The sequence below is a fragment of the Actinacidiphila rubida genome (assembly GCF_900110255.1).
GTDB classification, from domain to species: Bacteria; Actinomycetota; Actinomycetes; order Streptomycetales; family Streptomycetaceae; genus Actinacidiphila; species Actinacidiphila rubida.
Genome location: NZ_FODD01000016.1, coordinates 1 through 57,671 on the forward strand (window position 1 = coordinate 1; position 57,671 = coordinate 57,671).

Genomic DNA, 57,671 nt, shown 5'->3' on the forward strand with positions numbered 1-57,671 from the left:
CACCTGGGCCACCGCCCAGGTCACCCAGTTCGCCCAGCCCGGCTGGACGTTCGTCGACTCCGCCTCCGGCTACCTCGGCGGCACCGAGTCCAACGGCAGCTACGTGACGCTGAAGTCGCCGAACGCCTCCGACTACTCCACCGTGCTGGAGACCACCACCGCCACCGCCGCGCAGACCGTTCACCTCCAGGTGAAGGGCGGCCTGTCCACCGGCACGGTCCACGTCTGGTCGACCGACGTCGACAGCCCCAGCGCGGCGACGTCGTTCGTGCGCGGCCAGGACATCACCCCGGCCTCCGACGGTAGTTACTCCCTGACGCTGCAGCCCGGCCAGGTCTACACCGTCACCACGACCACCGGGCAGGGCAAGGGCACCGCCACGCCGCCCGCCGCACACGCCCTCGCGCTCCCGTACCGCGACACGTTCGAGGGCGACGCCGCCGGTACCGAGGCCCGCTACCTGTCCGACATGCAGGGCGCGTTCGAGGCGCAGCCCTGCGCCGCGGGCCGCCGTGGGACGTGCCTGCAGCAGATGGCGCCGGTCAAGCCGATCGAATGGCAGGACGACTCCGACCTGTTCACCCTCGTCGGCGACACGACCTGGAGCGACTACACTCTGCAGACCGACGCCGAACTGGCCAAGCCGGGAACGCTGGAGCTGATCGGCCGCGCCGGCACCCAGAACCGCCCGCAGTCCCACCAGCAGGGCTATTTCTTCCAGATCAGCGACACCGGCGTGTGGAGCATCCTCAAGAGCGACGCCGACGGCAAGCGCACCCCGCTGATCAGATCCGCCACCGCCCCCCTGGGCACCGGCACCTGGCACACCCTCGCGCTGTCCTTCGACGGGCCGTCGATCACCGCCTCGGTGGACGGGAAGAGGCTCGGCACCGTCAACGACGCCAGTTACGGCTCGGGCCAGGGCGGACTGGGCCTGACGTCGTACGACACCGACCAGTTCGACAACCTGTCCTTCACCCCGGTCCGGCACGCCCAACCCGCCGCCGCCCTGACGGTGACGCCGTCACCGTCCTCCGTCCAGCGCGGCAAGCCGCTCACCGTCACCACCACCGTGTCGGTCCCGAAGCAGGCCGCGCCCGCGGAGGGCGTGAACATGACGCTCAGTGCGCCGAGCGGGTTCGTCTACGACGCGATGCCGCAGGTGTTCGGCTCGGTGCAGCCCGGGCACAGCGCCACGGCGGTGTGGCAGCTGACCGCGCCGACCGGCGCGGCCTCGAAGCCGACGCTCACCGCCACCGCCACGTTCGCCCAGCAGGGCGTGGCCCAGGTGCTGCGGCAGGACACGCAGGTCCAGGTGACCAACCCGCCGCCGCCGTCCGGCGTGAACGACGTCAGCGACCTGGACTTCGTCACGTCCACCAACGGCTGGGGCCCGGTCGAGCGCGACCAGTCCGTGGGCGGCACCAACGCCGGCGACGGGACGCCGCTGACGATCGGCGGCACCGTCTACCCGAAGGGCCTGGGCACCAACGCCGTCAGTGACGTCACGATCTACCTGGGCGGCAACTGCTCCCGGTTCACCGCCACGGTCGGCAACGACGACGACGCCGGCGGCAACGGGTCGATGACGTTCAGCGTGCTCGGCGACGGCAAGAGCCTCGCCGCCACCGGCACCGTCCGGGGCCACGATCCGGCCCAGCAGATCAGCGCCGACCTCAGCGGCGTGCAGACGCTCGACCTCGTGGTGGGCGACGCCGGGGACGGCAACGCCTACGACCACGGGGACTGGGCGCAGCCCAAGCTGACCTGCGCGGGCTGACCGTCCGCCGGTCCGGCCGCGCGTCCGTGCGACCCGTCCGCCCTGTGCTCCCGTCCGCCCGGCATCCGGCCGGGCGGACGGGAGCACAGGGACGGCCGCGTACTCCACTTTTCCGCCGCACCGGCCGGAACCTTCCCGCCCCCAGGGCGGGGTCCTGGCCGCAGTGACCCCGGCGGCCCCCGCGCGGGAAGGTCGCGACGGCACCGCGGAGCGCGGTGCGACGGCGACTGGAACGGGGTGCGAAGCGATGGGCGGGTTCACACGGCGGAACATGCTGCGGGGGAGTGCGGGGGTCGCGGCCGGCGGGCTGGCCGCCGTGCACGGGGTCCTGGGGCCGGGCGCCGGCACGGCCGCCGCGGCGGGCGGAGAAGGGCGGCCCGGCTCCCGCGCCAGGGACCGGTACCCGTTCCTGGAGGGCGTGTTCGCGCCGGTCGGCGAGGAGGTGACGGCGTACGACCTGCCGGTCACCGGCCGCATCCCGCGCGAGCTGGACGGCCGTTACCTGCGGACGGGCCCCCACGTCCTCGGCCTGGAGGACCCGCGGGCGCACCACTGGATGCTCGGCGAGGGCATGGTGCACGGCGTGCGGCTGCGCGACGGCCGCGCCGAGTGGTACCGCAACCGCTGGATCAGGTCGGCGGGCGTCGCCGCCCGGCTCGGCGAGCCCTACCCCTGTGGTCGACCGCGCCGGGAAGGTCGCCCGGACCACGCGCATCCCGGTGGCGGACAGCCCGATGATGCACGACTTCGCGCTCACCGAGCGGTACGTCGTCGTCTTCGACACCCCGGTCGTGTTCGACGCGGCCGCCACCCGGGCCGGCGCACGACCCCGGCCGGGGCGCAGCGGACCTGGTGATCCTGTCCGCCCAGGACTTCACCGCCGAGCCGCTGGCGCGGGCGCACCTCCCGGTCCGCGTCCCGCTCGGCCTGCACGGATCCTGGGTGCCCACGCAGGAGTGACGGGGTTCCGGGCCGACCGCGCCCTCCGCCGGCGGACGCCCCGCGCGTACGCCTCCGGAGAGCGCGGTCAGGATCCCGCCGAGGTGGTGCGATTCCTGATCCACGCCATCCTGGAAGGGACCCGGGCCGGAGCCGATCCGGCCGCACGGAGTGCCCGCGCACGCCGCCGCCTCCGCCGCACGCTCCGTCACTCGGGGTGACGCGGCGCGTTTCCCGCCGGCGCGGATCCGGACCGCCGGGTGTCGCGGGGAGGCCGCGAGCAGGGTCATGCCGGACGGTCGCGGCACCTCGGGGCGAATCCGCATAATCCCGGCGGTGACGGGCACCCGCAGCGAGGTACGCGGCTCGTGCCGGTGAACAGGCGGGAGCCGGCCGCCGACCCGGGAAGCGGCCAGGGGAGCGGCGCAGACGAAGGGACGGACAGGACGATGACCAACGGCTTCACCGGCCCGGAGGACGACCCCTTCGGCGACTTCTTCGCCCGCTTCTTCGGCGGCCAGCGCCCCGGCCCCCGCCAGGTCGACATCGGGCGGCTGCTCAGCCAGCCCGCCCGGGACCTCGTGCAGGGCGCGGCCCAGTACGCCAGCGACCACGGAAGCCGGGACCTGGACACCGAGCACCTGCTGCGCGCGGCGCTCGCCCTGGAGCCGACCCGCAGCCTGCTGAGCCGGGCAGGCGCGGACCCGGACTCCCTCGCCTCCCAGATCGACGCGCGCTCGGGTCCCCTGCGGCCCGTGCCGGGCGACGGCCAGGGGCCGCCGGCCGCGCTGTCGCTGACGCCCGCGGTGAAGCGGGCGCTGCTGGACGCGCACGAGGTGGCACGGGCCGGCGGCGCCGGGTACATCGGGCCCGAGCACGTGCTCACCGCCTTGGCGGCCAACCCCGACTCCGCTGCCGGGCACATCCTGAACGCGGCCCGCTTCGAGGCCTCGCGCCTCCCCGCCGAGAGCGGCGACGCCGCCGCGCCTCCGGGCGCGGAACGGGAGCGGCCCAGCACCACGCCCACGCTCGACGGCTACGGGCGCGACCTGACCGACCTCGCGGCCAAGGGCCGCATCGACCCGGTGATCGGGCGCGACCAGGAGATCGAGCAGACCATCGAGGTGCTGTCGCGGCGCGGCAAGAACAACCCCGTGCTCATCGGCGACGCGGGCGTCGGCAAGACGGCCGTCGTCGAGGGCCTGGCGCAGCACATCGCGGACGGCGACGTGCCCGACGTGCTGATCGGCCGCCGCGTCGTCGCCCTGGACCTGTCCTCCGTCGTCGCCGGCACCCGCTACCGCGGGGACTTCGAGGAGCGGCTCAACACCATCGTCGGCGAGATCCGCGCGCACTCCGACGAACTGATCATCTTCATCGACGAGTTGCACACCGTGGTCGGCGCAGGCGGGGGCGGCGAGGGCGGATCCATGGACGCCGGCAACATCCTCAAGCCGCCGCTGGCCCGCGGGGAACTGCACATCGTCGGGGCGACGACGCTGGAGGAGTACCGGCGCATCGAGAAGGACGCGGCACTGGCCCGCCGGTTCCAGCCGATCCTCGTGCCGGAGCCGACCGTCGCCGACACGCTGGAGATCCTGCGCGGCCTGCGCGACCGCTACGAGGCGCACCACCAGGTCCGCTACACCGACGAGGCGCTGACCGCGGCCGTCGAGCTGTCCGACCGCTATCTCACCGACCGGCGGCTGCCGGACAAGGCGATCGACCTCATCGACCAGGCCGGCGCCCGGGTCAAGCTGCGCTCGCGGACACGGGGCACCGACGTGCGGGCGCTGGAACGCGAGGCCGAACGGCTCACACGCGACAAGGACCAGGCCGTCGCCGACGAGCAGTACGAGGAGGCCACGCGGCTGCGCGACCGCATCGCCGACGTGAAGCAGCGGATGGCCGAGGTCGGCGGGGACGACCAGGCCGACGAGGGCCAGCACCTGGAGGTCACCGCCGAGGCCATCGCCGAGGTGGTGTCGCGGCAGACCGGCATCCCCGTCAGCAGCCTGACGCAGGAGGAGAAGGAGCGGCTGCTGGGCCTGGAACAGCGCCTGCACGAGCGGGTCATCGGCCAGGAGGAGGCCGTCACCGTCGTCTCCGACGCCGTGCTGCGCTCCCGGGCCGGACTGGCCAGCCCCGCCCGGCCGATCGGCAGCTTCCTGTTCCTCGGCCCGACCGGCGTCGGCAAGACCGAACTGGCGCGCGCCCTCGCCGAGGCGCTGTTCGGCAGCGAGGACCGCATGGTCCGGCTGGACATGAGCGAGTACCAGGAGCGGCACACCGTCAGCCGGCTGGTGGGCGCACCGCCCGGATACGTCGGCCACGAGGAGGCCGGGCAGCTCACCGAGGTGGTGCGCCGCCACCCGTACTCGCTGCTGCTGCTCGACGAGGTGGAGAAGGCCCACCCCGACGTCTTCAACATCCTGCTGCAGGTCCTCGACGACGGGCGGCTGACCGACTCCCAGGGACGCACGGTGGACTTCACCAACACCGTCATCGTGATGACCAGCAACCTCGGTTCCGAGGCCATCACCCGCCGCGGCGCCGGCATCGGCTTCGGCGGCGGGGGTGCCGACGCGGACGAGGAGGCGCGCCGCGAGCAGATCCTGCGGCCGCTGCGCGAGCACTTCAGGCCCGAGTTCCTCAACCGCATCGACGAGATCGTCGTCTTCCGCCAGCTCACCGCCGAGCAACTGCGGGAGATCACCGACCTGCTGCTGGAGAGCACCCGGCGGCTGATGCACGCGCAGGGCGTCACGGCGGAGTTCACCGCCGAGGCCGTGGACTGGCTCGCCCAGCGCGGCTACCAGCCTGAGTACGGGGCGCGCCCGCTGCGCCGCACCATCCAGCGCGAGGTCGACAACCAGCTGTCCCGGCAGCTGCTGGACGGCCGCATCCGCGAGGGGAGCACGGTGACGGTCGACGTCGCCGACGACGCCCTCCGGTTCCGCACCCACGACGAGAGCGGCGAGGCGGGAGGGGCGGGCCGGACCCGGGAGGGCGGCACCGAAACGGCCGGCGAAGCGACGGGCGGCGCGTCGGGCGAGGAGGCGCGTGACGAGAGCCGGGACGGGAACCGCGACGAGCAGCCGTCCTCGCCGGCCGCGGCCCCCGACGACACGTGACGTCCCCCGCCGTCTCCCCGGCCCACCGCCGGGACGACCCGGCGCGGCGTGCCGCGCACCCCTGGTACGCCCTGGTGGCGCTGGTGTTCGCCGTGGTGATGGCCGGGACGACGCTCCCGACCCCGCTGTACGACCTGTACCGCCACGACATCGGCTTCTCCGAGTTCGTCGTGACGGTGGTGTACGCCGTCTACGCCTGCGGGGTGATCGCCGCGCTGCTCGTCGCCGGCTCGTTCTCCGACGTGCTCGGCCGGCGGCCCGTCCTCATGGCCGGCCTGGGCTTCGCCGCGGTCAGCGCGGTGTGCTTCGTCGCCGCGCACGATCTGCCGCTGCTGTTCGTCGGCCGCGTGTTCTCCGGGTTCTCCGCCGGGCTGTTCAGCGGCGCCGCCACCGCGGCGATCACCGAACTGGCGCCACCCGGGCGCCAGGCGCGCGCCGCGCTGACCGCGACCGCCGCCAACATGGGCGGCCTGGGCTGCGGGCCGGTCATCGCGGGGCTGCTCGGCGCCTATGCCGCCTACCCGCTGCGGCTGCCGTACCTGGTCCATCTGGCGCTGCTCGCCGCGTCGTTCGCGGTGATCTGGCGGGCGCCGGAGACCGTCGCCCACGACGGGCCGAGACCCCGGCTGCGGCCGCAGGGCATGGTCGTGCCCGCCGGGGTGCGGGGAGTGTTCACGCCCGCCGCCATCGCGGTGTTCGCGGGGTTCTCCGTGCTCGGCCTGTTCACGGCGGTGGCGCCCGCCTTCCTGGCCAGATACCTGGGCGTGGACAACATCGCGGCCGCCGCCGCGGTCGTGATGTCCGCGTTCCTCGCGTCGCTCGGCGGGCAGGTCCTGATGGGCCGGTTCGGCGTGGCGCGCTCACTGGTCCTCGGCTGCCTCGTCCTCGTCGGGGGACTCGCGCTCATCGGCGCCTCCCTGCTGTCGGAGGAACTCGGGCTGCTGGTCGCGGGCGCCGTCGTCAGCGGCGTCGGCCAGGGGCTGTCGTTCCGCAGCAGCGTGGCCACCGTCAGCCGGGTCGCGCCCGCGGAGCAGCGCGGGGCGACGCTGTCGGCGCTGTTCGTCGCGGGCTACGTCGGCCTGTCCATTCCGGTCGTCGGCATCGGCGCGCTGTCCGTGGGGGTGGGCCTGCGCAGCGCGGGCGTGGTCTTCGTGGCGTGCGTCATCGCGCTGGTGGCCGCGGTCTCGTCGTACCTGCTGCGCCGGCCGCTGCGGGTCCCGTGACCCCAGCGGGCTCCTGCGGTCATGCGCGCGCCGGTGGCCGTCGGGTCCCGTCGCCGGCGCCGGGACGTCACGCGGGCAGGTCCTGCTCCACCCAGATCGTCTTGCCGTCCTCGCCGTACCGCGTGCCCCAGCGGCTGGCCAGCGCCGCGGCGATGAGCAGGCCCCGGCCGTTCTCGTCCTGCGAGCGGGCGTGCCGCAGGTGCGGGGAGGTGCTGGAGTCGTCGGAGACCTCGACGGTGAGCCGGTCGTCGCGGATGAGCCGCACCCGCGGTTTCCCCCGGGCGTGGCTCAGCACGTTGGTCACCAGTTCGCTGACCACCACTTCGGTGGCGAACACCTGGTCGTCCAGGTGCCATGCCTCCAACTGCTCGCGGGCCCGCGTCCGGCAGTCCGCGACGGCTGTCGGCTCGCGCGGCGCCGTCCACGACACGTGGCTGCCCGCGGCCAGCCGCCGCACCACCGCCGTCAGGACCGCGCCGCCCCCGTGGCGCCGCCCGTGATCGCCCATCAGCGCGTACACGACGTTGTCGCAGGCGGCCTGCGCGTCACCGGACGACACCTCGGCCGCGCGCTGCAGCAGCCCGAACGCGTCGTCGCCGTGCGCCGGCCGCAGCAGGGACGGCGAGTAGAACGTCAGGAGCGTGCCCGGATCCAGCCGCGTGCGGGCCGTGTCGTAGCTGGAGTGGTGACCGAGAGCCGGACCGGCCGGCAGGTCGAGGGGTGCGGTCGTGCCGTCGCGCGCGGTCACCAGGGGCGCCGGCCAGTCGGCGGAGGCCGCCTGGCACTCCCCGGAGATCGCGTCGTACACGGCGTACAGGCAGCGGGTGCCGTCGCCGTCCGGGCCGTCGTCCACCGCGTGCGGGTCGTCCCAGCCCATCCCGTGCGTGAAGTCGTCCATGTGCGCCAGGAGTTCGTCGGGCGCGAGGTCCATCCTGGCGAGCGTCGCGAAAGCGGTGCGGAAGCGTCCCATGTCCACCGAGGCCCGCAGACCCTGCCGCGGGATGTGGCCCATCGCCAGGCCCGCCCGGGCACCGGACAGCGTGATGACGTCGAGCCAGTGCGTGCGCCGGCCGCCCGGCGACCAGAAGTGCGCCGTGCCGACCCCCGGCACCTCCGGGAGGTCGCGCGGCAGCAGGCTGCGCTGCAGCGTCGTCGCGGTGGTCAGCTCGCGCACGTACCGGCGGGCGTTCTCGATGTGCACCGCGGCCCGCGCGGCGATCTGCTCGGCCAGACCCACGTCGCGGCCGTCGAACGCCGTGCCCGTTCGCCGCCCCGACCGGTACAGGGCCACCAGGCCGAGGACCCGTCCCTGCTGCACGAGCGGCGCCAGGATCATCGAGTGCACGCCCGACGCGCGCAGGATGCCGGCGCGCTCCGCGTCGTGCATGTGCCAGTCCGCGGGGCTGCCCCGCGGATCGACCAGTCGCGGCTTCATGTCGGCCAGTGCCTGTGTGTACGGGGTGGGGAACACGAACTGGCTGGGTTCGCCGACCGCGTACAGGCTGGTGAACTCGATCTCGGAGGCGAACGCCGCCCGGCGCAGCGCGGTCGTGCTGCTCATCGGGGGCAGCGGTGCCTCCTCACCGTGGAACACCGCCTCCACCAGGTCCACGGACACCACGTCCGCGAACTCCCGCGTGGCGACGGCCGCCAGCTCCTGCGCGGTCTGCATCATGCTCAGCGAGGACCCCACCCTCTCGTGGGCGGCGCCGAGCAGCCGCTCCGCCGCGCGCGCCCGCACGCTCTCCGTCACGTCGTGGATGATCGCCGCGGCACCGATGACCGAGGGGCCCTCGCGGACCGGCAGCGCCAGCACCGAGTAGACCCGCCGCCCCTTGTGGACGTCCCGCGCGACCACGGGATCAGGGCCCGCCGCCCGTTCCGGCGCCATGGCCGCGACGAGCAGCGGGCTGAGCGGCAGGAGCGCGTCCAGGTCGGTGGCCGTCCGGTCGAGGACGTCCTCGGCCCGCGCGTCGCGGATCGCGAGCGCGGCCGGGTTGCTGCGCAGCACCCGCAGTTCCGTGTCGTACAACTCCAGGCCCGCCACCGCGTTCTCGAACGTCGACGGGACGTACGCGCTCTGCACGCGGGCCGCCCGCGGGCTGGCCGCGGAGTCCAGCGCCGAGATCACCGTGTCCCCGTCGCTGCGCCAGGCGTCGAACTGCACCACGGGCGAACCGCCGGTCTCGCTCGCCTCCACAATGCGCCGGAGTGCCTCCAGGGCGTTCTCCCCGACGACCCCGCCGTCCAGGGCCCCCACCGCGCCGCGGACAGCCGTCACGAGGCCGGCCGCGTCGAAGCTGAAGGAACTGCCGTGGGCCACCGGGGACCTCCTCGCTGCTTCCTGCCGCGCCCCACCATTGTCCGACGTCCCCGCGGGGCCCGCACCTTCCCGTCATGGGCGCCCCGCGCGCCCCGGGGGCGCCGCGGCCGTCCACATGCAGCCCGCCGGGACCCGTGCCTACGCTGGAAAGCGGTCCCATCGCAGGGAGGACGCACCCATGGACATGAAACTGGAACTCGCCGTCGTGCCGGTGTCCGACGTCGACCGGGCCAAGGACTTCTACTCGGGACTCGGCTGGCGGCTGGACGCGGACGTCGCGCCCGCCGACGGCTTCCGCGTGGTGCAGATGACGCCGCCGGGCTCGCCCGCGTCCGTCATCTTCGGCAGCGCCGTCACGGAGCAGCCGCCGGGCTCGGCCCGCGGCCTGCACCTGGTCGTCGACGACATCGACAAGGCCCACGACGAGCTGGACCGCAACGGCGCCCGTCCCAGCGACGTCTTCCACGACGCCGGCGGCGTCTTCCACCACGCGGGGAAGGACGACCGCGTGGCCGGGCCGGCCGCCGACCACGGCAGCTACGGCTCGTTCCTGTCGTTCAGCGACCCCGACGGCAACGGCTGGATCCTGCAGGAGATCACCGACCGCCTCCCGGGGCGGATGGACCCCTCGACCACCGCCTTCGCCTCCGTGGAGGACCTGTCCGACGCCATGCGGCGCGCCGCCGCGGCGCACGGCGAGCACGAGAAGCGCACCGGCACCGAGGACGCCAACTGGCCTGACTGGTACGCCCGTTACATGGTCAGTGAGCAGGCAGGAACGGAGCCGCCGATATGAGCGGGACGACGTACCAGGCCTGGACGGTCACCGGGCAGCGCCAGTTCACCCATGTCGAGCGCGAGCGCGAGGACCCCGAGCGCGGGCACGTGCGCCTGAGGGTGCGCGCCTGCGGGGTCTGCCACAGCGACGCGCTGGCGGTCGAAGGGGTGATGCGGGCCGATCCGTCGAAGCCCGTCGTCCCCGGGCACGAGATCGCCGGCGTCATCGAGGCGGTCGGCCCCGGCGTCGCCCCGGAGTGGAAGGTCGGCGACTACGTGGGCGTCGGCTATCTCGGCGGGCAGGACAACACGTGCGAGGCGTGCCGCCGCGGCGACTTCGTCAACTGCACGGGCCAGCCGACCACCGGCGCCGACGTCGACGGCGGGTACGCCGAGGTCGCCTACGCACGCGAGACCGCCCTGGTGCGGCTGCCGGCCGACCTGGAGGCGCAGGCCGGCGCGCCCCTGCTGTGCGCGGGACTGACCGTCTACAACGCGTTGCTGTCGGCGGACGCCAGGCCGGGTTCGCTCGTCGCCATCCAGGGCATCGGCGGACTCGGGCATCTCGGCCTGCAGTACGCGCGGGCGCTCGGCCACCGGGTGGTGGCGATCGCCCGCGGCACGGGAAAGGCCGAACTCGCCCGCGGGCTGGGGGCGCACGACTACGTCGACAGCGCCGCGACCGACCCCGGCGCCGCGCTGAAGGAACTCGGTGGCGCCGCCGTCATCGTGGCCACGGCCGCGTCCGGCGCCTCCATGTCACCGCTGGTCGCGGGACTCGGCAGGCGCGGCCAACTCGTGGTCGTCGGAGCCGCTTTCGACCCGCTGCAGATCACCACGAGCGACCTGATCTTCGGCTCCCACGTCGTGCGCGGCAACCTCACCGGCAGCTCGATCGAGAACGAGGACAACGTCGTGTTCGCCGTCTCGAACGACGTGCGCTGCTCCAACGAGTACTTCCCGCTGGAGGAGACGCCGAAGGCGTACGAGCGGATGATGTCCGGCGAGGCGCGGTTCCGCGTGGTGCTCACCATGGGTGAGTGACGCGGCTCGTGCCTGAGGTGTGCCGGAGTACGTGCGGACGGTGAGGCGTCCCGCGGTACGTGTGGAGGGCCGCGCGCCTCGGCTGACGTGCCGTCAGCCGAGGCGCGCGGCCGGCGTCATTCGGCGGCGGTGTCGGACGGCGTGCCCAGGCGGCCGCGCCCGGCCAGCCGGAACAGCACCACCAGCGACGGCAGGATCAGCACGCCCGCGGCGATGGCCACGCCGACCAGCACCCACAGCGTCGCGCGCGGCGCCGCCCCCTGGTCGAGCGTGAGATGGGTGCCCAGCAGATACGGGTACTGGGCGACACCCCAGCCCAGCACGACCAGGGCCACCGCCGCCGCGGCCGTCTCGCGCAGCCCGATCCGGATGCCCTGGTAGCGGAGCAGCAGCACGATGCTCACGATGCCGCCGACGGCCGCGAGGATCACCAGGGGCAGCGCGCGGTGGCTGAGCTCGTGGAAGAGGCGGTGCGCGTCGCTGTGGAGGATGAAGATGCCCGCGATGCTGACCGCGCCGGTGACCACCGCGGCGCCCAGCGCGCGGTCGCGGAAGTAGCGCTCCAGCACGGCGTCCCCGTCGCGCGCAGCCATGACGCACAGGTAGACCGCGGCGAGATAGGCGCACACCAGGACGGCGAGCACCCCCCCGAGCGCGGACGTCGGATTGAGCCAGCTCGTCGCCGGGTCTCCGTACCCGCTCGTCGGCACCCGGCCCGAGGCGATTCCGCCCACGATCGAGCCGAAGCAGTACGGGGCCAGGATCGACGACAGCGCGAACGCGGCCCCGAACAGGCGCTGTTCGGAGGTGCGGATCGACGCGTGGCGGAACGCGAACCCGGCGCCGCGCAGCACGATGCCCAGCGCCGCGATGCCCAGCGGGAAGTAGAGGGTGGTGGTGATCGCCGCGAACGCCCGGGGGAACCCGGTCCACAGCATCACCAGGCAGTAGATGAGCCAGGTGTGGTTGGCCTCCCACACCGGGCTCAGCGAGACGTCGACCAGGTGCCGCGGGGCCCGGCCCCGTTCCGCTCCGCCGGCGGTCAGGTCCCAGAAGCCCGCGCCGAAGTCGGCGCCGCCCAGCAGCGCGTAGGCGACGACCCCGATGAACAGGAAGACGGCGATCAGGTCGGTCACGGGGTGCCCGCTCCTTCGGCCGCCCCGGGGAGCCCGCTTCTCGGCCCGTACGGGACGTCCACGTTCTCGTCGCCGCCCTCGGCCTGCCAGCGGCGTTTCATCGACAGCAGGACGGACACCGCCGTGACGCCGACCGCGACGTAGATGGCCAGGACCGCGGCGAACAGGGCCCACAGATTGCCGTGCGTGGCCACCGCGTCCCGCGTCAGCAGGTTGTTGACCACGATCCACGGCTGGCGGCCGACCTCGGTGGTGATCCACCCCGCCTCCAGGCACGCGACGGCCGCCGGACCGCCGAGTACCGAGGCCCGCAGGAACCACCGCTGCCGGGCGATCGGGTGCCGCCGCCACAGCAGCCAGGCGCACCACACCGCGAGCAGCAGCAGCGCGAAGGACAGCCCCACCATGACGTCGAAGGCCAGGTGCACGGTGCTGACCTCCCGGTCGGTGGGCCGGTACTGCGGGGGGATCGCCTCCAGGCCCTTGATCCGGGTGTTGACGCTGAAGCCGGCCAGCAGCGACGCGCCGTCGGGGATGCGCAGGCCGTAGCGGACCTTCCCGTCGATCAGCACGCCCCCGAGCGTCTCGGGCACGTGGGTGCCGGTGCTCGGCAGGAGCTCGATCGCCGAGAACTTCGCGGACTCCGAGTCGAAAACGTAGCGGGCGATGGTGTCGCCCATGATGATCTGCAGCGGGGTGGCCGCCGCGGCGACGACGAAACCGGTGAGGAAGCCCGTCCGGTGGTAGCGCGAGACGCGCCCGCGGAGCATGCCGACCGCGTAGACGCTGGCGACCATGAACCCGGCCACGATGTAAGCGGCCAGCAGCATGTGGAACAGCTCGTACCAGAAGGCGCCGTTGAAGAAGACCTTTCCCGGACTGACGCTGGTCACCTGCCCGTTGTGCACGGTGAAACCGGCCGGCTGGTTCATCCAGCTGTTGGAGGCGATCACCGCGGCGGCCCCGCCGATGCTCGACAGGGAGACGACGACGCCGGTCCAGAAGTGCGGCCAGGGCCGCAGCCGCTTCCACCCGTAGATGTAGATCGACACGAAGATCGCCTCGGTGAAGAAGAACAGCCCCTCGATGGCGAAGGGGAACCCCACCGCGGCCCCGTAGCGGCCCATCAGACCGGGCCAGAGGATGCCGAGTTCGAACGACAGCACGGTGCCGGTGATGGCGCCGACCGCGAACAGCACCGCGGCGACCTTCGACCAGCGCCGGGCCAGCAGCATCGCGTCGGCGTCGCCCTTGCGCAGCCCCCGGTAGTGCGCCACGAGCATCAACGTCGTCAGCGCCACGCCGAACGGCACCAGGATGATGTGGAAACCCAGCGTGAAGGCCATCTGCTGGCGCGCGGGCAGCAGTTGGGACGGGTCGCCGGTCGCGGCCAGGCCGTGCGCCACCGTGCCCGCCAGGCTGTGGGCCGTCGCGCCGGCCAGGGGTGTCACCGCGGGCACCGGCCGTCGGCGACGCCGGTGCCCCGGGAGCCCGCGGCCGACCGTCCTCCGGATCCGATCATGCGCGGCACCACCCCAGCCTGTCTCAGTGTGACGTTTTCACCACACTAAGTCACCGGCATGAGTGGCCCCGGCATTGCCCGGGGGAGTCGTGGCGCCGATTCGCACGGGCGAGCCACGGCCCGCTCCGGGGAGTGGACCGGAGACCGGCCCGGCCCCCGGCGGCACGGTACGGCGCGCGACCCGGAACCGGGCCGCGCGCCGTACCCGTCCAGGCGCTCAGCCCGCGGCGGTGACCGCCAGGGACGCCAGCCGCGCCTCGCGCGGCGCTCCCGGGGCGACGGCCAGGGCCACGTAGCGCGCCTGCCCGGTCAGTGCCAGCGACGCCGTGCCGTCACGGCCGCCGGCCAGCGTGCCGGCCTGCGTGTACGTCAGGCCGTCGGCGCTGACCTCGACGCGGGCCGCCGGCGCCCGCTCCACCGTCCAGCGGGCGGTGACCGTGCCGAGCGGCACGACCGCTCCCAGGTCCACGACCATCCGGCCGGCCGGTCCCGGGGTCCACGCGGTGTGCGGGTCGCCGTCGACGGCCGCGGCCGGGGCGGACATGCCGGGCGGCAGCGGCGACGTCGGGAACGTGACACGCCCGAGCGCCAGGTCGTCCAGCGGGTAGGGCGCGGTGCCCGGGAGGGTCACCGTACGGGCGCGTCCCGCACGCAGCGGGACGCGCACCGCGCGGCCGCCCGGCGCCGCGATCTCCACCTGGCAGGTGGGACCGGTGAGCACCACGGTCGCCGCGTCCGACACCTCGGCGGTCAGCCCCTGCGGGACCCGGCCGTCCACGGCCCGCAGCACCGCCCGGGCCGGTGCCACGACGGCGGAGGCCGCGGCCAGCCGCGCCCGGAACACCGTGCCCTGCGCGGTCACCGTCTGGCTGCCCGCGTACAGGGTGACGGCCCCGGTGTCCTGGGGCACCGTCACGTCGGTGGCCACCGACGCGGCCGACAGGTTGAACAGGCTCAGGTGGCCGCCGGCCGTGGACGCCCGCACCGCGTCGTTCCCCGGCTCGGGCGCCGGACGGGAGGCGGCGGCCCGTACCGCCGCCGGGTCGCCGTCCGGCAGGCCCTCGACGAGCAGCGGTTCCGCGGGACCGTCCGACAGCAGCACGGTGTCCCCGTACACCGCGAGGGGGTTGGCGCCGCCCCGTACGACGAGCCCGGCCCGGCCGTCCACACTGATCCAGCCGCCGCGGCTGGACACGTCGGCCGGCGGGTAGGCGATCAGGTCCGTCCACGCCGACCCGTCCGCCGACCCCTGCACGGTGAACGCCTGGCCCGCCGCGGTCTCCCAGCTCAGCGTCACCCGGTCCACCTCGGCGGGCGCGCCCAGGTCCACCTCCAGCCAGCTGTCGGTGCGGGCGCGATCGGCGACCGACACCGCCCAGCGGGTGGCCGCGTCGCCGTCCACCGCGAGCGCGGCGCCCTTGCCGGTGTCGGCGGACGACGCGGTCGCCGTCCCACCCCTCGCCAGGTCGGGACCGGACGCGCCGTCGCGCACCTCGAACGCGTACAGCGAGTAGCCGTACTTGGGGTTGCCGCGCCGGCCCAGCATCCGCAGGTAGCGGTAGGTGCCCTGCGGGAACGTCAGGTCGTCGACCCGCGGACCGGTCGTCGGGTGCCCGCTGTTGCCGGCGTCCGCGGCGGCCACGGAGACCGCCCCCTCGGCGGTGGTGTAGGTGCGGCTGCCGTCCAGCCCGGGAACCCCCGGCATGGTCAGGTTGAACACCCCGACCCGGCCCTCACCCGCGGCCGTTCCCGTCGTCGCGTAGACGACCTCGCCGCCGGGCAGCGTGGTGAAGCCGGCGTACCCCGTGTCGAGGCCCAGCAGCACCGCGCTGGCGTCCAGGCCGTCGCGCACCTCCGTGTACGTCGCCACCGTCCGCGTCGCGACCTTGCCCGTCGTCGCGGGCAGGAACATCGGCGTGTTGCCGCTCAGCGAGAACAGCCAGTCGTCGTGCGCCGGCTGCCAGCAGAACTTCACGAAGCCCGGCTTGGTGACCGTGCCCGCCCACGCCCGCGGCGACTGGTGGGAGACCAGGCCCGGCCCGGTGCCGAAGTCGGTGACCCCCGACGCGCGGCGGAACAGCTCGTCCGCGGTGAGCGCGGTGACGCTCTCGCGCTGCGCGGCCCGCCACTCGTGCAGCAGGTAGCTGATGGCCAGCTCGGCGCGCGCCTCCGGCTCGTACTTCGGCTCGCCCGAGAACTTGGTGATCCGGTCGGCCGGTGCGTAGGCCTGGTACGCCGGCAGGCGCTCCGCCAGCGCGATCTCGGCCCGCGCGGCCGCCTGGTCGCCCAGCACCTGCGCGAGGAACGCCACCGGGATGACGTCACGCCCGTAGAGGTGCTCGCGGTCGTTGACCATCGGCATCAGGGGCTCGCCCGCGTCGCTCATGACCGCCAGCGTGGACGCCCACAGGCGGTCGGCGTTCGGCTGTGCGGAGAGGACCTCGGGCAGCGGGCGGCCCGCGGTCAGGAAATGCGCGGTGTTGCGGCCCGACGTGCGCCACAGCTCGCACTGGTAGTGCGGGCCGAACGAACCGTGGTTCTCCACGATGAACGTGTCGTACAGGTTCTCCGCGGTGTTGGCGCTCACCTTGACGCCGTCCACCACCGCCGGGTTGGCGAGGTCCGCGGCCGGCAGACCGGTCTCGTTGCGGCTCCAGGTGCCGTACCAGGTGGCCCAGTCCCCGTACCGCGCGTCGTCCGGCGCCCAGGCCAGCGCGGGCGCCAGCGACTGCGCGTAGACGCCCATCTCCTCCAGCTTGGTGTCGCCGACGTGGTTGCCGCGCAGGCCGTCCGGCGTCCACGACCCCGACAGCGGGTCGTTCCCCGAGCCCAGCGAGGTCGTGTAGGCGGCCTGTGCGCGCACGATCGTGTCGACGTTCTTCTGCGTCGCGTCGTCCAGCTGATCCCACAGCAGGTGCGCGGCGAGCACGAAGTAGAGCTGGAACGTGGTGTCGAAGAACAGCGTCTTGCCCCACTCGGTGCCGCCGGTCAGCCGGTTGGAGGCGGCGAAGTGCGAGAGGGTGGCCAGGGTCCGGGACCGCAGCGTGTCCTCGTCGATCCCGGCGACGTCGGCGTCGAAGCCGCCGCGGGTCAGCAGCAGGGCGTGCCCGAGGACGACGGCGAAGCCGAAGTCGGTGGCGGTGTAGTGGCCGGCCGCCGCGTTCCACTGCGTCTCCGTCCACCGGGTGTGGCGCAGCAGCACCTGGTGGTACGTGGCGGCGACGGCGTCCGGCGGCGTGCTCGACGGCACGATGCCGAGGGGCGCGGAGCCGCCGGCCGCCGCCGCGGGCGTCGCGGCCCCGAGCGTCGCCGGCGCGGCCGCCAAGGCCGCGGTGATCCCGGCGAGTTGGACGAATCGGCGGCGGCTCATCGGGGCGGTGCGGTGCTGCACGGTGGCTCCAACCTCGGCGCTCGCACGCCGACGCTCATTAGACAACGTTGTCAGATGGCCGTCATTCTTGGCACCCCGCGGGTTCGGCGTCAACCCCTCGGGCCGGGCGGGTTGGGCGGACGGCGCGTCAGGGACGGGGGAGGGGAGGCGGCGCGGGCGCGAGGCCGTGGCCTGGTGACCGGTCGCCGAGGGCGGGGGCGCGGCTCCGTGGCGGGCGTTCACCCGGGCGGACCGACGTCACGATCGAGGTGGTCGAGACCGAGGCGCCGCGACGGATCGTCGAACGCAACGTCAGCGCGGGGGGCCGCAGGGCGGCCCGCGGCACGTACACGCTCGACGTCCTGCCGGACGGGGGCAGCCGGGTGTCCTTCACCTACGCCTGGGAACGCGCCCCGCTCGGGGACCGCCTCCTCGCACCCCTCGTGCGCGCCACGATGCGGCGCGCCAACCGCACGGTGATGCGACGGCTGGCGGCGGAGGTGGCCGCGCAAGCGGTGACGGGCTGAGTCCCCGGCCCGCCCGCCCTCCACCCGCCAGCGCTGTCCGCCCGCTTTCGCCCCGTCCGCCGCCCGCCCGCCTCCGCTCGGTGCCCTCACCCCCGTATGCCTCCGCTACGAGGCGGCGGTGCCGGCCTCCCGGGCGACCCGCTCCAGGGTGTTCCGGTACTCGTCCCACCATGTGGCGTCGCCCTCGGCCACGTTGGCGCCCGCTCGCCGCTGGCCCGTGCCGCCGTCGAGGAGTTCCCGGACGATGTCCGCGTGGCCGGCGTGCCGCTGCGTCTCGGCGATCATGTGGACCAGGGCCCGGCGCAGGGTCAGTTCGGTCCGTGCTCCCCACGGCACGCGGCCGACGGCGTCGAGGGCCAGCGACTCGATCGTCTCGTCGGCGTGGGCGCACACCCGCCGGTAGTCGCCGACGATCCCCTCGCGCGACTCGTCGGCGGTGGCCCACAAGTCGCTGTTGCGTTCCGCCGCCCCCGCGATCCACAGCGGCGGCGCCGCCACCGGCCGGCCGAACGTCTCGCCGAAGTACGCCGCTTCGGCGCCGGTCATGTGCTTGACCAGCCCCAGCAGGTTCGTTCCCGTGGCCGTCATGGGCCGGCGCACTGCGTACTCCGGCAGTCCCTCCAGCTTCCACACCAGCACGTCCCGCGCGTCCTGCAGGTAGAGGCGGAGGTCCCTCTTGGCGTCCGTATCTGTCATCCCGCGATTCTCGCCGTCCCGGAGCAGGGCGACCGGCTATTTCAGTTGGTGAGACCCGTGCAGTACGACGCGTGCAACCCCGCCTGGCACGCCTCCCGTTGGCGCTGCTCGTACTCCCGCGTTCCCACGGTGTGCGTGCCCGCCATGACGGCGGCGACGACGCCGAACACGACGGCCTGGCTCCACGCGAACCGCCGCGCGCGCCGTGCGGCGGCGGCGACCGCGGCCACCGCCGCCAGGCCGGCCACGGCACCCATCGCCGTCACGTACCCGCCGGCACGCGGCCCGACGTGCTGCGGGTCCCAGCTCCCGTAGGTCCCCAGCGACCAGCTGAGGAAGATCACCACGACAGCGGCGAGTTCGGCACCCGCCAGCGCCGCGGCGGCACATCCCCGATCCGTTCTCCCACTCACCGCCCCATCGCATCATCGGCACCCGCCACCCCACATGAGTACGGGTACTCAACCGCCCCGTCGTGTCCGGTGGAACGCGGTCCGGCCGCCGGAGACGCACCCGGGCGTCACTGGCGGCCGACCATCGCCGCCGGGTCGACGACGCGGTCGAACTCGACGGCCCCGCCCCGGTTCGCCCCGCCCCGGTTCGCCCGCCCGGTTCGCCCCCCGGCGGAAGACCGTCGCCGTCCAGCTCCTTGACGTCGCGCGGGGAGGGGCACAGACTGCCGGGGCGCAAATGACAACGATGTCAACCGAGTTACTTTACGCCCACGCGACATTCTCGACAAGGAGCGTCATGGGACGACGACTTCGCGGCAGATGGAGCAGACTCGCCACGGTGGTCGCGGTGTTCGCGGCCTGCGCGGCGACGGCGCCGGCGGCGGTGGCCGCGGACGGCGGCACCGTGCACACGGTGAAGGACCCCACGGGGTACGTCAACGCGTTCATCGGCACGAAGAAGGGCGCGGACTGGGAGAACACGTTCCCCGGTGTGACCGCGCCCTTCGGCATGATGCAGTTCAGTCCGGACACCACCTCCGGCGGCACCGGATACAACTACGACGACAGCGCGGTCCGCGGCTTCAGCCTCGACCACTTCTCGGGCGGCTGTTCGTCGTTCGGCGACATCCCGGTGCTGCCGGTGACCGGCGCGATCGGCGACGACCCGGCCGCCCGCACCGAGCACTTCTCGCACGACGAGGAGCACGCGGCCCCCGGCTCGTACGCGGTGCACCTCAAGGACTCCGACGTGCAGGTGCAGCTCGGGGCGACCGAGCGCACCGGCATCGCCCGGTTCCGCTATCCGGCGGGCAGCCAGGCGCAGGTGCTGGTCAAGTCCGGCACCAGCCTCGGCGGCGACATCAAGGCCCAGGTGCAGGTCGTCAACGACCACGAACTGGCGGGCACCACCACGCCGCACGGCCTGTGCAACAACAGCCAGTACACGATGTACTTCGACATCGTCTTCAGCCGGCCCTTCACCGCGCACGGCACCTGGCAGGGCGGCGCGGTCACGCCCGGCGCGTCCAGCGCGGAGGGCTCAGGCTCCGGCGCGTACCTGACGTTCGACACATCCGAGGACAGCGCCGTCACCGCCAAGATCGGCATGTCGTACGTGAGCACCGCGGGTGCGGCACTCAACCGCGCGGCCGAGATCCCCGGCTGGGACGTCGGCCGGGTGCAGGCGCGGACCCGCGACGACTGGCGCGAGGCCCTGCGCAAGGTGGCGGTGGGCGGCGGCACCGAGGACCAACTGAGCGTCTTCTACACCTCGCTGTACCACAGCCTGCAGTCGCCGAGCGTGTTCAACGACGTCGACGGCCGCTACACCGGCTTCGACGGCGCGATCCACCAGGTGCCGAAGGGCCACACCCAGTATGCGACGTTCTCCGACTGGGACATCTACCGCTCGCTGGCCCCGCTGCAGACCATGCTCTACCCCGACCGCGCGGGCGACATGGCCAACTCCCTGCTCCGGGACGCCCAGCAGCAGGGCGGCTGGTGGCCCAAGTGGCCGTCGCAGAACATGACCGGCAACGTGATGAACGGCGACAACGGCGTGCCGCTGTTCGCCCAGTACGTGGCCTTCGGCGCGACGGGCGTGGACATCCGCGACGCCCTGCCGATCATGGAGAAGGCCGCCAACCACGCGGAGAAGGTGGGCTGGGGCTGGGTGGAGCGGCCGGGCGTCGAGGACTACGTCCGTCTGGGCTACGCCCCCAACAACGCGACGTCGCAGGGCGACCACGGACTCCAGGGCGCCTCGGAGACCCTGGAGTGGTCGCTCGACGACTTCACCATCTCCCGACTGGCCGCGGCCGTGGGCGATCACGCGACCGCCGACACGTACGCGCGGCGCGGCCAGAACTGGCAGAACATCTTCGACCCGAGCACCGGCTACCTGCGGCCCCGTGACGACAACGGCGCCTTCCCGGCCGGCCCCGGCTTCGTGACGCCGCCCGCCGGCGCCTTCGGCCAGGACGGCTACGACGAGGGCAACGCCGCGCAGTACGGCTTCTCGGTGCAGCAGGACATCGCCGGCCTGGTCACTGCCATGGGCGGGCCGGCGCAGGCGATCCCGCGCCTGGACGAGTTCTTCTCGCAGCTCAACGCGGGCGGCAACGCGCCCTACGACTGGGCGGGCAACGAGATCGACACCACCGCCCCCTGGGTCTACGACTACGTGGGCCAGCCCTGGAAGACCCAGGAGGTCACCCGGCGGTTCGAGAACGAGCTGTTCACCACGGCGCCCGACGGGCTGCCCGGCAACGACGACAACGGCGCGCTGTCCTCGGAGTACGTGTGGGCGGCGCTCGGCATGATGCCCGCTACGCCCGGCACTCCGGCCCTCGCGCTGAACAGCCCGCTGTTCAGGAAGTCCGTGATCAGCCTCGGCAACGGCCGCACCATCACCGTCGACGCGCCGAAGGCCGCCACGGGCGCGCCCTACGTGACCGGCATGACGCTCGACGGCCGCCGCTACGAGTCCACGGCCCTGCCCGCCTCGTTCGCCACCCGCGGCGGCGCCCTCGCCGTGGACCTGTCGGCGACGCCCGACACGCGGCGCGCCACCGCGCCGCAGGACGCCCCGCCCTCGTACCGCGACCACGAGGTGCCCGCCGTGGGCTACCTGACGCCCACCGGCACGCAGGTGCTGCCGGGCGGCAGCTCCCTGCCCGCCACCGTCGGCGTGTCGTCGCTGGCGGGGAAGGCCGGGACCGTGCGCTGGACCGCGGCCTCCGACACCCCGGGCGTGACCGTCACCCCGTCCTCCGGCACCCTCGACCTGACCGGCGGCCGCACCGCGCAGGTCCCCGTCACCATCGGCGTCGCCACCGGCACGCCCTCCGGCTACCACCCGGTGAAGGTCTCCTTCACCACCGCGTCGGGCGTGGCGCTGCCCGGCGGCGCGGTCAACGTCACCGTGCCCGCCGCCGACGCCACCGCCACCGCGTGCGACACCCTCGGCAGCACCGATACCGAGTGCGGGCTGCGACTGCGGGACAACGGTGACGGCCACACCCTGCCCGTCACCGTCGGCGGCCGGCCGGGCCGCTCCACCACCGACGGCTCGCCGTACGCGTACTTCGACGTCGACAACTCGATCGTGCCCGGCGGTGGCCCCTACCACGCGACCGTCACGATCGACTACTTCGACCACGGCACGGGCAACTGGACCCTGCAGTACGACGCGGTCGGCAACACGTACAAGAACTCCGCGCCCGTGGCCAAGACCGGTACGGACACGTGGAAGACCGCCACCTTCACGGTGGACGACGCGGCCTTCCACAACGGGGAGAACGCCGGCACCGACTTCCGTGTGGCCAACGGCGGCGACACCGGCACCCTGGGCCGGGTGCACGTCACGGTGAGCGGCGGCAACGTGCTGGCGCTGCACCTGTGCCCGGACGACCAGTGACACGGTGAAGGTGGCTCCGCCGGCGGATGTCAGGGGCGTCCGCCGGCGGAGCCGGTTCCCGGGGAGGGAGGAGGGAAGGTCAGCGGGATCCGGACCGTCGGCCGCCCGGAAGGGCCGGACCGGTCGGACCGGTCGGACCGGTCAGCTGTTCCAGACCTGGAACTCGGACAACTGCCCAGCCGGCCAGCCCGTGTTCGCGGTGATGTTCAGCCGCAGGTAGCGCTGGCTGGTGGCGGGGAAGGTGATCGTGACGGTGTTCCCGGACGCGGGGTCGAAGGTGTAGGCCCCCGAGGCCCTGACGGTGCCGAACGTGGTGCCGTCGGTGCTGCCGAGGACGGACAGCGTCTGGGTGCGTGCGCCCCAGCCCGCGGGCAGTTGCAGCACGACCCTGGACACGGTCGCCGCCGAGCCGAGGTCGACCTGGATCCACTGCGGGAACGCGTTGTTGGCGCTCTCCCAGTAGGTGGACTGGGAGCCGTCCGTGGTGTTGGAGGACGGGTAGACGTCGGTGTGGCTGGACTCGCTCGTCGGCCGCCCGGCGGCGAGGTCGGTCTTCGGGGCGCCGCCGTTCGCCGTGAACGTCAGGGAGTTGGCGTTCCAGCCGCCGTTGTCCTGGTTGACGGTGAGTACCTGCCGGCCCGCGGGCAGGGTGACGGTGGTGGTGGCCGTGGCCCACGTCTGCCAGTCGCCGGTGGCCGGCAGGGCGACGGCGCCGCTGAGGTTCGCCCCGGACGCGTCCGACAGGTGCAGGGCGTCCGCGACGGCCGAAGGGGCCGCGACGCGCAGGCCGACCGTGTAGGTGCCGGCCTGGGCGACGTTCACGGTGTAGCGGAACCACTGCCCGCTTCCGCTCCAGCCCACGTCGTAGCCGCCACCGGTGTCGGAGGTCGTCTCCAGGTCGACGCCGTCCGCGCGGTAGCCGTTGGCGTTGCCGTTCACGCTGCTGACGTCGTAGGCCACGCCCTGGCCGCCGGTGTCGTAGTTCTCCGCCTGGACGGTGCCGGGCACGGCCGCGGCGGTCCCGCCGTAGGGGCCCTCGGGAGCGGCCGGTTCCCAGGTGTTGCCGCTGAGCGTCGCGGTGAAGCCGCTGGAGTCGTTCACGAACGCGGTGGCCCCCGCGTGCAGGCCGCCGACGGTGTTGCCGGTGATCGCCGCCGAGCCGGTGGGAGCGGGATAGAACGGCGGTGAGATCGCGATGCCGTTGCGGCCGGGGTCGGTGACCGTGTTGTTCTGCAGCAGCGTGTTGGTGGAGGTGGAGAAGCCGATCCCGTCGTACAGCGAGTCGACGACCGTGTTGCCGGTCGCGGTCACGTGGTCGACCGTCCCGGTGTTCTGCCCGTCGCCGCCGTTGCCGATGTGCAGGGCCGGCTGACCCTGGCCGTAGGCGTTGCCGCCGGAGCGGACGACGGTGTTCCCGGAGACCGTCGCGGACAGCAGATCGCTGCCGTTGACGCCGAACCTTCCGGCGCCCAGCCCGATGTAGCGGGCGGTGTCGGCGATGTAGTTGCCGGACACGTGGTGGCCGCTGCCGCCGTAGATCCCGATGCCCTTCCCGCCCCATGGCGCGATCGACGTGTTGCCGGTGACGGTGATGTTCGTCATCGGGTTGTAGAAGGTCTGCGAACCGTCGCCGTTGGTGTTGTAGTGCACCGAGTTGACGGCGATGGCGTCGTCCCCGGTGCCGCGCACGAAGTTGTTCGTGACGGTCAGGTCGTTGCCGGTGTCGGCGCCGAGAGAGACGTTGTTGACGTTGATGCCGTCCGCCCAGACCGACGTCAGCCGGCTGTTGCGGACGGTGCCGCCGGTCCCCGAGGCCCAGAAGCCCGACATGGTGTGCTGCGTCCAGATGCCGTCGGCCACCCAGTTGGTGCCGGTGGTGTCCATGGCGCCCCCGTCGCCGCCGACGGTGCTCCTGCTGACCGCGTCGGCGTCGATGTGGAAGTTCTGGACGGTGCAGGAGGTCACGTCGAACAGCGCTGCCAGCGGCGTGCTGTTGGGCACCGTAACGTCACGGTAGACGGTGCTGTACCACAGGCCCGCGCCCGCGATGGTGATCCCCTGGGCGGTCAGGCCGGCCGTGCCCTTGACGTAGAAGGTGCCCTGCGGGATCCACAGGATCTTGCCCTGCGCCTGCGCCTGGTTGATGCAGTTCTGGATGGCGGCCCTGCTGTCCACGGACTGCGGGTCGGCCGCGCCGTTGGTGGGGGCGGGGTCGGACACGGCCCCGCAGCTGGTGATCGAGAGCGAGTTCGCCGGCTGGGCGAGCGGCGCCGGCGGGTTCTCCACGTCCACGGAGTCGATGTCGTAGGACGACGCGCTGTTGGCGGCGTCCTTCTGCAGGGAGAAGGTGGCGCCGGCGGGGATCGGGGTGCCGGTGACGAAGGTGTGCGCCTCGTCCCAGAAGACCCGCGGGTCGCCGTCGGCCGGGTTCTGGTCGTCGCTGGTGTTGTAGTTGTTGTTGCCCTCGTACACCCAGGACTGCTTGGAGTTGAGGTCGAGGGCCTGCCGGAAGACGCCGTTGACGTAGAGGTCGAGGGTGGCGGTGGTGCCGCCACCGGACGGCGAGTCCGGGATGCTGGCGCGGACGTTGAGGAAGCTGATGGGCCCGCCTGTGCCGTTCGTCCACCGCACCGAGTCGCCGGTGGAGCCCAGGTGCACGTAGGCGTGGCCGGAGGCTTCGAGGGCGGCGCTGGAGTACTGAGTGGCGGGCGGCGACGTCAGCGAGGTCACGGTGGCGGCGCCGCCGGCGGTCCCGGCCTCGCCCTCGTAGGTGGTGAACGGGACCGTCGCTCCCGCCGCGGCGGGGGAGGCCGCCGCGGTCGCCCGCGGTGCGGATCCGGGCTCGGGCGTGCGGTGGGACGCGGCGGTCGCGGGGACGGCGGCCAGGCACAGTGCCGCGACCGCGGCGAGCGCGGTCGCCGCGGATCTGCGCCCGGTCGTGCCGAGGCCGCGCGAACGTGGGGGGATCGCCCGCATCTGATGCTCCTTCAGGAACGTGGGAAACCGGCGCCCCGACCGTACAGACCGCCTGTGAGGCCCGCAAGGTTCCGTGCACTGTAAGAAAATTCCCCGCACAATGTTGGAAGTTCGCGCCACTGTCGGGGAGTTGAGGGCGGGCGCGGGCGTGACCGGCCCGGCGTCAGGGCCCGGCGTCAGGTCGCGGCGCTGGCGCGGAGGCCGCGGAAGAAGGGTCCGCTCGCCCCGGCCGGCCCGCGAGGCGCCGCGGGGTTCAGCCCGCCGGCGAGCCGCCGGTCCGGTGGAGCGCGGCGAAGGCCAGCATCAGGTCCGCGGTCCGCCGCGGGTCCTCGATGATCGGCGTGTGCCCGGAGCCGGGCACGGCCCGCACGTCGGCGCCGGGGACGGCGCGGTAGTCCGCGAACGAGGCGGGCCGCCAGCGCCGGTCCTGGTCGCCGAAGAGCACCTGCACCGGCGTGCCGAGGGCGATCAGCCGGTCCGGTACGGGCTTCAGGCCCAGATACGCGAGCGAGCCTCCCATCGCCGCGCCGACCGCGCGGATCCTGATGCCCCGCAGCTCGTCGACGAGTTCCTGGGGGATGCGGAAGCCGTTGCGGAACGCGCTGCTCGCGAAGCCGCGGAGCTGCTCGTCGGACGGCGGCCACTGAGCGGGGTCGATGGCGGCGGACTCCGGCGCGAGGTACGCGCCGGTGCTGGGCCCGGTGTTGACGAGGACGAGCGCGGACACCAGGCCGGGACGCTTCTCGGCGAGCGCCACGGCGGTGTAGCCGCCGCTGGAGTGCCCGGCCACGACCGCGCGGTCGACGCCCAGCAGGTCGAGCGCCTGGCCGACGGCGGCGGCCTGCTCCTCGACCGCGTAGTCCCCGCCGGCCGGTTCGCCCGAACTGCCGTGACCTGGCAGGTCGATCCGGACGACGCGGTGGGACGAGGTGAGCAGCGGGACCAGCGCGGACCAGGCGCCGGCCGACGAGGCGGAACCGTGAACGAGGACGAGCGCGGGGGCGTCACGCGGGCCGTCCAGGCGGACGTGGACCTCGCCCGCGTCCAGCGCGAGGACGGCGTCCTGGGCGTCCTCGGCGTGCGACCGGTCCGCGCTGACCGGGGTGTCCGGAGCGTTCGGAACGTTCGGGGCGTCCGCGGCTGCCGCCGCGGTCCGGGCGGCTGCGTCGGGATGCGGCGGCATGGCGGGCGGTTCGGGAGGAGTCATGAGCCCACTGTGGAGGCCGGCCCGCCGGCCCGGCTTGGACGAATGTTCCGCCGAACGACTCCGCGCGGCGGTCCGTCTTCCTAGCATGGACGGGTGGGGTCCACCGCGGGCGAGCGGGCCGATCCGGCTGCGTGGGACGTCGCCCGTCCCCGGCGGCCCAGCCGGGTGGCCGGTGTCGACATGGCCGCGTTCGAGGTCCCCGGCCGGATCGAGGGCGGCCTGCGGGTGGTACCGCACCCCGCCGTGATGCTGGTCCTGCTGGTCGGGACGGGCCGGGCCGGCGTGGACGACGGGGCGGGCCGGCGGCTGCGCCGGAGCCTGGTCGCCGGACCGGGGTTCGGCTCCGGCGGCGCGGTCCGGGCCTGGGGCGAGGACGTCACGTGCCTCCAGGTGCGCCTGTCGCCGGTGGCCGCCCGCGCCGTGCTGGGCGCGAGTCCCGCGGACCTGGCGGGCGGGATGGTGGCACTCGACGACCTGTGGGGCCGCGACGCGGCGCGGATCGGCGCGCAGCTCGCCGAGACCCCCACGTGGGAGGGGCGTTTCGCGCTCGCCGAGGCGCTGGTCGCGCGCCGCGTGCGGGCCGCGCGGGCCGCGGTGGATCCGGAGGTCGCCTGGGCCTGGGAGCGGATCGCCGGCAGTCGCGGCCTCGTGCGGGTCGAGCAGGTCGCCGCCGACGTCGGCTGGAGTCGCAGGCGCCTGTGGTCGCGGTTCCAGGCCCAACTCGGCCTGCCGCCCAAGCGCGCCGCGACGCTGGTGCGCTTCGACCATGCCGTGCACCGCCTGGCGGCCGGTGACGGCACGGCCCGAGTGGCCGCGGACGGTGGGTACTTCGACCAGTCCCACCTGCACCGCGACGTCATGGCGTTCGCCGGTGTGACCCCCGCGACCGTCGCGGGCGAACCGTTCCTGACGATCGACGACGTGGCCTGGCCGGCCTCCGGGCGGCTGCACACGGGCCCCGCCGCGCCGCGCCGCAACTGATTCGGGTTGGTCCGCGCCGAAGTCTTTACATCGCCAACGGGCAGCGACTACAACGTCATTCGTCCGATGTTAGGTATGCCGCATCCCCCCATGTGCCCGCTGAAGGCGACAGGGTTGTCGTCCGAGGGGTGATTCATCGGATCACACACTGTCGTGTCTCGTGAGCCCTGGAGGGCAGCGTGCAGAAGAACAGCCACCATCGTCGCGTCCGGCGACGGCGTGCCCTGGCCGTGTGGTCGGCGGCCCTGACCGCGGTGACCGGACTCGTCCTCGCCGACCCGGGAGCCGCCCGGGCGGCGGCGCCGGCGCCCGCGACCACCGCCTGGCAGCGCGGCGCCTTCGCGGTCGACCCGCTGGGCGTCGTCAGCCGCTCCGACCTCGTCCTCGGCGCCCCCAACTCCGCGCCCACCGCGTCCGTTCCGCTCGGCAACGGCTCGCTCGGCGTGGCCGCGTGGGCCGCCGGCGGGTTCACCGCGCAGCTCAACCGCTCCGACACCATGCCCGACCGCAAGTCGCCCGGCCAGCTCACCATCCCTGGGCTGTCGGTGATCTCGCACGCCGCGGACTTCTCGGGACGCCTCGACCTCACCGACGGCACCCTGCGCGAGTCCGGCGGCGGCATGGCGCTGAAGGCCTGGGTGGACAGCGGCAAGGACGAGCTGATCGTCGACGTGACCGGCGCCGACCCGCACGTCCCGCAGACCGCGTCCCTCAGCCTGTGGCAGGGACGCAAGCCCAGCGCCGCCGCTTCCGGCGCCCTCGGCACCCTCGCCGAGACCTGGACGGACACGGGCCCGCAGATCCCCAGCGGGAAGACCTTCGGCACCATGGCGGCGATCACCGCCGGCGGCCGCGACGTGGCCGCGTCCGTCGCGAGCCCCACCCAGGTCACGGTCGCCTTCGCGCCGCACGCCGACGGCAGCTTCCGCGTCGTGGTCGCCGCCCCCGGCTGGACCGGCGGTGACGCGGCCGCCACCGCGACCGCAACTATCGGCGACGACGCGACCGCCGCGGAACGGTCCCTGACGGTCGGCCAGGACCGGTGGTGGTCCCGGTACTGGACCCACACCGGACTCGTCGCGATGGACTCCGCCGACGGAAGCGCCGCGTACGTCGAGAACCTGCGCACGCTGTACCTCTACGAAGAGGCCGCGTCGATGAAGCAGGGCATCTACCCCGGCAGCCAGGCCGGCGAGGCCGACATGTTCGCGTGGAGCAGGGACCAGCAGACCTGGCAGCCCTCCGCCTACTGGCTCTGGAACCTGCGCACCCAGATCGCCGCGAACATGAGCAGCGGCAACTACCAGCTGAACACGCCCGTCTTCGACATGTACGCCGACGACCTGCCGCAGATCGAGGCGTGGACGAAGCAGCAGATGGGCGGCCGCCCCGGCATCTGCCTCCCCGAGACGATGCGGTTCAACGGCAACGGCGGCGACCCGGCCCCCGGCGCCAACGCCTCGTGCAGCGAACCGGGCAGCCCCAACTGGAACGCCCTCGACATCTCCAGCGGCCCCGAGGTCGCGCTGTACATGTGGGAGCAGTACCAGGCCACCGGCGACCACGCCGCCCTCGCGAAGTACTTCCCGTTCATCAAGGCCGCCGCGGTCTTCCAACTCGCTTACCAGAGCCTCGGATCCGACGGCCTGCTGCACGCGGACGCCAACGCGCACGAGACCCAGTGGGCGGTGCGGGACCCCACCACCGACATCGCGGTGGACCATGCGCTGTTCCCGGTCGTCGAGCAGGCCGCCCGGGTGATGGGCACCGACACGACCACGGACAGGGACCTGGTCGCGCAGGTGCGGAAGGCCGCCACCGAGATCCCGCCGTACCCGCGCACCGACCAGGCCACCCGCACCCAGTTGCTCAACCCGCACTACACGCGGGCCGAGACCGACGCGGCCGACGCCACCGGCAGCGACATCCTCGCCATCTCCTACGAGCCGGCCGCCGAACGCCGCAACGGCGAGAACATCGAACTCGAGCCGCTGTGGCCCTGGAACACCGTCAGCGACCAGGACCCGGGCCTGTTCGCGCTGGAGCAGCGCTCCTACGCGCACCGGCCGAACACCGGCGGCAACGACTGGTCGATGGACGCGATCGACGCCGCCCGGCTGCAGGACCCCGCCGAGGTCCGCGCCAAGCTGGTGTCCATCACCGAGTCCCACCAGGTGTATGCCAACGGGTTCGCCGACCTCGGCAGCAGCGTCGGCTACCAGCCGTACATCGAGCAGGAGTCGGGCGTCGCCACGGCCGTGAACGAGGCACTCGCCCAGGACTTCGACGGCATCATCCGGTTCGCCCCCGCCTGGCCGTCCGACTGGAACGCCAGCGGTACCGTCTACCTCCAGCACGGCACCAAGGCCGACGTGCAGGTGCAGGGCGGCACGCTGACCACCGCCGCGATCGAGGCCGGCGCCACCGGGACGCTGACGGTGAAGAACCCCTGGCCGGGCGGGCGTACCGAGGTCGTGGACGGCACCACCGGACACGTCGTCACGCCCGAGAGCGGCGCCGGGCTGCTCGCCGTGCCCGCCAAGGCCGGCCACTCCTACCTCGTCCAGCGCGCCGACGCGCCGACCACGGGGCTGCCGTTCGCCCGGGTCACCGGCACCCCCGCGGCCTCGGCCAAGCACCTGGGCGGCGTCCGGCTCGGCCTCGACCAGGTCGTCACCAGCGGAACCGCCACTGTCGGCACCGTCCTCGCGGGCACGGACCGCTCCTACGGCCTGACCCGCGTCGACGACCCCGCCTCGCCCGGCTCGGCCACCACCCCCGGCGACGTCGGCGGCCGGACCGCCCGCACCACCGGCAGCGGCACCGCCGGCAGCGACCTGTCCTTCGACGTGGCCGACGACACGGCGGCCACCGGTGGCTACCACGGCACGGTCCACGTCTCCTACTACGACTCCGGAACCGACCCCCTCGAGGTCCAGGTCGACGCCGGGCCCGCCGACCCGCACCACACGGCCGGCACCATCGCCCGGACCGGCAGCGACACCTGGAAGGGCGCCGACGTCGCCGTCGACACGGCGTGGTTCGGCGGGGACCAGGCCGCGGGCGCCGACCTGCGGCTGCACTCCGCGTCGCCGTTCAGCGTGCACAGCGCGGCGCTGACGGTGAGTGGCCCGTGGGTCGCCGACCGGCGGGCGTTCCCGCCCGCCCCCGCGATCGGCACCCCCGTGCAGGGCAGCACCCTGAAGCTCGCCGCTCCGGTCAGCGGCACCACCGTCCCGAACGGCGCGGTGACCGTGCACGAAGGCGCGAGCACGGTGTGCACGGCGACCGCCGACGACTCGGGCGCCTGGACGTGCTCGCCGGCCGGCGGGTTCACCGCCGGGCACCACAGCATCAGCGCGAGCACGGCCGACCCGAGCGGTCCGGTGGGCGACGCGTCGGCGCCCGTCGCCTTCAACGCGTCCGACCTGCCCCCGGGCACCGCCGTGGTCGGCGCCGTCGTCGGACCCGACGACCACGCCTACGGCATGAGCGAGGAAGAGCGGCCGTCCGGAGGCTTCGACGGACCCACCACCGCGTCCGTCATCGACGGCCTGACCGCCCGCACCAGCACCCAGAGCAACATCTACTTCGACATCGACGACTCGATCGCGCACGCCGGCTACTACGCCGCGACCTTCACCATCTCCTACTACGACCAGGGCGCCGGATCGTTCGCCGTGCACTACGACAACGGCTCGTCCGACCCCTACAAGTCCACCCAGTCGATCCCGCTGACCGGCACCGGCACCTGGAAGACGGCGACGGTCACCGCGGGCGACGCGTACTTCGGCGGGCTCCAGCACTCCGGCGCGGACTTCCGGCTGCGCAACGGCGGCGGCCAGGTCACCGTCCACAGCGTTTCGGTGCGCATCACCGGCGACGGAGTCGCCACCACCACCCCGTTCGCGCCGCCCGTCACCGTCACCGCACCGCAGGACGGCGCCACCGTCACCGCCACCCCCACCGTGGCCGGTACGGCCGAACCCGACGCCCGTGTCGCGGTCACCTCCGACGGCGCGGACCTCTGCACGGCCACCGCCGCCGACGACGGCACCTACTCCTGCACGCCCACCACCCCGCTCCCGCCCGGCCCCCACACCCTCGCCGTCACGGCGACCGACCCCACCGCCACCCCGTCCCCGCAGGCCACGATCCGCATCACGGTCCAGTAGCCGCACCGGCCGCAGTCGCGCGAACGGCCGGCACCCCGCACCAGTGCGGGGTGCCGGCCGTCGTGCGTGCCGGGCCGAAGGAAAAGGTGTGCCGTCAGGTACCCGGCGGACCCGCGTCGGTGGGCAGGGCGGCCGCCGCGGGATCCGCGGGAGACTTCCTGGACGAACCGCCGCCGCCGGGGATGTTGTCGATGTCGCCCCCGGCGCCCTCCAGGAGGCAGATCAGGGTCACGATCAGAGCGGCCACGCCGAGGACGAGGGCGCCGCACACGGCGGCGAGAGGGACGGCGACCAGGAGGGTCAGGCGGCGTTTCACGAACGGGCGGGCGAGCAGGACGCTGCCCAGCGCGAAGACGATCGCCCCCGCCGCCAGGATCGCGATGCCCTTCCGTTCGTGGGCGGACTCGTGCCACGCGAGTTTCACGGTCGTGACGGTGAGCAGGCCCCCGATGCTCTCGTGCTTGGCCCGCGACACCACGTAGGCGATCGGGCCGGCGAGCCCCACCAGCTGGAGGGCCAGTCCGCCGCTGATCCAGCGCGCCTTGTGGAGAACCGGCCGCAACCGGCCGCGTGCGTCCGCCGGTTCCACCGCCGCGTCCGTGGCCGGACCGGCACCTGTCCCTGATTCCGCCCCCGTGGTCATCGGGACAGCGTAGTGGACGCGCGCCCGGCCATCCCGCGGAAGCCGGGTGCCGGGTGCCGGGTACGGCGGGCCGGGACGCGACGGGCCGGAGCCGTCCGGGTGCGCGCACCCGGACGGCTCCGGCGTCCCCGCGTCAGGTGCGGGGGCGGTGGCCGCGCTCCTGGCGCGGCGGCGTCTGGGCGGCCGGGACCGAGGGCAGCGGCAGGTGCGAGGCCTCGTACTGGGCCAGGTTGTAGAGCCCGCCGGTCTGCGGCAGGCCGGGGGCCGGGCGGCGCGGCTCGGACATCCGCAGCGCCGACGTCAGGTCGCCGGTGGTGCGGCGCCGCCACTCGCTGATGTTGGGCTCGGCCACACCCGTCACCCGCTCCAGGAACTGCAGCACCGAGGTGTGGTCGAAGGTCTCCGACGCCACCCAGCCGCCCACCGTCCACGGCGAGACGATGACGCACGGCACGCGGAAGCCCAGGCCCACCGGCAGGTTCCCGCCGGGCACGCCCGTCGGCGAGGTCTTGGCGACGAACTCGCCGGCGGTCCCGGCGGGCGGTGTCGGCGGCACCACGTGGTCGAACAGGCCGTCGTTCTCGTCGTAGTTGAGGATGAAGACGGTCTTGGCCCAGGTCTCCGGGTTGGCGGCGACCGCGTCGATCTTCCCCGCCAGCCAGTTGGCGCCGGCCGCGGGCAGGCGTGCCGGGTGCTCGTCGTACAGGGACGGCGGCAGCAGCCAGCTCACCTTGGGGAGCGTGCCGTTGAGCGCGTCGTACTCGAACTGCCCGAAGGCGCTCTCGGCGATCGCCTTGTCGTACAGCGCGTCACCGGGCCGCGCCGTCTGGTACTGCTTCATGTTGGCGATCGGCGCCAGTCCCGTCGGGCCGCCGCCGGGACCGGTCGACGGCTCGTGGTAGATCTTCCAGCTCACGCCCGCCGCCTCGAGGCGCTCGGGATACGTCGTCCAGGTGTACGTGCCCTTGGCCGCGTTGTTGTCCAGCGCCGGACCGCCGGCCAGGCCGTCCGCGTCGATGGTTCCCGTCATGTGCATGTACCGGTTCGGGTGGGTGGGGCCCATCACCGAGCAGTGGTACGCGTCGCAGACGGTGAACGCGTCCGCCAGTGCGTAGTGGAACGGGATGTCCTCGCGCGTCAGGTAGCCCATCGTGTACGGGCCCTTGGCGTCGCCGTCCGCGTCGCGGTGCGCCGGCAGCCAGCTGTCCATCCGGCCGCCGTTCCAGGCGGTGTGCTGTGCCTGCCAGGCGTGGCTCAGCGAGGGTATCGCCATGGCCGCCGTGGTCCTGGAGTCCATGTGGTAAGGCAGCAGGTAGCCGTCCGGGTTGAGGCTGTCCGGCTGGTAGTAGACCGGGCGCCCGCCGGGCAGCCGCACCGCCCGCGGGTCCTCGAAGCCGCGCACGCCGGACAGGGTGCCGAAGTAGTGGTCGAAGCTGCGGTTCTCCTGCATCAGGATCACCACGTGCTCGATGTCCGACAGCGACCCGCCGGAGCGCGGCTCCGCGGCCGCCGCACGGCTGAGGTGGGGCGGCAGGACCGACGCGGCCGCGGTCAGACCGCCGACCGCGGCCGCGGCACCGAGCAGCCGCCGCCGGGTGGGTCCGGTCTGCGGGGCGTCGTCATGCGAGGCGTCGGACATCCGTCTTCCTTTCGCGGGCGCACGCCGTCAGGGACGGGCGAGCGGGTGAAGGGGCAGGGCAAGACTGCTCGACCCCCGGCACCCCCCGGGTGACAACTGGATGGCCACTACAAGAAGAAGCCCCGCCCAGTTCCCAACGACCCCACAGGTCACGGCCCGTGGCGTGGACCAATGACGGATCGGCAGTTCCGGCCGGGTACGCCCGCCCTCTGGCACTGCCGCCCCGACCCCGGTAAGAACCACGGGTCGGAGGTCAACTGCGCCCGTTCTCCGATGAGTTGGTTGCGTACGGTTTCCTCCGGATGAAGGAGATACGTGTCCAGACGCCCCTCTCCACCCCGTGCCGCGGGTGGCACGCCCGCGCTCCTCGGCGCGCTCCTCACCGTTCTCGCCGTGCTCGGCGCCCTCGTCGCCGGCTCGGCCGTCACCGCACCCGGCGCGGTCGCCGACATGGCCGGGTCGGCCGGCCCGTCACCCGCCACCTTCGACACCGCACCCGCCGCGGCCGCCATCACCCGGCTGATCGGCCCGCAACTCGCCGCACAGGTCACGCTGAAGGGCATCGACGCCGGCTCGGCCCAGGACCACTACCAGATCGAGGCCGACCGGGGCCGGGTGCTGATCAGCGGCACCACCCCCGCCACGCTCCTCGCCGGCTTCGGCACCTACCTGCGCACCGTCGCGCACGCCGACGTCTCCCTCGACGGCGACCAGCTGAACCTGCCGCGTCACCTGCCGCTGCCCACGGCGCCGCTCGCCGAAGCGGCCGACGTCACCCACCGGTTCGCCCTCAACGACACCAACGAGGGCTATGCCGGCCCTTATCTCGACTGGGCGCAGATGCAGCGCCGCATCGACGTGCTGGCCGTCGACGGAATCAACGAGGTCCTGGTCTACGAAGGCCAGGAAGCCGTCTACCAGCAGACGTTCGAGCAGTTCGGCTACTCCGCCGACGAGATGCGCGCGTGGATTCCACAGCCCGGCCACCAGCCGTGGTGGCTGCTGCAGAACATGTGCTGCCAGGGCAGCCCGATCAGCCAGCAGCTCATCGACCGCCGCGCGGTGCTGGGCCGCCGGATGACCGGCTACCTGCGGCAGCTCGGTATGACCCCGGTGCTGCCCGGCTACTTCGGTACCGTCCCCCCGCAGTTCGCCCAGAAGAACCCGGGGGCCGAGATCGTGCCGCAGGGCACGTGGAGCGGCTTCCCGCGCCCTGACTGGCTCAACCCGACGACTCCGCTCTTCGACCAGGTCGCCGACACGTTCTACGCCCAGCAGACGCGCATGTTCGGCGACAGCACCATGTACAAGATGGACCTGCTGCACGAGGGCGGGGTGGCGGGCGACGTGAACGTCGGCGACGCCTCCCGCGCGGTGCAGAACGCCCTCGACCGGGCGCACCCCGGTGCGATCTGGGCGATCCTCGGCTGGCAGAGCAACCCGCGCAAGGAGACCCTGGAAGCCGTCGACCGGTCCCGCATGCTCGTGCTCGACGGCAACTCCGACACCGCCTCCGCCGTCGACCGCGACCAGGACTACCTCGGCACCCCGTACGCCTTCGGCACCATCTGGGACTTCGGCGGCAACAGCAACATGGGCGCCGCCATGACCGTCTGGAACCAGAAGTTCCACGACTGGCTGGCCAGACCGGGCACGGCGCTCGACGGCATCGCGATGATGCCCGAGGCCGTCGACAACAACCCCGTCGCCGTGGCGTTCTTCACCGGCCTGGCCTGGCGGCCGGCCCCGGTGAACCTGGACGACTGGATGGCCGCGTACGCCACCTCGCGGTACGGCGCCGCCGACCCGCACGCGATCGCGGCCTGGCAGATCCTCGGCCGGTCCGCCTACACCTGGCAGCCGCCCAGCTCCGGGGCCAGATATCCCACCAGCCTGTTCGCCGTGCAGCCCAGCCTGCTGGCGAGCCAGGTCGCCCTCCCGTACGACCCGCGGGACATCCAGCACGCCCTCGACGAACTCCTGCGGATCAGCCCGCCGTTGAGGAACAGCACCGCGTACCGGCACGACGTCGTGGACGTCGCCCGCCAGGTGCTGGCCAACGACACCCGCACCCAACTGCCGCTGATCCGGCAGGCGGTCAGCGCCCACGACCTGGCGGGCTTCGAAGCGCTGGCGTCGCAGTGGATGACGAAGCTGAACCTGATGGACCGGCTCCTGGCCGGCGACGCCTCGACCCTGTTCGGCGCCTGGCAGAAGGACGCGGAGTCCTGGGCCGCCACACCGGCCGAGGCCAAGGCCCTCGCCTACGACCTGCGCACCCTGGTCACCGACTGGTCCGACCAGCACCCGATCCAGGACTACGCACGACGCGAGTGGAACGGCCTGGTCGGCGACTACTACGGCACCCGCTGGCGGATGCTGTTCGACGCGCTGGACAAGGGGCTGACGTCGGGCGACTCGGCGCAGCCCATCGACTGGCACGCCGTCGCGGCCGACTGGAACGCCAAGGACACGCAGTACCGCAGCACCCCCACCGGCGACGCCTACGGACAGGCGCAGCAGGTCGCCGCGTACCCCGCCGGCCACCTGGGGGCGACCGCCGACCCCAAGTCGGTCGCGCCCGGCGGGACCGTGCGGGTCACCGCGACCTTCACCAACGACAACATCCTGCGGGCCACCGACCCCGTGCAGTTCCGGCTGACCGCGCCCGCCGGATACACCGTCACCCCCGTGGACGGCTCCTCTCCGGCCGTGGCGCCCGGCGGCACGGTCACCACCGCGTGGGACGTCGCCGCCCCCGCCGATGCCGCGCCCGCCGACTTCGCGCACCTGACGGCGGCCGCGCACTGGACCTCCGGCGGCTTCACCGACTCCGTGACCGCCACCACCGACGCCGTCACGACCGGCCCGGTCGGCGATCCCTACCGCACCGCGTCCAGCGCCGCCGTCTCCTTCGGGCAGGACGGCGACACCTTCACCCTCGCCGGCGGCGGCGGCGACGTGGGCGCCACGACGGACCAGTACGGCACCGTCTACCTGCCGCGGTCGCTGGCGTCCGGCCAGGGCGTCAGCACCGAGGTGCTCGACCAGGACCGCAGCGGGCCCTGGGCCCGGGCCGGCCTCGTCGTGCGCTCCGACCTGTCCGTCCCCGGCAGCGCCGGCTACGCCGACCTCGCCGTCACGCCCGACCACGGCTGCGACTTCATGTGGGACTCCGACGGCAACGGGACCCTCGACCGCTACACCACCAGCGGAGGGTTCACCGCCGGCGGCCCGGTCCATCTCCGGATCACCCGCGACGGCGACACCGTGACCGGCTGGTGCAGCCAGGACGGCGCCGGCTGGGTCGTGGTCGGCTCCGCGCCCCTGCCCGGGGCGGCGACGGCGGAGGATGCCGGGCTGATGTTCACCGCGGCGAACGCAGGCACCCAACTCCTGGGCGCCGCACGCTTTCACGGTCTCACCACGGCGCCCTTCACCGCGCGGGACACCTCCGGCGACACCGTGCTGAGCCTGGGCGCGCCGACCACCGCGCTGTCCGCGGAGGCCGGCAGCCCGCCCTCCGCGGCGGTCGACGGCGACCACACCAACCGCACCTACTGGGGCAGCGGCATGGACAGCGGCGAGACCTGGTGGCAGGTGGACCTCGGCGCCGTCCACGACCTCTCGTCCGTCAACGTCCGCACCTACGTCGACGGCAAGCGCGCCTACACCTACACCCTGTCCGGCAGCACCGACGGCGTGCACTGGTCAGCCCTCGGCGGCAAGAACTCCACCGCGGCCGCCACCGACGCGGGCGACACCTTCACCCTCACCGCCGCGGCCCGCTACGTCCGTGTCACCGGTCTCAGCAACACCGCGAACTCGTCGTTCCACCTCAGCGAGGTCACCGTCACCGGCGTCCCGCTTCCCTGACCCGGGCCCCGCACGGCAGGGCCCGGGCCGCGACGGCCCGGGCCCTGCCGTGTGCCGGTCAGGAGGGGTGCCGGCCGGCGGCGCGGCGCTGGCGTTTGGCGAGGGGGGCCTGGGAGAGGTCCTCGGCCTGGGCGCGCAGGTTCTTGAAGGCGTAGCCGCGGTCGCTGAGCCAGCGGACCGCGGCGGACTCCGCGCGTTCCGTCGCGAGCAGGATGTCGGCCTCCTCCTCGCCGGAGTCCAGGAAGCGGAAGGTGAAGGCGGCCCGCGCGGCCAGGTCGTAGGTGAGGTGGCCCTCGGGGGTGAACGCGGCGGTCAGGATGTCGTGGTCCGCGGCGCGGGAGAGGAGGTCGGCGCGCTGCTCGGCGGTGAGGGCGTCGAAGACGCCGCGGACGGTGATGCGGAAGGTACGGGTGCTCACCGGCCGACCCTAACCGGCGGCCCGCCGCGGCTCCATCGGGTTTCCGACGGCGCCGCCCGCCTCCTCCGCGTCCAGGCCGCGGTCCACGCCGTGCGGGACGACGCCCTGGCCGGGTTCGGGCCGCAGCCGCACGCCGTCGAGGTGGACCTCGACCGCGTCCGGCTCGAAGGAGACCATGCCGCCGATGCGGTCCACCTCGCGGTACGCGTCGGGGTACGACCACGCGGCCCGGCGCGCGTCCCCGATGTCGTAGTAGTCGCACAGACCCTTGTACGGGCAGAAGGTCCGGCCCTCGACCGGACGCAGCCGGGTCTCGTCGATGTCGGTGCGCGGCACGTACCAGCGCGGCGCGAACCCCGACTCGAACAGCACGAGCGGGTGCTCGGAGCGGGCGATCGCCATCTCTCCGAGCCGGACCTCCAGCGTGCGGGACGTGGCGCGGATGTCGATGCGGTGGTACGGGTCCGCGGCGTGCCCGAGGATCCGCTCGTCCTCCTCGAAGAACGCGTCCATCGCCCGCCAGGCGAACGCGACGCGGCCCCGCAGCTCCGCCGCGTGCCCGGGCAGGGCCGTGAACTCCCAGGCCGAGCGTTCGGCCGTGTGCCCGCCGGCCTGCACCGCGTACCACGCCGTGTCCCCGAGGTCCTTGTGGTGGGTGACCTTGCCGCTCGGCACCAGCGCCTGCTCGGCGACGTCCCGGCCCGGAAAGTAGGCGACGGGGTAGCGGCCCGGCTCGTGCAGCAGCACCACGTCCTCGCTGTCGGCGACCCACGTGTCGTGGAACCGCACCCGCACACGGCGGCGCAGCGGCTCGGCGAACAGCAACCGCTCGGGCAGGGGGCCGGGCGTCAGGAAGTGCCCGACGGCGCCGGGGGAGAGGGGGCCCTGCTGCCATGACAGTCCCATGGCCGTTCCCTTCGGATGCGTGCCTGCGGGTGCGCGGGATCCCGCGCCGGCCCGCCGGAGGGCGTGGCCGCGTCAGGCGGCCAGGGCACGGCCCAGGAAGTCGCGCATGAGCGCCGCGATCTCGTCGAGGTGGCTCTCCAGGGCGAAGTGCCCCGACTCCAGCAGATGAACCTCCGCGGAAGGCAGGTCCTGCCGGAACGCCTCCGCGCCCGCCGGGCCGAAGATCTCGTCCCGGGCGCCCCAGGCGGCGAGCAGCGGCACCTGCGACTCACGGAAGTACCGGTGCACCCGCGGGTACAGGCCGACGTTCGTCGGGTAGTCGCGGAACAGGCCCAGCTGGATCTCGTCGTTGCCCGGCCGGTCCAGCAGCGCCTGGTCGTGGACCCAGTTGTCCGGGCTCACCAGGCTCGGGTCGGCGACCCCGTTCACGTACTGCCAGCGAGTGCTGTCCAGCGTCAGGGCGGTGCGCATCGCCGCCTCGGTCTCCGGCCGCGGGTCGTCGGTGTACGCGAAGACGCCGTCCCAGAACGGCTTCACGAAGCCCTCCTCGTAGGCGTTGCCGTTCTGCGTGACGATCGCGGTGACGCGCTCGGGGGCGCGGAGCGCCAGGCGCCAGCCGATGGGCGCGCCGTAGTCCTGCACGTACATCGCGAAGCGGTCGACGCCGAGTTGCCGGAGCAGGCCCTCGGTGACGTCGGTGAGTGCGTCGAAGGTGTACGGGAAGTCGGCCGGCGCCGGCATCGCGGACTGGCCGAAGCCGATGTGGTCGGGGGCGATCACGTGGTAGCGGTCGGCGAGTTCGGGGATGAGCCGGCGGAACATGTGCGAGCTGGTCGGGAAGCCGTGCAGGAGCAGCACGACGGGTGCCGCCGCGTCGCCGGCCTCCCGGTAGAAGACCTCCAGGCCGTCGACGGTCGCGGTGCGGTGGTGGATCACGGGAGTCATGGTTCTAACCCTTCTGCTCGACTTGACTGGTTACGTTTTCCAGTCGAGCATGGATGGGCTAACCTGTCAAGGTGGAATGAAGGGTTAGCGAGTGATCGGGTTCGTGTGATCGGGTTCGTGTAACCTGTCAACAGACTTCAGCGGGTTAGGAGGCGCGGGTGGCAACGGAACGCGAACAGCAGGACGCCCTGCTGGCGCTGCTCAACAGCACACCGGTCGTCGAGGGCGACCCGCGCGACGACCTGGCCGACCCGGCCGCGCGGAGGTCCTGGCAGCGGGCGCACGGCGGCACCGGCTCGGCGGCCGAGGGCCGCGCCCTCGTCGAGGCGCGCGACGCCCTCCAGTCCGTGGTGCGCGGCAGCAGCCCCGCCGCGTCCCTGACGCCGCTGCTGGCCGGCGTGACCTCACGGCCGCGCGCCACGCCCGAAGGCGTCGACTGGGAACTGGACGTTCCGGACGACCGTCGGCTGGCCGTCGACATCGTCATGGCGTGGAGCGCGGTACAGCGGACGATGCCGAGTCGGCTGCGGCCCTGCGCCAACGACGAGTGCCGGCTCTTCCTGCTGGACCGCAGCAAGACCAACAAGGGCCGCTGGTGCTCGATGGCGGTCTGCGGCAACCGCATGAAGGCGCGGCGCCACTACCAGCGGACACGCGAGGCGACGGCGGACGCGGCGGGCGGCGCGGCCGCGCGGGAGCCGGCGGAGTAGCCGCTCAGCACGGCGCGTCCTCGCCGTCCCCGCCGCCCTCCTCCGCCTCGTCGGAGCTCTCCGCGCCGCCCGACCTGCGGCGCAGCCACCGGCCGTGCGCGGCCTCGGAGTGCGTGACGACCAGGACGTCGATGTCGTCGCCCGAACCCTCGATGATCGTCTCGCCGATGCCCCGGCTGAGGAAGCGGTGCACGCGGCTGCGACGTGTCGCGCCGATCAGGATCTGGCTCGCGTTGACCTCGCGCGCGAAGTCCAGGATCACCCGGGCCGGGTCGCTGCCCGCGATCATGTGGCAGGTTCCGCCCAGCTCCTCCACCAGCTCCCGCTGCCGGGCCGGCAACCGCTGCGTGCGCGTGGCGAGCGCGTCGTCGGGCTCGACGTGCAGGGCGAGGAACTCGCCGCCCGCGCCCCGGGACGCGGTGCGCTTGGCCCGGCGGATGAGCGTGTCGCCCTCCGGCCCGCCCGAGAGGGCCACCAGCACGCGCTCCCGCGTCGCCCACGGCTGCTGGATGCCGTGGTCGTGCCGGTAGCGCAGCAGCGCCTCCTCGACGCGGTCGGCCGCCCACAGCAGTGCGATCTCGCGCAGGGCGGACAGGTTCCCGACCCGGAAGTAGTGGGCGAGCGCCAGCTCGACCTTCTCCCGCGGATAGATGTTGCCGTGCGCCATCCGGCGGCGCAGTGCCTCGGCCGACATGTCCACCAGCTCGATCTGGTCGGCGCCGCGGACCACGTCGTCCGGAACCGTCTCGCGCTGCTTGACGCCCGTGATGTGCGCGACGACGTCGTTCAGCGACTCCAGGTGCTGGATGTTGACCGTCGAGATCACGTGGATGCCCGCGGCCAGCAGCTCGTGGACGTCCTGCCACCGCTTCTCGTTGCGCGAGCCGGGGATGTTGGTGTGCGCCATCTCGTCGACCAGCGCGACACGCGGGTGCCGGGCCAGCACCGCGTCCAGGTCCATCTCCGTGAACGTGCAGCCGCGGTACTCCATCGTCCGGCGCGGCACGGCCTCCAGACCCTCGGCCATCTGCCGGGTCAGCGGCCTGCCGTAGTCCTCCATGTACGCGATCACGACGTCGGTGCCGCGTCCGGCACGCCGGTGCCCCTCGGCGAGCATGTCGTACGTCTTGCCGACCCCGGGCGCCGCCCCGAGGTAGACCCGCAGAGTGCCGCGCACCGCGACCACCCCTTCCGCGTCCTCTTCCATCGTCGTCCACCCGGGCGCGCCGTGGCACGTCAAGGCCACGTCAAGGCGGTGGCAGCCGCGCGTACGGATCGCGTCAGGACGCGGCCCGACCCGCCGCCGGAGGTGTTCGCTTGGGTCTGCGGCAGCGGGACGCAGGGCGCTCGGCGCACGGACGGCGAGCCGCACCGGCGGCGCGTCGGCGCGCCGCCGCATCGGAGAGGGAGCAGGCACTGTGGGACAGGGCGGGCGAGTCGTCGTCGGGGTCAGCGGATCACTGCAGAGCCTGACCGCGCTGCACCGGGGGGTGGAGGAGGCGCGGCGCCGGGGCGCCGAGCTTCTGGTCGTGCTGGCCTGGACCCCGCCGTGCGGAGAGCCGGCCCACCGCAGCGCGCCGTGGCCGCCGCTGCTGCAGGAGTGGGAGAAGTCGGCGGCCGGGCGGCTGGAGCAGGCGCTCACCGACGCGTTCGGCGGCTGTCCCACCGACGTGCCGGTCCGCCTGGTGACCGCGTGCGGGGAGACCGGCCGGGTACTCACCGAACTCGCCGACCGCCCCGACGACCTCCTCGTGATCGGCACCGGCCGCCACCGCCTGCTGCCGCGCCTCTTCCACGGTGGTGTGAGCCGTTACTGCCTCGCGCACGCCTGCTGTCCCGTGCTCGCCGTCCCCCCGTCCGAGCTGATGCGCGACCTCGGCCGCACCTCCCGGCTGCTCGGCGAGCTCCCCCTCGACCACGCGGCCTGACCCGCGTGACCGGGGCCGGGCGGCCCTCCACCGCTCCACGCCGGCCGCCCGGCCCTGAACGGGGCCTCACGGGCCCCTCTCGTGCCCGGACGTCGCCCACGCCTCGCGGTCCGGACCCGTCGCCGTGAGGGGGCCGGACCGCGAGGGAGGGGTCAAGCGGTGGTGCAGGGAGTGCCGTTGAGGCTGACGTCGTGCGGGGGCGCGTTGCTGGAGGTGTAGGTGGCGGTCAGGCCGATGTCGGCGGTCGCGCCGGCGGCCAGCGCCGCGTTCCAGCCCGCGTCGTGCGCGGTGACCTGCTGACCCGACTGGGTGACGGTGGCGTTCCAGGCGTTGGCGATGTGCTGGTCGCCGCCGAAGGTCCAGATGACCGTCCAGCCGTCGAGGGCGGCCGAGCCGGTGTCGACGACCTTCACGTCGGCCTGGAAACCGCCGGACCACTGGTTGGTGACGGAGTACGTCACCGTGCAGGCCGCGCCGGGCGGAGGCGTCCCCGTCCCGCCGCTGGTGCCGCCGCCCGAACTCCCGCCGCCGGCACCCGACGTGGTGCCCGCGGACGTCCCGCCGGTCGTGCCCGCGCTCGTCCCCGCGCTCGTCCCGGCCGTGGTGCCGCCGGTCGTCCCCGCGGTCGTTCCCGCCGTGGTGCCGCCGGACACCGAACTCCCGCCGTCGGCCGGAGTGTTGCCCCACACCTGCGTCGTGCCGTCGTACAGGACCACGTGGTCGTCGGTCACCGGAGTGGCGCCGGACGTGGCCGGCACACCGGCGAACGACCAGTCGCCCGAGGGGTTGTGGGCGCCCGGGAACGCGAGGCGGAACTGCACCTCCCGGTGGAACGCGGACTGGCCCGCGGGCGCGATGTCCTGACCCTCGCAGCTGACCGTCACGTAGTAGACGCTGCCGGCGTACTGCGTCGGCCCGCCCGGCGCCGAGCACTGGTTGTACGGCGAGCTGAGGGCCACCTGCGCGGGGCTGGTGCCGGGGTCCAGGGTGAAGTACCAGCGGAACGAGCCGTGCAGCAGGTGCCGGGCCGGCCAGCCCGAGGTGTTCACCACCTGCGCCTTGATCTCGTAGAAGTTCGCGCCCGAGGTGTTCAGCGCCGCCTGCACGTACTCCTCCGGGCCGTCCGGCGCCTCCTTCGGCGGGAAGTTCGCCCGCGGCGTGCCGCCGTACTGGGCGGTCAGCGCCGCCAGCGCGCCGGAGAAGCCCGCGTTGTAGTCCAGCGCGCCCTCGGTCTCACCGTAGTTGGAGCGTTCGTCTGAGAAGCCGTCGTCGGCGGAGCCCGGTCCGCCGACGAGCAGCCCGTAGTCGAGATGGCGGGTGGCCGCCGGGTCGGTCATCGACTGGTCCCACGAGCCGTGCGCGGTGCGGTTGTGCGGATTCTGCGGCCACGCGGTGCTGGTGCCGGAGTTGGTGAAGCCGATCTCGTAGCTCTCGTGGCGCGGGTTGTCGCCGAGGATGTAGCCGATCTGCCGCACCCCGAAGTCGTGGTACGTCTGCGCCTTGGCGGCGTCCCTGCCCTGTCCGGTCAGCCAGGACGAGAACTGCAGTGCCGCGTAGGCGGTGTCGGCGGAGTACCGCAGTGAGCCCCAGGTGTCGAGGAACGCCTCGCCGCCCGGCGAGTAGGCGACCTTCTGGCCGTTGACGCCGGTCGTCCACCAGTCGAGCCACCGCTCGGCGTCGTCCACGTACACCTGCTTGCCGGTGAGTTCGGCCAGCAGCACGTAGTCGCCGTAGGTCTTGTCGTCCCACGCCAGCGTCCAGTTGTACTCCGGCGTCGTGGTCTGCTGCGCCTTCGGCAGCTGCGCGTAGTACGTCTCGGCCTTCGACAGGTACGAGCTGTCATCCGTGGCGCGGTACAACCAGAGCGCGCCCCACACCAGTTCGTCCCAGTAGCCGCTCCAGGAGTTGTAGTAGCCCTGAGCGCCCGTGATGCACTTGTCGTACGTGCCGCGGTAGGTGTCCGCGAAGGTGTAGAGCTGTTCGGCGTTGGTGAGCAGTTCGGCGGCGTACGACGGGTCGTCCGACGAGAAGACCATGCTGGAGGACGCGAGGGCGGCCGCCGCCTCACCGGCGAGGTCGGAGCCGGGGCAGGAGGCGTCGATCTTGTAGGCGGGCCGTGGCTCGGGGTTGACCTCGGCCGGCCCCCAGAACGCGTGGTCGCTGCTGCCGTCGCCGACCTGGCCGTAGAGCACGTTCGGCGACGGGTGCGCCTTGAGCAGCCAGTCGTCCCCCCAGCGCAGGTTGCGCTGCAGGAAGGACTTCTGGCCCGCGGCGGCGTAGCCGGACGCCTCGTCGATGCCGCCCCAGCCCAGCATGGTCATCGAGAACGCCATGGGGAAGCCGAACTTCACCTCGTCGCCGGCGTCGTGGTAGCCGCCGGTGAGGTCCAGGCCGGCGTCCTTGCCGTCGGAGAGGTCCGAGTCGCCGCGCCAGCCGACGCGGTTGTCGGCGGGAAGGGCTCCCGAGCGCTGCGACTCGTAGAAGAGCATCGAGTCCTGCAGGGCTTCGGCGTAGTCGAACGATCCCGCGGCGGCCGCGGCGGGCCGCGCCGCGTCGGCGCGGGCGGCGCCGAGGGCCGCGGGACCGGCCAGGGGGAGCAGCGCGGCGACGGCGGCCGCCACGACGGTGCGGCCGAGTGGTCCGCGGCGGTGCGGCGGGCCGGACGGCCGCGGTGGGCGCGACGGGCGGGGGCGCCGCGACAGGCGGTGGCGGAAGGGTGTGCGGATGGTGGACACGCGTCCTCCTGGGAGAACGAGGAGTGGGGGGATGAGCCACCGGCCCGGCTGCGACGTCAACAGCCCCGCCGGCGGGCGGAGAGGGAGCCGTGTACGTGATGGGAGCGCTCCCACATGCTGACCCCCGCGCCCGACCCCGTCAAGGCACCCGCACGCCCCGGGCCGGAACACCCGCGTGCCGCGACATGCCGCACGGCCTCCCGCGCCTGCGGACGGAATTCGTCCGGTACGGATGCCAAGGTGACCCCCAGGGACGGAGCGCCGCGCGACCTCCCTCCGCACCCGCATGCCGCCGCGAACGGAGCCAACCGATGAGCCGTGAGTTCCAGGTCACCTTCGACGCCCACGACCCGCGGGCCCTGTCCGGGTTCTGGCGGGACGTGCTGGGGTACGAGCACCCCGCCCCGCCCGGGGCCGACCTGCCGGAAGGGGCTGACCCGCTGGCCGCGTGGGATGTGTTCCTCGCCGAGATGGGCGTTCCGGAGGCGCGGCGCAACACGCGTTCGGCCATCGAGGACCCCGACGGGCGCGGCCCGCGGCTGTTCTTCCAGCAGGTGCCGGAGGACAAGACGGTCAAGAACCGCGTGCACCTCGACATCCGCGCGGCCCCCGGACTGGCCGGCGAGGAGCGCATGCCGGCCCTGGAGGCGGAGTGCGCGCGCCTCGTCGCGCTCGGCGCCACCCGGGTGCGGCGCCACGAGCCCGAACCGGCGCTGGACCAGGGCCACATCGTCATGCGTGACCCCGAGGGCAACGAGTTCTGCCTCGACTGAGGGCGCGCGGCCGCTCCGCCGCTACCAGGTGGGGTTCGCCGGGTCGGGGACCGGCGGCAGCGCCTTGTCGTGCGGGGTGATGACGTAGGCGACCCCGCCCGAGCCGTGGCCCGTCGTGCCGTCCGCCCGCGTCCAGTAGGTGCGCAGCCAGATGTTCTCCAGCTGGGACCGCGCGTAGACGTGGCGGACCTGGGCGTCGCTCGCCGAGAAGGGGTCGTTGACGATGAAGTCGCCGCTCGCGGTGAAGCCGACGACCACCATCAGGTGGCCCGCGGTGCCGTAACCGGAGCCGGTCAGCTCGCCGTTGTCGAAGGCCACCGACAGTGCCACCGGGATCCCGGCGGCGACCAGTTGCTCGACGTCGTCGGCACTGCGCAGCTGCACGACCTCGGCGTCCAGGCCGAAGTGGGAGGCGTAGCCGGCGTTGAACGGCCAGTTGCCGGTGCCCTGGTAGCGGTAGTCGTAGGTCTCGCGGGCCGCGTAGTCGACGCTGGGGTCGGCATACGAGGGGTCGACCCAGGACATGTCGGCGGCCGTCGGGCCCGCGCCCCAGAACTCGTCGATCATCTCGTTGGAGGTGGGGCTGCACCAGGCGTCGCCGCCACCGCCGTACTTCTTGTACTCGCCCGCGTGGATCTGCTGCGAGTACCGGGGCACGGCGAGTTCGACGCCCTCGGCGCCGCCGGGCGCACTGACCGGGACGGAGGACCGGGCGGGGACGGCGGAGGCGAAGGCGGCGACCTGCCACACCCGCGGTGTCGCGGTTGAGCCGGCGAGGCGGTACAGCGTCGCGCGCAGTTGGTAGGCGTGGACGGTGTGGCTGCCGGACGCGGTGAACGTGTCCGTGTCGACCCCGCCGTAGGGGGCGGCGCTCGGGCTGACGGACGTCCGGGCGATGTCGTTGTCCAGCGCGGCCCAGTGGCCCATGTCCAGCCACCCGGTCTGGACGCCGTCCTCCATCGTCGCGTTCAGCTCGACCTTCAGCCAGGTACCCGCGGGCGTCTGGGCGTTCCATGAGGCGACCACTTCGGTGGCGCCGAACGCCGGCGCGTGCACCGGCGAGGTCCAGGTGGCGTACCCGTACGTCTTCGTGGTGTGGAGGTACGCGTCCTTGTAGGCGAGGGACCCGACCGTGCCGGAGATGTCGATGCCGGCGCGGTCGCCGGGCAGGTCCTCGACGCCGTTGGCGGTGCCGGAGGCGAAGTCGTCCGGGGTGGTCCACTTGTGGAAGTCGACGCGGCTCGCGGCGGCGGCCGCGGCGCCCGCGGCGGACGGGGCCGGGGTGTGCGCGGCCGCGCCGGCCGGCCGGCCCGCACGCGTGCCGTTTCCTGTGGCGGTCGCGGGCGCCGCGCCGGCCGCCAGCCCGGCGACGGACAGCACGAGCGCCGCGGCTGCGCGGGCCGCGCGGCGAGGCGGGCGCAGGGCGGACATCACGGTGTGCACGCTCATGCGCGAGCCTCCACGGACACGGCCGGGCCGGACGGCCCCGCTTCTGCCGGAGCAGGGTGCCAGTGCCCCTGCCGCACGTCAATACCGCCTGTCCGCAGGCCACTTGGGGGCGCCGCGCGGTACACGGAGATCCGTGCGGGACAGCTGTCCGGTGCGGGGCCCGGCGCCGGCACCACCCGGCCGCGCCCGGCGGCGCCGGCGGCGCCGGCGGGCCGGGGCCGCCGGGCGGCTCGTTTCAGGACAGCTCCTGGATGCGGACCAGGTTGCCCGCCGGGTCGCGGAACGCGCAGTCCCGGATGCCGTACGGCTGCTGTGTCGGCTCCTGGACGACCTCGGTGTCACCGGCCTGGACGCGCGCGAACGTGCCGTCGAGGTCCTTGGTGGCCAGCAGGATCCACCCGTAGGTGCCCTTGGCCATCATCTCGGCGACGGTGCGCCGCTCCGCTTCGGTGATCCCCGGGTCCGCGGCCGGCGGCGCGAGCAGCAGGGAGGTGCTGGGCTGTCCGGCGGGGCCGACGGTGATCCAGCGCATCTTGCCGGACCCCACGTCGCTGCGGACCTCGAAGCCGAGGACGTCGCGGTAGAAGACGAGCGAGGCGTCCGGGTCGTCGTGGGGGAGCACGCTGGCGTGAATGGTGATGTCCATGGCGTTCACGCTAGCCGCGGCTCAGGCAGGCGCGCTTCTCGATTCCTGACCGGCCCCGGCACCTGCCCGGCATCGTCCGGTGGCAGGTCCGCGCCGCCGCGCGCTGCCTGCCTCCGGTAGACGCCGGGCGGCACGCCGACCACGGCGGTGAAGCGCGCGCCGAACGTCTCCGGTGACGGACAACCCACGGCGGAGCGGATCTCGGCGACGCCGGGGGCGCCGGGGCCGCCGCGGCACAGGATCGCCACGGCGCGCTCGATCCGCCGGGCCGTCAGATAGCCGTGGGGCGCCTGGCCGTAGGCCAGCAGGAACTGGCGGCTGAGGAGCCCGGCCGGCATGCGGACGCCGCGGGCCAGCGCCTCGACGTCCAGGGGGAGTGCGTACTCCCGGTCCAGCCGGTCCCGCACGCGGCGCAGCCGCGCGAGGTCCTCCAGGTGCCGGGCGAACGTGAGCGCCTCTTTGAGGGCGGGGTGGCACACCGTACGGGTCCTTTCGGCGGAGCGATCGGGCGGACACCGGGCGCCGCGGCGCCCGGCCGGCACGGCTGGTGAGTGCGGTCGGCCCCGCGGGCGTCAGCCCTCCGCCGTCTCCCACGCGAACCCGTCAGGGTCGGTGAACGGCCCGGCCCCGGCGCCGATCGCGAGCCGGTGCGCGCCGCTGCCCTCGGGGGAGACGCCCGCGTCCTTGGCGAGCGCCTTGCGCCCGTACAGGCCCAGCCCCACCGGGCTGCCGGGAAGCGCGAACTCGACGTACTTGCGGCCGTAGCTCTTCGCCACGGTGAGGCCGTGCTCGACGTAGAACTTCTTGCTGGCCGCCACGTCCTCGGCGCCGAGCAGCAGCACCATCTTGTCGAACTGCCGGGTGTCGGGACCGGTGTCCTTCTTCTCGGAGGAGGCGACCTTCCAGATCGACCCGTCGGGGGCCTGGACGACGCCGCCGTAGCCCCACAGGGACTTGGCGACGGGCTTGAGCGCGGTGGCGCCCGCGGCGAGCGCGGCGTCGACGAAGCCGTTGACGGTGGACGGCTGCGACACGACGAGCGACACGGTGAAGCCGCGGAAGCCCGACGTCGGGGCCTCGGCCGCGCGCAGGCGCACCTGCTTGTCCAGGCCCAGGGCGGAGGCGTAGAAGTCGGCGGCGGCCTCGGTGTCGGCCACTTCGAGGGTGATGAAGTCGATGGAGTTCATGTCCTTCACGCTAGCCAGCGGCCCGGGGCGGAGGCTTCTCGAATCCTGACCGTCCTGACCGTCCTGGCCGTCCTGGCCGTCGTGACCGTTCAGGGCTTCCTGCGCGCCCGGGCCGCCGAGCCCCACCTGCCCGTGGTCGCGGGTCCTCGCCGCGACCGGTACCGGCGGGGCCCGCCGGACTCAGATGAGGGCGCGCAGTGACGTCGCGGTCCGCCCTATGCAGACGTCGAAACCGGGCGGGTCCTCCGCCGTGATCCAGGAGGCGAAGGCGACGTGGAAGACCGACACCGCGCTGTGGGCGGCGAGGCTCGCGGCCGGCTCGGCCACCCCGCGGGAGCGCAGCGCCTCGGCCGTCGACTCGGTCATCGCCGCGAGCTTGAGCAGTTCGCGCTCCTGCAGGCTCGGGTCGGCGGCGACGATCCTGGCGCGGCGCACCGCGAACTCCCGGCGCTCCTGCAGCAGCCCGCCGCCCGCGGCCATTCCGGCCAGCGCGGCCTCCAGCGCGGTCAGCTCGCCGGGGGCGGCCAGGATCGCGTCGTGCACGGTGTGCTGCAGGGTCGCGGAGCCGTCGAAGAGGACCTCGCGCTTGTCGGCGAAGTGCCGGAAGAAGGTGCGTTCGGTGACGCCGGCGCTCGCGGCGATGTCACCGGCGGTGGTCTGCTCGAAGCCGCGCTCGGTGAACAGGTCCAACGCGGCGCGGATCATCCGCCCCTTCGCATCCGGCTCCCAGCGACCCATGGCCATGAGTGTAGCCATGGCAGTCGCTGACATCAATGTGCTACGGTCGATGTCAGTCACTGTCATACGCGGTTCATGGTGCGTGCCGGTCGCAGGCCGGGGTCGCGGGCCATGGCAACGCAGGAAGGACGTCCGTCATGCATGTCTTCGTCACCGGAGCCTCCGGCTGGATCGGCTCGGCGGTCACCGACGAGCTCCTCGCCAACGGCCACAAGGTCACCGGCCTCGTCCGCACCGACGAGGCGGCCGCCGCCCTCGAGGTGAAGGGCGCCACCCCGCTCCGCGGGAACCTCGACGACGTCGACGGCCTCGCTGCCGCCGCCGCGGCCTCCGACGGGGTGATCCACCTGGCCTTCAAGCACGACTTCACCGACTACGCGGGCGCCGGGCGCAGCGAGAACGCCGCGGTGCGGCGCATGCTGGACGCGCTCGACGGCAGCGGCCGGCCGTTCCTGCTCGCGTCCGGCCTCGCCTCGGGCGCCGTCGGCCGTCCGGCAACGGAGGACGACGCCTCGCCCTTCCACGGCGCGGACTCCATGCGCGGCGGCAGCGAGAATCTCGCGCTGTCCTACGCCGAACGGGGCGTACGCCCGGTGGCGCTGCGCTTCTCGCCCACCGTCCACGGCATGGGCGACCACGGCTTCACCGCTCAGCTGGCCCGGATCGCCAAGGAGAAGGGCTTCGCCGGCTACATCGGGGACGGGGCGACGCGGTGGGCCGCCGTGCACCGCTCGGACGCCGCGCGGCTGGTCCGGCTCGCCCTGGAGAAGTCCGCCCCCGGCTCGCGGGTGCACGCCGTCGCCGAGACCGGCATCCCGAGCCGCGACATCGCGGCCGCCCTCGGCGCGTCCCTGGGCGTGCCGACGGCCTCGGTCGCGCCGGACGAGGCCGAGGCGCACTTCGGCTGGATCGGCCGCTTCTTCGGCATGGACGTCACCGCGTCGAGCGACCGCACCCGCGAACTGCTCGGCTGGGCGCCGACCGGCCCGACGCTGCTGGAGGACATCGCGGCCGGCGCGTACGCCCTGGGCGGCTGACAGCACTGACGGTGCCGATCGCGCTGACGGCTACCGACGGCGGCCGGCACGGCCACCGCGCGGCCGCCCCGACGGCAGCGTGGTCAACGGGCCGAGCCGTCGCTGACCACGGGCCCGTCGGGTGCGCGCTCACAGCTTCCCGCCGGCCGCCAGCCGCATCAGGTCCGTGGAGAAGTCCACGTCGTCGGCGGTGCGTTCGGCGCGGGTCGCGGTGCCGCCGAACCGGTGGTCGTAGCCGTTCCACGCGGTGTCGGCGATGGCGCTGCCGACGCCGCTGCGCAGCAGCAGGACGAGTTCGGTGGCGGCGCGCGCGATCCGCTCGCCCAACTCGCTGTGACCCCAGTCCTCCGGCGCCGCGAACAGGGAGGTGGGCGCGGGGATCGCGCGCAGGAACGCGAACAGCGGGCGCATCTGCTCGTCGACGACCATCGAGTGCCGGGCCGTGCCCGCGGTCGCGGCGAGCACCACCGGCTTGGCGATGATCAGGTCGTTGTCGAGCAGGTCCGCGAAGGACTTGAACAGCCCGCTGACACCCGCCTTGTACACCGGCGTGCTGACGATCAGCCCGTCGGCGGCGGCGAGCCGTTCGAAGGCGTTCCGCAGCCGGTCGCTGGGGAAGCCGGACACGATCGCCTGCGCGATGTCGACGGCGAGCGGGCCGAGTTCGACGGTGCCGACGGTCGCCGAGCCGCCGGAGGCGCGTATCAGGTCGACGGCCTTCTGCGCCGTGCGGTCGGCGAGCAGCCGGCTCGACGAGGGGTCGCTGACGCCGGCGCTGACGACGACGAGGCGCACGGCCTGCTCCGGCCCGGCGGCGTCGTGCGGCTGGACGGTTGCCACGGTCATGGCGTGTTCCCTTTCTCCACGTGGTCCGCGTCCTCGTCGGGGACGTGGGTCTTCTTCTGCGCCGCCGGCTTCCGCGTGCGTCCCCGGGCCTGCGCGGCCCGGGCGGCGGCCCGCTCGTTCCGGGCCGAGGCGAGCAGGCCGCTGCTCAGGTCGCGCAGCACCGCCAGGTCGCCGGGGTCCAGCGCCCGGTTCATCGTCTCGGCCACATGGCGGGCCACCGCCGCGCCGACCCGCTGCTGGGCGGCCAGGCCGTCGGGCGTGAGGCGGATCCGGGACGCCCGCGCGTCGTCCGGGTCGTCCCCCCGCTCGACGAGTCCGCGGGCCTCCAGTCTGATCACCAGCCGGGACATGCCCGGCTGGGTGATCAGCAGGGCGTCGTCGCGCAGTTCGCTGATCCGCAGCCCGTGCGGCGCGTTGGACAGCGCGTGCAGCACGCCGTACTCCAGCGGCAGCAGGTCGCCCCAGATGTCGGCCTCGGTGAGCTCGTGCGCCAGGAGGGCCTGGGCGCGGCTGAGCGCCTCCCACGCCTCGTTCGCCAGGCGGATGTTGCGTGCGGCCACCGTCACACGACCTGCGGGAAGCGGGCCTCGGCGTCCGGGTCGCTGTCCTGGTACGGCGAGGCACCGGACAGGTTGTCGCCGCGGTTCGGGTTCGGGCGCGGCTGGCGCGGTTCCGCGTCACCGTACTTCGCCCGCACCAGGTCGGAGTGCGTGGGCGCCTCGGGCACGTCCGGGGCACGCAGACTCGCGGTCTCCTTGCGCAGTACCGGCACCACCTCGGTGCCGAGCAGCTCGATCTGCTCCAGCGCCATCTCCACCGGCAGGGCCATGCTGTCGACCGCGAACATCTGCCGCTGGTAGTCGCCGAAGCCCTCGCGGAACGTCAGCGTCTTGTCGATGACCTCCTGCGGGCTGCCGACGGTGAGCGGCGTGCCCGCCATGTAGTCGTCGAGCGAGCTGCCGCGGAAGATCGGATACGACTCGAAGTACGGCCGGAACGTCTTCACCGCGTCCTGGGAGCGGCGGGCGATGAACGCCTGCCCGCCCAGTCCGACGATGGCCTGCTCCCTGGTGCCGTGCCCGTAGTGCTCGAAGCGCGACCGGTAGAAGTCCACCAGCGGTTTGAAGTGCAGGTTGGGCGCCAGGATGTGGTTGGCGAAGTACCCGTTGCCGTAGTACGCGGCCTGCTCGGCGATCTCCGGCGTGCGGATGGAGCCGTGCCAGACGAACGGGGGCACGTCGTCCAGCGGCCGCGGGGTCGAGGTGAAACCCTGCAGCGGCGTACGGAAGGTGCCCTCCCAGTCCACCACGTCCTCGCGCCACAGCCGGTGCAGCAGGTTGTAGTTCTCCAGCGCCAGGGCCACGCCCTGCCGGATGTCCTTGCCGAACCACGGGTAGACCGGCACCGTGTTGCCGCGCCCCACCATGAGGTCGAGCCGGCCCTTGGCCACGTGCTGGAGCATGGCGTACTCCTCGGCGATCCGCACCGGGTCGTTCGTGGTCACCAGGGTGACCGAGGTGCTGAGGATGATCCGCCGCGTCAGCGCCGCGATGTGCCCCAGCAGGGTGGTGGGGGAGGACGGCACGAACGGCGGGTTGTGGTGCTCGCCGAGGGCGAAGACGTCCAGGCCCACCTCGTCGGCCTTCTGCGCGATGCGCACGATGTTGCCGATGCGCTCCGCCTCGCTCTGGGTGTAGCCGGTGACGGGGTCGGGCGCGATGTCGCCGACCGTGAAGATTCCGAACTGCATGATGTGCGCCTCTCTCGCTCGCAGCGATCGTTACCCCAGCCATAACAACATGACTGAGCATGTATTCCGCGCTGCCGGAGACGCCGGCGCCCGGCGGTGGCGCGGAGGTGCGGAAGCCCGGTGGCCGGATCGGACGGGTCGGGGCGAGGTGCGGCGGGGGTTCCGGTCGGGAGGGGTTGACAGTCCACCGTCAGGGGAAGACGCTGCAAGGTAATTAGGAAAGCTGACTAACTAAATCGACCCGGCTGACTCCCGGCCTCACTCGTCCACCTCGCTCCATCCCTCCGCCAACGATGGGAGCGCATGTGATCCTCCGACGGAAGCCAGTGATCGCGGCGGCCGCCCTGAGCCTGGCCGTGCTGACCGCACTGCCGGCCGGGGCGGCCGACGCCTCGGGACACGGCGGTCAGGACCGCGGCACGCGGTCCGCCGCCCCCGCCCGGTCCGCCGCCCCCTTCACCGACCCCCCGACCGGCTCCTCGGCGCTCGCCGACCTCGGCGCCGCCACCGGCTGGCAGGTCCAGTCCAGCGCCACCGCCTCGCAGACCGGGTCGCAGATCTCCACACCGGGCTTCGCCACCACCGGCTGGCTGCCCGTGCAGAACGACGGCGGGGGAGCGCCCGGCACCGAGATCAACGCGCTGCTGAGCAACGGCACCTGCCCCGGCGTGTTCGTCTCCACCACCATGAAGTCCTGCTTCGGCCAGATGACCAAGGTCGGGCCCGACACCCTCGCGCAGTTCTCGGTGCCCTGGTGGTACCGCACCGACTTCACCGCCCCGCCGTCCGGGCAGAGCGCGTCCCTCGTCCTCAACGGCGTCATCGGCACCGCGGACGTCTGGGTCAACGGCACCCAGGTCGCGGCGTCCGCCACCGTCACGGGCGCCTACGCCCGCCGCTCCTTCGACGTCACGAGCCTGATGCGGCAGGGCACCAACTCCCTGGCGATCGAGATGCACCCCAACGATCCGACCGCCATGCTCAGCCTGGACAACGTCGACTGGAGCCAGATCCCGCCCGACAACAACACCGGCATCCAGTTCCCCGTCCAGCTCCGGACCGGCGGGCCGCTGATCGACGGCAACGCCCACGTCGTCCAGAACACCGCCGCGGACCTGAGCAGTTCGGCGCTGACCGTCAAGACCGACGTCACCAACACGTCCGCGGCCGCGCAGTCGGGCACCGTCACCGCCACCGTCACCCCGCCGGGCGGGGGTACCCCGGTCACCGTCACCCAGAACGTGACGGTCGCCGCGGGCAGCACCCAGACCGTGGTGTTCGCGCCGTCGGCGTACCCGGCGCTGACGATCGCGTCCCCGCAGCTGTGGTGGCCCTACCAGCTCGGCGCGCAGCCCCTCTACGGCCTCGCCACCTCGGTCGCGCAGGGCGCGACCGTGCTCGGCACCACCGGCAGCACCTTCGGCATCCGCACCGTCACCTCGTATCTGACCGGAGCCTCCTCCCAAGCACCCAGCGGAGTACGGGCGTTCAAGGTCGACAACGTGCCGGTGGTGATCCGCGGCGGCGGCTGGGACCCAGACCTGTTCCTGCGCTACGACCCGGCCGACACCGCGCGGCAGATCGGGCTGATGAAGGCGCTCGGCATCAACACCGTCCGGCTGGAAGGCCACTTGATGCCCGCGGACTGGTACCGGCAGATGGACGAGGCCGGCATCCTCGTCAACGCCGGCTACCAGTGCTGCGACTTCTGGGAGAACAGCACCTACAGCAGCGCCCAGCAGGCCGACTACCAGCTGACCGCCCAGTCCGTCGGGCAGACGCTGCGCGACCACCCGTCCGTCTTCAGCTTCCAGTGGAGCGACAACCAGCCCACCGCCACGCAGGAGTCCCTGGCACTCGCCGGCTTCGCCGCCGCCGACTACTCCGGCCCGTTCATCGCCTCCGCCGAGTACAAGAGCAGTCCCCAACTCGGGCCGGCCGGTGAGAAGGAGGGCCCGTACGACTGGGTCCCGCCGAACTACTGGTACGACACCACGCACAGCACCGGCGGCGACCTCACCAACTCCGGCGGTGCCTGGGGCTTCGACAGCGAGCAGAGCTCCGGCAACACCGTGCCCACCCTCGACTCGCTGCGCCGCTTCCTGTCCGCCGCCGACCAGTCCGCGCTGTGGCAGTCACCCGGCGCCAACCAGTACCACAACAACTACGAGGGCACGAAGCACACCGGCTACGCCTTCGGCACCCTGTACAACCTCGACACCGCGATCACCCAGCGCTACGGCCCCTGGACGGGCCTGAACCAGTACGTCGAGGAGGCCCAGGTCCAGAACTACGAGAGCACCAGGGCCCAGTTCGAGGCGTTCCTCGCGCACTCCACCAAGGCGGCCGCCCCCTCGACCGGGACGATCTACTGGCAGCTCAACAAGGGCTGGCCGACGCTGCTGTGGTCGCTGTACAACAACGACGGCGACCAGGCCGGCGCGTTCTTCGGCGCGCAGAAGGCCAACCGGACGCTGCACGCCCTCTACGCCCTGGACGACGGCACCGTCGCCCTCGACAACCTCGGCGGCACCGCGCAGGCCGCCGTCACCGTGGAGTCCAAGGTCTACAGCACCGCGGGCGCGGTGCTCGACGACCAGACCTCCGGCACCCTGTCGATGGCCTCGCAGCAGGTCAGGACCGGGCTGCTCACCCCGGCCGTGCCGGCCACCGCCGGCACGGTCAGCTTCGTCGAACTGCTCGTCCGCCAGAACGGGACGGTCGTCGACCGCAACGTCTACTGGCTGCCCGGCACGCAGGACAAGGCCAACTGGAACAAGACCACCGGCAACCCGCAGGCGTCGATGTCCCAGTACGCCAACCTGACCGCCCTGAAGAACCTGCCCGCCGCCACCGTGTCCGCGACGGCGGTGACCAGCAGCGCGTCCGGCCCGGCCGGCGCCGACCGCAAGGTCACGGTCACCGTCACCAACACCTCCACGCAGCCCACCGTCGGCTTCTTCCTGCGGGCCGATGTGCGCCGCGGCACCACCGCCGGCACCGAACTGCCCGGCGACAACGAACTGCAGTCCTCGATCTGGAGCGACAATGACACCACCTTGTGGCCAGGTGAGTCGGAAACGCTCACCGCGACCTACTCCTCCGCCGACCTGCAGGGCGCCACGCCGGTCGTCAGCGTCTCCGGCTGGAACGTCCCGGCGTTCGACGTCGTGGCGGGGTGACCGGTGATGAGGATCCGGCACACCCTGATCACGCTGCTCGCCGCGATCGGCCTCGTCGGCGCCGGCGTCCTCGCCGACGCCGCCCCGGCCGCGGCTGCCGCCCTGCCCAACACCGTCGTGCCGGCGCCGGTCAGCGCGGTCGCCGGCGGCAGCGCCTTCACCCTGGCGCCGGCGGCGACGCTCACCTCCGACGACGCCGGTGTGGGCACCTACCTGGCCGGCGTCCTGCGCGCCTCCACCGGCTACGCCCTGCCCCTCACCGTCGGCGCCACCACGCCCGGCAGCATCGCGCTGGAACTGTCCGGGGCGCCGGGCAGCACCGGGCCCGAGGGGTATCAACTCACCAGCGGCGCGAGCGGCGTGGTCATCCAGGCCCAGCAGCCCGCCGGGCTGTTCCACGGCGTGCAGACCCTGCTGCAGATGCTGCCCTCCGACGTGATGAGCGCGACCGTGCGGCCGGGACCGTGGACGGTGCCCGGCGGAACGGTCCTGGACTACCCGCGGTTCTCCTACCGCGGCGCGATGCTCGACGTGGCCCGGCACTTCTTCACCGTCGCCCAGGTCGAGCGCTACATCGACG

Annotated in this window: 39 protein-coding genes and 2 pseudogenes (1 of these 41 running past the window's edge); 18 read left to right on the forward strand and 23 right to left on the reverse strand. The window is 73.3% G+C overall.

The features are described from left to right. The 5 genes and pseudogenes from BMW99_RS39270 to BMW99_RS17120 form a co-directional block, all read left to right on the forward strand. The coding region (locus BMW99_RS39270; RefSeq protein ID WP_177226084.1) for an NPCBM/NEW2 domain-containing protein at positions 1–1,780 on the forward strand (1,780 nt) is incomplete at its 5' end. A 271-nt stretch (positions 1,781–2,051) separates the two neighbouring features. Next, a pseudogene (locus tag BMW99_RS43095) lies at positions 2,052–2,372 on the forward strand (carotenoid oxygenase family protein); the annotation flags it as partial. Positions 2,373–2,632: 260 nt separating this feature from the next. Continuing rightward, a complete protein-coding gene (locus BMW99_RS40100; RefSeq protein ID WP_245791516.1) occupies positions 2,633–2,740 on the forward strand; it encodes a carotenoid oxygenase family protein in 108 nt (35 codons plus the stop codon). A gap of 428 nt (positions 2,741–3,168) precedes the next feature. After that, complete coding sequence (locus BMW99_RS17115) at positions 3,169–5,853, forward strand: ATP-dependent Clp protease ATP-binding subunit (RefSeq protein ID WP_079176087.1); 2,685 nt, start codon at positions 3,169–3,171, stop codon at positions 5,851–5,853. After that, complete coding sequence (locus BMW99_RS17120; protein WP_407640300.1) at positions 5,850–7,076, forward strand: MFS transporter; 1,227 nt, start codon at positions 5,850–5,852, stop codon at positions 7,074–7,076. The genes BMW99_RS17115 and BMW99_RS17120 overlap by 4 nt, the downstream gene beginning before the upstream one ends. Before the next feature lie 67 nt (positions 7,077–7,143). On the opposite strand, the gene BMW99_RS17125 is transcribed toward BMW99_RS17120, so the two are convergent. Beyond that, on the reverse strand, positions 7,144–9,399 hold the full coding sequence (locus BMW99_RS17125) for an ATP-binding SpoIIE family protein phosphatase (RefSeq protein WP_075017074.1): 2,256 nt from the start codon (positions 9,397–9,399) through the stop codon (positions 7,144–7,146). 178 nt (positions 9,400–9,577) lie between these two features. Here BMW99_RS17125 and BMW99_RS17130 point away from each other — a divergent pair, with 178 nt between their 5' ends. Further along, entirely contained in the window at positions 9,578–10,195 is a 618-nt protein-coding gene (locus tag BMW99_RS17130; protein ID WP_069466667.1) for a VOC family protein, read from the forward strand. Further along, positions 10,192–11,220: an alcohol dehydrogenase catalytic domain-containing protein gene (locus BMW99_RS17135; protein WP_069466668.1), complete on the forward strand. Its 1,029-nt coding sequence runs from the start codon at positions 10,192–10,194 to the stop codon at positions 11,218–11,220. Before BMW99_RS17130 ends, BMW99_RS17135 begins: the two co-directional genes overlap by 4 nt. A gap of 116 nt (positions 11,221–11,336) precedes the next feature. Here the strand turns inward: BMW99_RS17135 and BMW99_RS17140 are convergent, their stop codons facing one another. The 3 genes from BMW99_RS17140 to BMW99_RS17150 form a co-directional block, all read right to left on the reverse strand. Beyond that, entirely contained in the window at positions 11,337–12,356 is a 1,020-nt protein-coding gene (locus tag BMW99_RS17140) for a cytochrome d ubiquinol oxidase subunit II (RefSeq protein WP_075017075.1), read from the reverse strand. After that, the gene (locus BMW99_RS17145) at positions 12,353–13,807 is read right to left on the reverse strand and encodes a cytochrome ubiquinol oxidase subunit I (RefSeq protein WP_245791499.1); all 1,455 of its coding nucleotides are present in this window, start codon (positions 13,805–13,807) and stop codon (positions 12,353–12,355) included. The genes BMW99_RS17140 and BMW99_RS17145 overlap by 4 nt, the downstream gene beginning before the upstream one ends. Before the next feature lie 288 nt (positions 13,808–14,095). Further along, on the reverse strand, positions 14,096–17,248 hold the full coding sequence (locus BMW99_RS17150; protein ID WP_075017124.1) for a discoidin domain-containing protein: 3,153 nt from the start codon (positions 17,246–17,248) through the stop codon (positions 14,096–14,098). A 269-nt stretch (positions 17,249–17,517) separates the two neighbouring features. On the opposite strand from BMW99_RS17150, the gene BMW99_RS41345 reads away from it, so the two are divergent. After that, a complete protein-coding gene (locus BMW99_RS41345; RefSeq protein ID WP_322900204.1) occupies positions 17,518–17,775 on the forward strand; it encodes an SRPBCC family protein in 258 nt (85 codons plus the stop codon). A 105-nt stretch (positions 17,776–17,880) separates the two neighbouring features. On the opposite strand, the gene BMW99_RS17160 is transcribed toward BMW99_RS41345, so the two are convergent. Both BMW99_RS17160 and BMW99_RS17165 read right to left on the reverse strand, forming a co-directional pair. After that, positions 17,881–18,471, reverse strand: coding sequence for a DinB family protein (locus BMW99_RS17160; protein ID WP_075017077.1), 591 nt, complete (start codon positions 18,469–18,471; stop codon positions 17,881–17,883). Between the two features lie 41 nt (positions 18,472–18,512). Continuing rightward, complete coding sequence (locus BMW99_RS17165) at positions 18,513–18,884, reverse strand: DUF6234 family protein (protein WP_143080541.1); 372 nt, start codon at positions 18,882–18,884, stop codon at positions 18,513–18,515. A 337-nt stretch (positions 18,885–19,221) separates the two neighbouring features. On the opposite strand from BMW99_RS17165, the gene BMW99_RS17170 reads away from it, so the two are divergent. Then, positions 19,222–22,344: a GH92 family glycosyl hydrolase gene (locus BMW99_RS17170; RefSeq protein ID WP_075017079.1), complete on the forward strand. Its 3,123-nt coding sequence runs from the start codon at positions 19,222–19,224 to the stop codon at positions 22,342–22,344. Positions 22,345–22,485: 141 nt separating this feature from the next. Here BMW99_RS17170 and BMW99_RS17175 read toward each other — a convergent pair whose 3' ends face one another. Both BMW99_RS17175 and BMW99_RS17180 read right to left on the reverse strand, forming a co-directional pair. Next, on the reverse strand, positions 22,486–25,320 hold the full coding sequence (locus tag BMW99_RS17175; protein ID WP_245791500.1) for a discoidin domain-containing protein: 2,835 nt from the start codon (positions 25,318–25,320) through the stop codon (positions 22,486–22,488). Positions 25,321–25,573: 253 nt separating this feature from the next. Continuing rightward, positions 25,574–26,527 (reverse strand): alpha/beta fold hydrolase, encoded by a 954-nt coding sequence (locus tag BMW99_RS17180; protein ID WP_245791501.1) that lies wholly within the window; start codon positions 26,525–26,527, stop codon positions 25,574–25,576. Positions 26,528–26,707: 180 nt separating this feature from the next. On the opposite strand from BMW99_RS17180, the gene BMW99_RS17185 reads away from it, so the two are divergent. Together BMW99_RS17185 and BMW99_RS17190 are read left to right on the forward strand one after the other, a co-directional pair. After that, complete coding sequence (locus BMW99_RS17185; protein ID WP_079176099.1) at positions 26,708–27,508, forward strand: helix-turn-helix domain-containing protein; 801 nt, start codon at positions 26,708–26,710, stop codon at positions 27,506–27,508. Positions 27,509–27,687: 179 nt separating this feature from the next. Then, positions 27,688–31,683, forward strand: coding sequence for an Ig-like domain-containing protein (locus tag BMW99_RS17190; protein ID WP_143080543.1), 3,996 nt, complete (start codon positions 27,688–27,690; stop codon positions 31,681–31,683). A gap of 94 nt (positions 31,684–31,777) precedes the next feature. Here the strand turns inward: BMW99_RS17190 and BMW99_RS17195 are convergent, their stop codons facing one another. Continuing rightward, positions 31,778–32,326: a hypothetical protein gene (locus BMW99_RS17195; RefSeq protein WP_143080544.1), complete on the reverse strand. Its 549-nt coding sequence runs from the start codon at positions 32,324–32,326 to the stop codon at positions 31,778–31,780. 133 nt (positions 32,327–32,459) lie between these two features. Further along, positions 32,460–33,965, reverse strand: a complete 1,506-nt coding sequence (locus tag BMW99_RS17200; protein WP_069465153.1) for an alkaline phosphatase family protein — start codon at positions 33,963–33,965, stop codon at positions 32,460–32,462. A gap of 315 nt (positions 33,966–34,280) precedes the next feature. On the opposite strand from BMW99_RS17200, the gene BMW99_RS17205 reads away from it, so the two are divergent. Further along, complete coding sequence (locus BMW99_RS17205) at positions 34,281–37,841, forward strand: alpha-N-acetylglucosaminidase TIM-barrel domain-containing protein (protein WP_141726260.1); 3,561 nt, start codon at positions 34,281–34,283, stop codon at positions 37,839–37,841. A 58-nt stretch (positions 37,842–37,899) separates the two neighbouring features. On the opposite strand, the gene BMW99_RS17210 is transcribed toward BMW99_RS17205, so the two are convergent. From BMW99_RS17210 to BMW99_RS17220, 3 genes are all read right to left on the reverse strand, one after another. Continuing rightward, positions 37,900–38,259, reverse strand: coding sequence for a DUF6204 family protein (locus BMW99_RS17210; RefSeq protein WP_075017083.1), 360 nt, complete (start codon positions 38,257–38,259; stop codon positions 37,900–37,902). 9 nt (positions 38,260–38,268) lie between these two features. Then, complete coding sequence (locus tag BMW99_RS17215) at positions 38,269–39,165, reverse strand: DUF427 domain-containing protein (RefSeq protein ID WP_075017084.1); 897 nt, start codon at positions 39,163–39,165, stop codon at positions 38,269–38,271. Positions 39,166–39,237: 72 nt separating this feature from the next. After that, complete coding sequence (locus BMW99_RS17220; protein WP_069461800.1) at positions 39,238–40,110, reverse strand: alpha/beta fold hydrolase; 873 nt, start codon at positions 40,108–40,110, stop codon at positions 39,238–39,240. 158 nt (positions 40,111–40,268) lie between these two features. On the opposite strand from BMW99_RS17220, the gene BMW99_RS17225 reads away from it, so the two are divergent. Next, on the forward strand, positions 40,269–40,820 hold the full coding sequence (locus BMW99_RS17225) for a CGNR zinc finger domain-containing protein (protein ID WP_069461799.1): 552 nt from the start codon (positions 40,269–40,271) through the stop codon (positions 40,818–40,820). A gap of 82 nt (positions 40,821–40,902) precedes the next feature. On the opposite strand, the pseudogene BMW99_RS17230 reads toward BMW99_RS17225, so the two are convergent. After that, positions 40,903–42,027: pseudogene (locus BMW99_RS17230) on the reverse strand (universal stress protein); the annotation flags it as partial. A 211-nt stretch (positions 42,028–42,238) separates the two neighbouring features. Here BMW99_RS17230 and BMW99_RS17235 point away from each other — a divergent pair. After that, positions 42,239–42,748, forward strand: coding sequence for a universal stress protein (locus BMW99_RS17235; protein WP_069461798.1), 510 nt, complete (start codon positions 42,239–42,241; stop codon positions 42,746–42,748). Positions 42,749–42,900: 152 nt separating this feature from the next. Here BMW99_RS17235 and BMW99_RS17240 read toward each other — a convergent pair whose 3' ends face one another. Then, complete coding sequence (locus BMW99_RS17240) at positions 42,901–45,483, reverse strand: glycoside hydrolase family 9 protein (protein WP_245791502.1); 2,583 nt, start codon at positions 45,481–45,483, stop codon at positions 42,901–42,903. 311 nt (positions 45,484–45,794) lie between these two features. Between BMW99_RS17240 and BMW99_RS17245 the strand changes: the two genes are divergently transcribed. Beyond that, positions 45,795–46,256 (forward strand): VOC family protein, encoded by a 462-nt coding sequence (locus BMW99_RS17245; protein ID WP_069465978.1) that lies wholly within the window; start codon positions 45,795–45,797, stop codon positions 46,254–46,256. A gap of 21 nt (positions 46,257–46,277) precedes the next feature. Here BMW99_RS17245 and BMW99_RS17250 read toward each other — a convergent pair whose 3' ends face one another. The 5 genes from BMW99_RS17250 to BMW99_RS17270 all read right to left on the reverse strand — a co-directional run bounded on the left by BMW99_RS17250 (position 46,278) and on the right by BMW99_RS17270 (position 50,276). After that, the gene (locus tag BMW99_RS17250) at positions 46,278–47,705 is read right to left on the reverse strand and encodes a C39 family peptidase (protein ID WP_218108476.1); all 1,428 of its coding nucleotides are present in this window, start codon (positions 47,703–47,705) and stop codon (positions 46,278–46,280) included. Positions 47,706–47,940: 235 nt separating this feature from the next. Further along, positions 47,941–48,351 (reverse strand): VOC family protein, encoded by a 411-nt coding sequence (locus BMW99_RS17255; protein ID WP_069465982.1) that lies wholly within the window; start codon positions 48,349–48,351, stop codon positions 47,941–47,943. Between the two features lie 5 nt (positions 48,352–48,356). Continuing rightward, positions 48,357–48,830 carry a helix-turn-helix domain-containing protein gene (locus BMW99_RS17260; protein WP_069465979.1) on the reverse strand — a complete coding sequence of 158 codons (474 nt, stop codon included), beginning with the start codon at positions 48,828–48,830 and terminating at the stop codon, positions 48,357–48,359. A 93-nt stretch (positions 48,831–48,923) separates the two neighbouring features. After that, positions 48,924–49,538, reverse strand: a complete 615-nt coding sequence (locus BMW99_RS17265; protein WP_069465983.1) for a VOC family protein — start codon at positions 49,536–49,538, stop codon at positions 48,924–48,926. 180 nt (positions 49,539–49,718) lie between these two features. Then, on the reverse strand, positions 49,719–50,276 hold the full coding sequence (locus BMW99_RS17270; RefSeq protein WP_069465984.1) for a TetR family transcriptional regulator: 558 nt from the start codon (positions 50,274–50,276) through the stop codon (positions 49,719–49,721). 137 nt (positions 50,277–50,413) lie between these two features. On the opposite strand from BMW99_RS17270, the gene BMW99_RS17275 reads away from it, so the two are divergent. Further along, positions 50,414–51,313 carry an SDR family oxidoreductase gene (locus BMW99_RS17275; RefSeq protein WP_075017085.1) on the forward strand — a complete coding sequence of 300 codons (900 nt, stop codon included), beginning with the start codon at positions 50,414–50,416 and terminating at the stop codon, positions 51,311–51,313. A 129-nt stretch (positions 51,314–51,442) separates the two neighbouring features. Here BMW99_RS17275 and BMW99_RS17280 read toward each other — a convergent pair whose 3' ends face one another. From BMW99_RS17280 to BMW99_RS17290, 3 genes are read right to left on the reverse strand one after another with little or no spacing between them, the layout of a single operon-like run. Further along, the gene (locus BMW99_RS17280) at positions 51,443–52,159 is read right to left on the reverse strand and encodes a CE1759 family FMN reductase (RefSeq protein ID WP_075017086.1); all 717 of its coding nucleotides are present in this window, start codon (positions 52,157–52,159) and stop codon (positions 51,443–51,445) included. After that, positions 52,156–52,719, reverse strand: a complete 564-nt coding sequence (locus BMW99_RS17285; RefSeq protein WP_075017087.1) for a MarR family winged helix-turn-helix transcriptional regulator — start codon at positions 52,717–52,719, stop codon at positions 52,156–52,158. The genes BMW99_RS17280 and BMW99_RS17285 overlap by 4 nt, the downstream gene beginning before the upstream one ends. Positions 52,720–52,721: 2 nt before the next feature. After that, on the reverse strand, positions 52,722–53,909 hold the full coding sequence (locus BMW99_RS17290) for a CE1758 family FMN-dependent luciferase-like monooxygenase (protein ID WP_075017088.1): 1,188 nt from the start codon (positions 53,907–53,909) through the stop codon (positions 52,722–52,724). Between the two features lie 305 nt (positions 53,910–54,214). On the opposite strand from BMW99_RS17290, the gene BMW99_RS17295 reads away from it, so the two are divergent. Both BMW99_RS17295 and BMW99_RS17300 read left to right on the forward strand, forming a co-directional pair. After that, positions 54,215–57,091 (forward strand): glycosyl hydrolase 2 galactose-binding domain-containing protein, encoded by a 2,877-nt coding sequence (locus BMW99_RS17295; RefSeq protein WP_218159305.1) that lies wholly within the window; start codon positions 54,215–54,217, stop codon positions 57,089–57,091. 6 nt (positions 57,092–57,097) lie between these two features. After that, positions 57,098–57,671, forward strand: partial view of a beta-N-acetylhexosaminidase gene (locus BMW99_RS17300; RefSeq protein WP_069465171.1) — the 5' portion only. Its footprint extends 992 nt past the window's final position; 574 of the gene's 1,566 nt are visible here — the first part of the coding sequence; the start codon lies at positions 57,098–57,100; its stop codon lies off the right edge, out of view.

Bases quoted from the DNA above. Each gene is read 5' to 3' on its own strand.
- BMW99_RS17130 (WP_069466667.1), top strand. From the start codon at position 9,578: ATGGACATGAAACTGGAACTCGCCGTCGTGCCGGTGTCCGACGTCGAC.
- BMW99_RS17220 (WP_069461800.1), bottom strand. From the start codon at position 40,110: ATGACTCCCGTGATCCACCACCGCACCGCGACCGTCGACGGCCTGGAG.
- BMW99_RS17215 (WP_075017084.1), bottom strand. From the start codon at position 39,165: ATGGGACTGTCATGGCAGCAGGGCCCCCTCTCCCCCGGCGCCGTCGGG.
- BMW99_RS17160 (WP_075017077.1), bottom strand. From the start codon at position 18,471: ATGACAGATACGGACGCCAAGAGGGACCTCCGCCTCTACCTGCAGGAC.
- BMW99_RS17255 (WP_069465982.1), bottom strand. From the start codon at position 48,351: ATGGACATCACCATTCACGCCAGCGTGCTCCCCCACGACGACCCGGAC.
- BMW99_RS17290 (WP_075017088.1), bottom strand. From the start codon at position 53,909: ATGCAGTTCGGAATCTTCACGGTCGGCGACATCGCGCCCGACCCCGTC.
- BMW99_RS17245 (WP_069465978.1), top strand. From the start codon at position 45,795: ATGAGCCGTGAGTTCCAGGTCACCTTCGACGCCCACGACCCGCGGGCC.
- BMW99_RS17270 (WP_069465984.1), bottom strand. From the start codon at position 50,276: ATGGGTCGCTGGGAGCCGGATGCGAAGGGGCGGATGATCCGCGCCGCG.
- BMW99_RS17175 (WP_245791500.1), bottom strand. From the start codon at position 25,320: ATGCGGGCGATCCCCCCACGTTCGCGCGGCCTCGGCACGACCGGGCGC.
- BMW99_RS17265 (WP_069465983.1), bottom strand. From the start codon at position 49,538: ATGAACTCCATCGACTTCATCACCCTCGAAGTGGCCGACACCGAGGCC.
- BMW99_RS17195 (WP_143080544.1), bottom strand. From the start codon at position 32,326: ATGACCACGGGGGCGGAATCAGGGACAGGTGCCGGTCCGGCCACGGAC.
- BMW99_RS17200 (WP_069465153.1), bottom strand. From the start codon at position 33,965: ATGTCCGACGCCTCGCATGACGACGCCCCGCAGACCGGACCCACCCGG.
- BMW99_RS17135 (WP_069466668.1), top strand. From the start codon at position 10,192: ATGAGCGGGACGACGTACCAGGCCTGGACGGTCACCGGGCAGCGCCAG.
- BMW99_RS17185 (WP_079176099.1), top strand. From the start codon at position 26,708: ATGGCCGCGTTCGAGGTCCCCGGCCGGATCGAGGGCGGCCTGCGGGTG.
- BMW99_RS17150 (WP_075017124.1), bottom strand. From the start codon at position 17,248: ATGAGCCGCCGCCGATTCGTCCAACTCGCCGGGATCACCGCGGCCTTG.
- BMW99_RS17280 (WP_075017086.1), bottom strand. From the start codon at position 52,159: ATGACCGTGGCAACCGTCCAGCCGCACGACGCCGCCGGGCCGGAGCAG.
- BMW99_RS17115 (WP_079176087.1), top strand. From the start codon at position 3,169: ATGACCAACGGCTTCACCGGCCCGGAGGACGACCCCTTCGGCGACTTC.
- BMW99_RS17250 (WP_218108476.1), bottom strand. From the start codon at position 47,705: ATGAGCGTGCACACCGTGATGTCCGCCCTGCGCCCGCCTCGCCGCGCG.
- BMW99_RS17170 (WP_075017079.1), top strand. From the start codon at position 19,222: ATGGGACGACGACTTCGCGGCAGATGGAGCAGACTCGCCACGGTGGTC.
- BMW99_RS17275 (WP_075017085.1), top strand. From the start codon at position 50,414: ATGCATGTCTTCGTCACCGGAGCCTCCGGCTGGATCGGCTCGGCGGTC.
- BMW99_RS17180 (WP_245791501.1), bottom strand. From the start codon at position 26,527: ATGACTCCTCCCGAACCGCCCGCCATGCCGCCGCATCCCGACGCAGCC.